This window comes from Streptomyces sp. NPDC001508 (genome assembly GCF_040298665.1).
GTDB lineage: Bacteria > Actinomycetota > Actinomycetes > Streptomycetales > Streptomycetaceae > Streptomyces.
This window is the reverse complement of the sequence record NZ_JBEPAP010000003.1, coordinates 172,335-213,255: the sequence shown is the minus strand read 5'-3', so window position 1 is coordinate 213,255 and position 40,921 is coordinate 172,335. Positions and strand designations below refer to the sequence as shown.

The following is a 40,921-nucleotide window of genomic DNA, read 5'->3' as shown; positions in this document are numbered from 1 at the left end:
GGCCGGGTCCCGTGCCGCGGGTGTCACATGTGCGAGTTGGAGCGTTGCGCCACGCTGGGCGTCCTGCCACTGGCCCGAGCCCCGCGCCGCAGGTAGGCGGTGCATGGCCGAGTCGGCTTCCAGGCCGCGTTGAGGGCCATGCCGCCGGCCGGAGCCCCGCGCCGAGTTGGCGGTCACGCGGTCGGGCGGAGGTTTGCCGCTTCTCGGGCCAGGGTTTCTATGCGGGGCCAGTCGCGGGTCGCCACCGCGTCCGTCGGTACCATCCAGGTGCCGCCGACGCAGCCGACGTTGGGCAGCGACAGATACTCCGCGGCGTTCGCCGGCCCGATCCCCCCGGTCGGACAGAAACGGGCCTGCGGCAGCGGACCGGCCAGCGACTTCAGATACGCCGTGCCGCCGGCCGCCTGCGCTGGGAAGAACTTCATCTCCCGCACCCCGCGTTCGAGCAGCGCCACCACCTCCGACGTGGTCGACACCCCCGGCAGGAACGGCACCCCGGACCCGGCCATCGCCGCCAGCAGCGCATCCGTCCAGCCGGGGCTGACCAGGAACCGCGCCCCGGCCGCGCACACGTCCGCCACCTGCTCGCGGCCGAGGACCGTACCGGCGCCGACCACCGCGTCGGGCACCTCGGCGGCGATCGCCCGGATCGCCGCCGGCGCGGCGGGCGTTCGCAGCGTCACCTCGATCGCGGGCAGCCCGCCCGCGACGAGCGCCCTCGCGAGCGGTACGGCGTCGGCGGCGTCCGCCAGCACGACCACGGGCATGACGGGCGCGAGATCCAGCGGTGATGAGGACATGCCGCTCATCCTGCCCGCGCCGAACAACATACGCAAAGAGCGTTGCGCATGATGCAACGCATGCCCGGGGTCGGCGTCAGTGCACGTCGTCGACCAGCACGTCCAGCGACCACGCCCGGCCCGCCCGCGCGGGCGCCTGCGCCTCCACCACGTACCCGAGATCCCGCAGCGCCGTCACCAGCTCGCCCGGATCCTTCGGCGCGGCACCGGACGACAGCAGACTGCGCACGATCCGCCCCTTCGTCGCCTTGTTGAAGTGGCTGACGACCTTCCGGGTCGGCGCGTACAGCACCCGCACGGTCGCCGTACGCCCCGCCACCTCGCCCTTCGGCTGCCACGCGGCGGCATACGCGGCGGACCGCAGATCGAGCACCGGCCCGGCCCCGGCCACCGCGGGCAGTACGTCGGCCAACGGTCCGCGCCAGTGCGCCCCCAGCGCCCCGAGCCCCGGCAGCCGTACCCCCATCGAGCAGCGGTACGACGGGATACGGTCGGTCACCCGGAGCGCACCCCACAGCCCCGAGAAGACCAGCAGCGACCGCGCGGCGCGCCGCTTGGCGGCCGGATCGAGGGAGGCCAGGCCGAGGGCGTCGTACAGCACACCCGTGTAGACCTCACCGGCGGGCCGCGCCCCGGCCGTACGCAGCCCGGCGTTCTTCGCGACCTCGCCGCGCAGCCCCTCGCTGAGCCCCAGCACCTCGCGCGCCTTGACCTCGTCCCCCGCGCACAGGTCGACCAACTCGTCGAGGACGGCCGCACGGGCGGCGGCCAGCCCCGGCAAGGACAGCGACTCCGGCTTCAGCGGGGCGCCACGGCCGGACGCGGCCTTGCCCTCGGACGGCGGCAGCAGGACAAGCACCATGACAGCACGGACTCCTTCTCTCGACCTGCGCGCCAGCGTACGGCGTACGCCCGCACCACAACCGACCGGCGGCGACGCCCCGGCACCCCGGCGGCATGGAACCGGACCGGAAGGCGTTGCAACCCCATGGTTCCGGGCGGGAGAACACAAAGGTGGTGGGGGCCGGTGGCCGAGCAGGCACTGTGGACGAGGGCGCGCCTTGGCGACTGCGGCCCCCCGCTCGACCTGCTGACCGCCCCCTGCCAGCGGCACGTCCACGCCCGCACGCGCACGAGGAGTTCACCGTCGGCGGGTGCGTCGGCGGCGCCGAGGCCATCGACTACCGCGGCGGCCGCATTCGCACCGGCCCCTCCTCCACCGTCGTGCCCGCCCCCGGCGAGACGCACACCGCCGGCCCCGCCACCGGCACCGACGGCTACGCCTGACCGGCACCGCCGGCCCCGCCACCGGCACCGACGGCTACGCCTGACCGGCACCGCCGGCCCCGCCACCGGCACCGACGGCTACGCCTGACCGACGGCGACGCCCGCTCCCTCGGCGAGATGCTGCTGACGGTGCTCGGCTACGCCGCGGCGCCCCTGATAGCCGCAGGTGCTGGCCGCGCCGGCCGGCCTGGGCGTGCTCTGCACGGCGGTCGCCTTCGTCGCCTTCCTGGAACTGATCAAGGAAGCGGGGCCGTATGTCGACCCGGCGGTCGCCGTCGCGGCGGGCGCGCTGTTCCTGGACGAGCCGCTGACGGCCGGGGTCACCGCGGCCTTCGCCCTGATCCTGGCCGGTTCCGTACTGGCCACGGCCGCCGGTCCGCGGCGCCCCGCACGCCCGGTACCATGGTCGACACGGCAGACGAGCCGGGCGGACGGCCGCGTGGAGTCCCTTAGGGGGCTTCCCGAGGAACGTCCGGGCTCCACAGGGCAGGGTGGTGGCTAACGGCCACCCGGGGTGACCCGCGGGACAGTGCCACAGAAAACAGACCGCCCGGCGCTTCGGTGCCGGGTAAGGGTGAAACGGCGGTGTAAGAGACCACCAGTGCCCAGGGTGACCTGGACAGCTAGGTAAACCCCACCCGGAGCAAGGTCAAGAGGAGCGCCGTGAAAAGCGCTCTGCGCGGACGTTCGAGGGCTGCCCGCCCGAGTCCGCGGGTAGACCGCACGAGGCCGGTGGCAACACCGGCCCTAGATGGATGGCCGTCACCCCGACCTCCGCAAGGAGCCGGGGAACAGAACCCGGCGTACAGCCCGACTCGTCTGCCGCCTTATGTTTCCGCGGTCAGCGGCCATGTTTTGTAGCTCAACAAACCCATCGGGTCGAAGCGAGACAGCCGTCAATGGCTTCCCCTCGGGTGTCGCGGGACGCGCCGGACGAACCCCCGTGCGACGGTGGAGGCTGCCAACCCGGCGACAGCGCAGCCCGGTCGCTCAGGAAGGCGCCTGGGGGGAGCATCCGCGTGGGCAGGAAGAGACTCGGTCAGCTCGGCCGCAGGTGCCGCAAGCCGGGCAGATGGACTGGCCGGTGCGCTCCTCAGCCCAACAGGGGGACGACAGAAGGGAGCCGCCGAAGCGGCGGTCGAGGTCGGATTCCGGGGCGCCGATGGTGGCGAGGCCATCCGGATCGAGCAGGGGGAAGGTGTGGCCGCAGGCGAGGCAACGGCGGAGTTCCCACCGGGTGCCGCAGGAAGGACAGAACACTGCGAACAGACCTTCATCGCGGGCTTCGAGCGTAGGTCGATTCCTGGCATCGGTTTTGGGGCACAGTGGGCACACTTCGAGGAGCGCCGTCTTCGCCGCCGCGTCTTCGAGCGCCGCACGCAAGTCCTGCAGCCGCTGTGCGTCATGCCTCCCGGCCCGGCCACCACTAGAGCGTGCGCGCGAACGGTTCAACAGCGCGGGCAGCCGGTCGAGTTCGTCGGGCAGCGGAGCGCGTAGAACAGCGACTCCGTCGGGGTGCAGTTCGAGCCAATCGCACTCCGAAAGGACTGAGCGTTCGGCTGCGGGCACAGACACCCGGTACGGATAACGGCGGGCATCGGCGCCCAGGGTCGCCCAGCGTATCGCCCGTACCAGACGGCTGACGCTGAAGATGTCCAGCGGGGACAACGGGGCGACGTCGGCGCGCTGTTCCGGCGCAGCACCGTCTCGGTGGCCAATGCGGTAGGAGGCACGGAGGACATCCGGTTCGGCGTCTTCCCGTGCTTGCAGCCGGCTCGGGTAGACGACGAGATCGTTCCCACCTTCAGCAGGCGGTCGTTTCCCGACGGCGTCGCTGATCAAGGCGGTGACCGAGGCCGCGTCGGGAGCCGTGCACAGGTCAGCGGTGACAGGCAGCACGCGCAGAGCCTGCTGTTCTCGCCAGTGGACGGTGAAGTCGCCTGTCAGGGACCAGGTGATCGTCAACGGTGCGCCGCGCATACGGAAGCGAGTGGAGCGGCCACGGCCAGGAGCCGGCTGGTCGGCGACCGGAGTTGCCTGGAGAAGTCTGCAAGCGAGGAGCAGGAGGAGACCTGTGAAACGTTCGAAGGCGACGCCGACTTCCTGTCGGCGCCGGTCGGTCTCAGCCGCTCCGAGCTGCGGGGCTTCTATGGTGGTGCACGCCTCCCACAGCGCGGCTACCCTCCGGTAGCCGGGATCGCTGCGGAACAGGTTGGTGGGATGCAGTGCGCGGGGCGGCGCGGCACGGTGGTCGACTGAGCGTGCCAGGGGTGAGCCCAGCATGATTTCCACAGAGGCGAGGGCGGATTCGAGCTCCCGCATGCGGATTCCCGCTGCTGCTTGGTGCTTGCTGGAGTCTTCGACATTCCTCAGCAGCCGGGTCAGGTCCTGTCGGGCCCGCCATGTGCTCTCCGCCGAGTGCATCAGAAGCCCATGCACATCGCCGACCATCCTGCTCAGGTCGCTCACCTTTGCGATCCGCTGCTGCAGATGCGACCGCATCACGCTGAGCACGGCGACAGCAACCCGGTTCTCGTAGATGTCGGCGTCTTCCTCGCTGCGGCGGGCCAGCAGCCGGGCCGGTCGGACGCCGGCGAGCGTGTGCGAGGCCCACTCTTCCGGGCGGGCGGCCAGCCGCGCCGCCGCGCCGGGGGCAATCGAGCGCACTCGGGAAGTCGGCAGGATCTCCTCCACCGTGCGCAGCCGTGTGTACGGGCGATTACAAACCGTACGCAGAGCACCGGAGTCGTGCTCGAAGGCATCCTCCACCGGCAGTGCCGCGGTCTCGTCGGAGACATCGAGGATGACAGGTGGCATAGCCAGCCAACCCTCGAGCGTCGTGGTCCCCTCGCTGAGACGTGTCGACAACGCGAGGAGATGGCGGACGAGCAAGGAATCGAGAGCCGGCTCCGCTGCTTCCCTGTTCATCGCCGGCCACGCGAGCGGATCTCGTCATCCAGCAGTTGTTGCGTCGCCAGGGGCTCGTGAGTGCCGTCGAACCCTCTCAGACTGTCCCCGAGGTCGGTGCGCAGTGTGTCGAGGGTGTCGGCGTGGATGTCGTACCGTCCTCGGACAGATCGCAGGATACGGGTGGACAGGAGGTGGTCCAGAGCCTCACCGGGGCTGCCGCCTGCGGCGACCACGACGGGGGCGAACTCCTTGATCTGCAGTTCCAGTCGGTTGCCCCAGCCGATACGCAATTCCTCGGCGAAGCGCCGACGCCAGTTGTCGTCCAGGAAGTGAACGATGTCGGCGGCGTGGGCGCTGTAGTCGGCCCGTGCTTGGCTGAAGGCTTGAGTGAGACCTCGGTGGGCGACCGGCTCCGGAGGCGCGGTGGTGGTGTCTGGGATCTCCGGGTGTTGCCAGGGCAGTTCAAGAACGAATGCCCGGTCGTAGGTCTTGTCGGCGAAGCCGACGGTCGTTTCGTCGTGGTTGGCGGTTCCGATGAACCACACGTTGTCCGGAACGGCGATATGCGTTCCGTCGATCAGCAGTCGGGGAGGATTCTTGACGGGCGCCGTGGTCAGCGCCAGCCTGGGCCGGTCCTTGATGGACAAGGCCGAGAGCACTCCACTGAAGTACTGCTCAGGGTGGGAGAGGTTCATCTCGTCGAGCACAATGAAGAACGGCCGATCCTTGAACGCGGGGCACTGCGCCTGGTACAAGGCCTTGGTGAATTCGGATTCGTAGAAGATCCGGTCGAAGCTGTTGTAGTACCCCATAAGATCCTGCGGCTCCCGCCAGCCGGCCTGCACGGGGACGACAGCCACGCTGCTCGCGCTGCCGAAAGCGGTCGCCAGCGCATGTGCGAGTCCTGTCTTACCGATGCCGCTGATGCCCTGGAAGAGATGAAGTCGGCTCATGGCCATGCCTGCCAGGACAAGGCGCAGATCCGAATCGCGATAGGAGAGGCCGGCCCTTTGCCGGATGACCGCCTGCATCTGCTCCACGAGTGCGGGCAGTTCCGGAGCCGTGGGAGCGGATGGCAGGGGTGTGCCGAAGTCATGGTCCATGCGTGAGCAGGCCGGGAAGGCGTGGCCTTCCTTGCCGGCTTGGGCAGTGGCGTTGAGCTTGGCGGCTTCCTCATTCAGTAGGTGCCGAAGCTGGCTGTTGGCGGCGCTCAGCCAGTTGTTGGCTTCCAGGTAGTTCTGACGTTCGTTGACAGCGATGCGGTCGCGTTGCAGAGCGGATTCCAGTTCGCCTCGTTCCCTCACCAGCTCTTCGTTGTCGGCGGCCAGCTGCATCACCTGCTGTTGCAGTTGTTCGAGCATGCGGGCATCAGCCCGTGGCGCGGTGGCGTTCTCCTCTGTCAGCCGGGCATTCTCGGCACGAAGTTCGGCCAAGCGCTCGACGACCTGCTCCAGGGTCAGACCACCGAGGGAGGCCAGCGCGGTCTCGTACTCGGTGAGGCGGGCAGTGAGACGTTCGTTGCCGGCAGTCAGAGCTGCCACCCGGCGTCGGCCCTCCTCCATCTGCTCCATCAGCTGGCCGGTGCGGTCTGCGACCTCACGCTCGAACCGTTCGGCACGGCCCGACTGTTGCTCCCTCAGCGCGGTTCTGAGCTGGGCCACGTCCTCGTGTTCCCCGTCCAACCGGACCAGCTGGGTTCGCAGGTCCCGCTCCCGCTGGGCGAGTTCGCTCTCCCGCTGGTCCAGGGCAGCCTGGGCGTCAGCGAGGCGACGCTGCGCCTCGCTCCATCTGGTCTGCCAGGCCCGGCGGTCCGTGTCGAGGGCTTCGACAGCCTCCCGGCGCCGCTCTGTCAGCCAGGATTCCAGTTCCTGGCCCGCCTTCATCCGAAGTTCGGCCAACCGGGCTTCGGCCGTACGCTCCCGATCACAGAGTTCGTCCTCCTTGCGGTCGAGTAGAGCGGTTCGGGTGTCGAGTGTCTCCTGCTGTTCTTGGAGGGCTGCGGCTTGCTGAGCCTGTCGGGCGAACGCGGCATCGAGATCCGACCGCTCGGCACGGAGCTGTTCACCCTGGACTGTCAGCGTGTCCGTGGCTTCTGCCTGGCGCTTGGCGAGCGCACGGTAGAGCTGCCAGGCGTGCTCGAGTCCCAAGCCCCCGCTGTCAGCCCCGTCACCGGCGGCCTGGACCAACTGAGCCTCGGAGGCCACCTGTTTGATTTCTTCGAGCAGCGCCGCAGTACCGTCCGGCGCTGCTGGAGGCCCCTCGGGGGCCGCTGTCGCGGATGGGCGGGCCCGGGTGGGAGCGGGACGTTGAGACGCCTGCGGCTGGCCCGGCCACACGGGTCCCTTTCCCTTACCGCGGCTCCGCGTCTGCTTTCTCCCCATGACGTTGGTTCACCCTCTTGCTGTCGGTCGGTCACCGCTCAGTCCGAGCAAATGGCGGGCTGCTTCGTAGGTGAGAGTTCGGATGCGGTCCAGATCGTCGGAGGACGGGGCGTCAGTCGGTCCGTGTGTGGCGTTGTTGCGCAGGATCCGCGACCGATCGAGGTCCTCCAGAAGCGTGGGACGCTGCCGGACAAAAGAATTGAGGGGATGCTGCTTGTTTTCTCCGGCCGCCCACACTGCCCTGATGATGTCACCGGCCAAACCGTTATTCGGCCTGGCGCAGTTCCTTTGCATTTCCGGGGGCACTGAGGTGGCGCCGAGCCGGAAGGCAGTCAGCACGAACGCGCGCTCTCGTACGGCCGGCACTCTTGACGTCGGCAGCTGCGCGGGGAACTTTTCGTTGAGCCCTGGAAGTATGCACTCGAAGACACGGATCGCGTTGCGAGCCGCGTTCTCACGTTCCCGTGCAGTGTCCTTGACTAGGGCCAGCTCGATGTCCGCGAGATGGGCGAAGACCTCGGGGTGCTCACGGATCTCTTCGCCCAGGATCCGCACGACATCGGCGCGGGCGTCCTCGGCGAGTTCCCGGTCGACCTTGCGGGCGGTGGCGGTCCGATCGCGGCGGTCCCGGCCGAGCAGGTCGTTGATCAGCCGACTCAACTCGTCGTCCTGCTCGGCGTAGCTGGTCAGCAAGTCGGCGAAGACCCGCCCGTCGCCCACGGCGAACGGGTCGTGGACAGTCCACATGCGTCCGGATCCGTCATCGCCCTTGACGGCATAGCACACCAGGTAGGCAGGGTTGGGAGCGCCGTGAAATCCAACTCTGCGGGCCGCCACGGAGGTGCGGTCGGCGTTGCGGGACGTACCGCGAAGGCCACGAGCCGCCATGTCATGATGTCGGCAGGCGTCGAGCACAGCACGCTCTGACGGGCGCATCGAAGAGCCCTTGCCACGCAACGTCAGTGCACTGACTTCCCGGGAGGCGCCAGCGGTGCCGAACTGGATGGTGACCCGGCGTCCGCGGTGCTCCCGCACGTCGGCGCGTACGGGGTCGGCCACCAGGATGCGCGGGAGCAGTGTCCCGCCGGCCGGGTCCTGGAAGATGCGCACCAGCTGAGGATCCGTTTCCTTCACCTCTCCCTCGGCCAGTGTCTGCCGTCCCTGTTCGGTCAGCGTGAGCCCAGGCTTTATCAGCCGGCCCTCCACCAGCCGGGCAATTACGGTGCGGCACAGGGTGGCGTCCAGTCCGATCAGCCGGGACAGGTCGCCGATATCGCGGATTCCGGCGGCGCACAGACGCAACACCACTGTCTGGAATACGTCGAGGGTCCGGGAGTAGCCGGTTGGTGCGGTCACTTGGTAGACCCATAGGGGCAAAAGGACGGGCCGATAGTGCTCGCGAGGCGGGAAAGCGAGCTGGAACACCGGGGTCCTACGGTCGAATGACACGGCCGTCCACCCCTTTCTGGCACAGGGCGAGGAAAGCGGCCAGGGGTTTGATTTCCGAGGGCGAATCGGGGCCGAACATGTCGCCGTCGCCGACCACCACGAGCAGCCGCTGCTGACGGCTCATCGCCACGCACAGTCGGTTGGCGACGGTCAGGTGCCCATAGGCGCGCTTGGTGTCGGTCCGAGCGGCCGGAGCGCAGCTGCGTACCGTGGACAAGTAGGTGACAGAGAACTCCATTCCTTGGAAGGCGTCGACGGTACCTACCCGCAACCGGTCCAGCGGCGCGCCGTCCTCGTCCCGGCACAGCCGGGGCACGGGGCGCCATCCGTCGGCCTCGGTGAACTCGGCGAGCCCGGCCTTCTTCAGTTCCTTCCATATCTCGGTGACCTGCGCGGCGTAGAACGAGATGACCCCGAAGGTCAGCTGTCGGTGGCGTTCGATCAGGGCAGCGATCTCTGCTGCGACGGCAATGGCTTCAGCGGTACGGGCCCGGCTGGTGCCGCGTGACGTCTCGCCGCCGGACGACAGCGGTATGGGCAGCCACGCCGCGGGAATCTCTCCGTACCGGTCGATTCCGTGCGTGAACTCGGCTGCTTCACGGCCGTTGCGCAGCGTCCCGCCGTAGAAGTTGTCACTGACGAAGCTGCCGAGCACCGGATGCATCCGGAACTGGGTGTCGAGGCGGACGAACCGGGAGTGTCCGTCGGGCGAGCCGTGCTCCCACTGTCTGGCCAGGCGCTGGAACAAACTCTCCTGCAACCGGTCACGAACGTCGTCGCCCAGCGATCCCAGTTCCCGTTCCACATCGGGTTCCAGCATGTGGGGAAGCTGCTCGTGGTCGCCGACCAGAACAATCCTGCGGCGGGCCTGGGCGAGCGGGATGAGCAGATCGAGAGGGTTCGCCCGCGCGGCTTCATCGACGATGACCGACTCGAACACCCCGTCCTGACCACCTGCGTCCGCCATGGCCTTGGACACTGCCTGCTGGCATGTGGAGGCGAGCGAGACGGTATAGGCACGCAGGGTGTCGTCGACCCCTTCCGGGTCGCTGCGCAGATCGTCCCGATAGTCGAGCAGCGCCGCCGCTACGGCATCGGGTGATCGGGTGACCGCCTCCGCGAGCTGGGCAGCCAGGCGGTCGAGGAGGGCCACGATCTCGGGGTCGGCGACGGTGACCTCTGGCAGCCGGATCCGCGCGGTGAGATTGTCGAGCAGCGTGTCGCGCAACTCGGCCAGCGACTCCAGCAGTTGTGGCAGCGACGTGGTGCCCCGGATCGCCGCCCGCAGGGGCTCGCGGTACGCGATGCCCTTGAGCAGCGGGCTGTCGATGAGGTCGAGCCGGGTCAGCAGCGCGCGGGCCGTATGGGGTCCGTCGTCCTCGAAGCCCGCCGTTGTGCAGCGCAGGGACCTTACGTACGGCAGCAGGTCCGCGCGGGTCTCAGGGTCGGCGGCGGCTCGGTGCCGGTGCCTTTCGGCTCTGTCCTTCTGCGCGTGTAGTTCCTCGACCAGTGACGGTTCGGCAATGCCGCCGAGTTCGGCCAGCACTTGGTCGAGGAACTGAGACAGAAACTCGGGCGGGACCGGTGCTGCCCGATATGTGGCGGCGAACTCCGCGGCGGCGCGTTGAGCAGCAAGATGGTGGCCCACGGGCCGCTCACGAAGCCGTAGATCGGCAGATCGGGCTGCCTCGATGCGCCAGGTGTCCAGCGCGACCGTACTGCCCCGGCCGCGGGAATCCACCTTCAGCGGAGGCAGGCCGAAGACCCAGCCACGACTGACCAGATGGTCGACCGCCGCGTGCTGGAAACTCGTCAGCAGCGTGGTTCCGGCGACGTTTCCGCCCTCGGCGAGATCACCCAACTGGTTCACCAGGGCGGCGATCACCTGAGTCTTGCCGGTACCCGGAGGCCCTTGAATGATTGCCACATCAGGCGTGTTGAGGGCGGTGAGTACGGCTTCCCGCTGAGCGTGTGTGGGCCCGTGCGGAGCGAAGCAGTCGAGCGCCGAGCGGGAGAGCTTCGTGATCCGCCGTTGCGCCGGCTGCGGCCAGGAGCCACCCTCCAACAACGTCGGCAACGCGGGAATGTGCGTCCCGTCCGTGCGCAGCTTCTGCATGGCGTTCTCGCGCCGGTCGAGCCGGCGCTGGTCACCGCGGTGCGCGAGATAGAGCCAGCCCACGGGCGGCGGATCCTTCTGGTCGCTGAAGGTCCCGGCAAGGCGCAGGGTCTCGGTGACGCTGTCGTATCCGACCGGTTCACCGATCCAGGCCCGCCCCTTCTGGGCACGGGAGGCGACCAGCCATTCCCGGTCCGTCATCACGGCATCGGTTGCGGAGGCCGGCACCTCCGTTGCTGCCTCGATCTCCACTCTCTCAGCCGTTGTGGCGTTCTCCAGCGCGGCTCGGGTACGGGGCAGCGCCCGGCTCAGGTCCACGGTGAAGGCGCAGCGGCCGTCGGACTCGACCTTGACCGCGGTGTAGCGGATGGTCCCGAAGTCGCGGATCCGTCCCCGGATATGGCGGGCCTCCAGTTCCTGGTACCTGTCCCACATGGCCAGGTAGCCGTTCTGGTTGGCCACCAGGTCGAGCCCCTGCTGGATTCTCTCCCGGTCGCGCTGTCTGGCGGTCATGTCGCGGAACTCGATGGCCCCGACCGCCAGGGCCTTCTGGCCGACGCCGCGGTCATGGACCGCACCGAGCAGACGGATGATGCGGTAGCCCGCACTGTGCTTTTCGACGTCGGCCATGAGCCCGGGCCCGTGTACCCGGAAGCCGGCATCCAAACCTCCCGCCGGTCCTGCCGAGACCACCATGCGCCAGGCGGCGGCAAAACCCCCGGGGCGGGGAGCGAGGAGAAGCTCGCGGGTCAGGAATGCCATGACGGCTGCGGCATTGGCGGCGTCGGCCCGACCCGCGTACTTCACAGCGTCTTCCAGTACGGCGTCGTTGATGTCGAGTTGCAGTCCGGAGCTGAGTGGTACGGCGAGCCCCATCGCCGGCGCGTAGGTGTGAGCCCGCACGGTGAAGGGCTCGTCGATGGCGGGCGCGGATGAATGCGCCCTGCCCGCGCGGGGCCGCTGTTGTGTGTGCGCGGCGGGCGGTCTCGGCACGACCTCATGAGCAGTCACAGCTACGCAGTTGGCTCCGGCGGACCGCACCTGGTCAAGCTTGCGTCGGTCCTCGGGGCTTGCCGGGCGGACACCGTATGTGGCGGAGGCGGTGACCAGGTCGAGCTGACCGGTGGGCCGGTGATGAAGGCGGATCTCCGTGCCGCGGGAGAGTTTCTGGTCGGGAAGTCCCTGTGGCACGCGGTGCCACAGGAGCGACACAAAGATCGGTTCACCCGGCATACGGGCCGGCATCGCTGGTTCCTTGGAGTGGACACTCACCTACCTGGCCTCCAGAGCCGTCAGACGTACCCAGCGGTGGACGGCGTCTCGCTCTCCGAAGTGCAGCGTCCAGGGCCGGCCGTCGACGGGAGCGGTCGCCTGGCCTCCCAGGGCTATCTCCCGCCAGGGGCGCCCATCCTGATGGTCGAGCCAGAGGCTGTTGCGCGAGAGGTTCAGTACGGTGGCGTCCTGCCCGTCGAGCCGTACTTGTGCGATCACGGCGTCGGGCTGGTCGGGGGCGGGAGAAGCGTGACGTGCGGTGAGCACCGTTTCGGCGTCGGGGCGCAGCACGGTGAAATCCGGCAAAGGCACTTCGGACAGCCGGACGTCGGGTATGTCGGCGCCGGTCTCCGATCGGCCTTCCGGCTCAGCACCCACCGGCCCGGTCAGTCCATGGCGCAGCACCCAGGTACGGTCTCGGGCGCGTCGGCACAAGAGGCATGAGGTTGCGGCAGCACGGTAGGTCCAGCGGCAGTCCGGGCACCGAACGGTTTGTGCTGCCGCGGAGTGCAGTGCTGCGGCCCACTGGGCGGCGGACGGGCGGACGAGAGGGTTGGTCACGGCGTCGACGAAGCACTGGGAGGCCAGTTCCCACAACCGACTCGACAGCAGTTCTTGCCGAGGTGTGATGCCGACGGTGCACTCGTTGGTGCGGTCGGTGGGGTGATCGATCCACGGCAGGCGGAAGCGGTCGGCGTACTCCTGCTGGTGGTCGGGATCGGAATCCAGTACCTCGTCACCACGGAACGGATGGCTCGCTGTCAGGGTTTCGAAGACCAGCACACCAAGCGCATGGGCGTCTGCCAGGGTGCTTGCGCCGCTGGAGCCCGCAACGATCTCCGGGGCCCCGTATCCCGGGGTGTGCACCGGAGCGGAAGCGACCGCGGAGACGAGACCGAGGTTGTCCACGTCGATGAGCCTGATCTCCTGCTGCTCAGGAGCGGCGGACACCAGGACGTTGGACGGAGACAGGTCCTGGTACACGATGGCCCGGGCGTGCAGGCGGGCGATGGCGTCTGCGAGTTTGGCCAGCAGACGCAGTCGGCGTTCCAGTCCGCCGGTACGCAGGTACCAGGCCGCCAAGTCTTCCTCGTCGCAGACGCAGAGCGTGTCCAACGGCACCATCTCGTCAGCGAGTTCCATGACGTAGCCAAGCTTGGGAGGGGCAAGCAAGGCCAGTACGCCGGCCAGCGGGACATCGTCCAGCGGAAGCCGCTGGATACGCCGCAGCCGAGCGTGTACGGCCTCGGCCGCTTCCTGAGTCGGAGCCGTGATCATCTTGACGGCGGTGCGTCCCCCTCGGGCCAGCCATACCTCGCCCTGGCCGCCGGCTCCGATGGAATGAGACAGCGACCACAGTTGGTGATACTCGTCCTCGACCGGCCGCAGCAGACCGCCGAGGTCCCAGCGCGATGTCACCGGCTTTCCTCTCGCTGCGTGTTCCTGCCGGCTCAGGCGCCGAAGTCGGACAGGTCCTCGGGGTTCAACACCGGTGTCCGGTCCGGGCGGGTGCTCTGAGCGCGTTGAGTGACAGTGACCGTCACCCAGCGGAAGTACTGCTGGATCCGACTGACATCCTGCGCCTCGAATACGCCGCCGGCCTCATCGCCGACGAACCGGCGCAGCACAGCCCTCGCCTGCTCGGTCATGCCGGGCCCGCCGATGGCGACCGCAAGTCGGGTGGCCTTTGCACCCTTTGGGGAGTCGAGCAAGCGGTCGAGTGCTTCCTCCCAGTCGTCAGTGGGTTTCCCGTCGGATACGAGAATGAGAGTGGGCGAGAACGCACGGGGCGGGACAGTCGCCTCGTCACGCAGCAGTTCGTCGGCGAGCGCGAGAGCGGCGCCCAGCGGCGTGCCGCCCCGGGCTTGCATGTCGGTCCACGACGCTTCGGCTGCGGGAACCAGCTCCTGGTGCAGAACCGCGCCATCCTGGCTGAAGGCGATCACTCCGACGTGAATGGCGCCCCGCCCGACGTCGGCCGTTGCGAAGTCGCCGAGCATGCGCCGGATGCACTCGTTGAGTACATCGATCTTCTCCTGGGGTTCCCCCATACTTCCGCTCACGTCCGCCAGCACAAGGACCGGCAGTGGACGTGCTTTCGCAGCCATGAACCGCGGCGCGGTACCCACGACGCCCCCCAACGTTCTCGACCAAGGTGACCGCTCAGACCGGCACGCCGGTCGCGGCCAAGCCATTCTTGGCAGTGGGGCACACAAGGTACTACGAATCACGCCTGACGGTGCCTCACACGGCAAGCCTGGGCTCGATCAGGGAGTTGGCGGAATCTCCCACCTTCGGCATGGGAGACGCCGGCGGCTTGTCGAAGCAGGGCATCGCGATGACTCGGTGGTGCTGTACCCCACGTGGTGAGGACCGGCACCACTACGGCGGCGGGGCGAGGGTGAGCGGAACCGCGCCGTACTGACGTCATGCCCGTTCGGCATGACGGCGTGGGTGATCGGCATTGGCGTGAGGAGTCGTGGGCCGTGATGCTCGGTGGAAGGCGCAACGCGGCGTGAAAGATGAGGCTTTGACAAATGTGTCATTACGACTCGCTCGTACATGACGCCAAAACAGGTGTCCATGTACCTCTGACCTGTGCCGTGACGCGACGGAGCCGGAGGCCCCCCTCGGGCTGACCAGCCGGTGGGCGCAAGGCGAGACCACAGGTACCGCCCTGTTCTCGCGAACGGTCACCCACTGAACAGGAAGGAGCGGTAGATAGTGAGGTTCTTGCGGCGGATGGTGGATGAGACGCTTGTCGGAGCAGTGAGCTACGTGCTCACGTGCAGGCTGCCCGGCGGCTGCCTCCTACGGGCGTCCTCCGCGCGAACACACAACAACCCCGAACGCCCGCACGGCGGGGCTGAAGCCCATGGGCGCCGGCGCCGGCGCCAGGCTGTAACCGCCTTCTGTACGACAGAGGGCCTGAACATCGAGAAGGTTTTGTGTTATGCCGAGCACTCAATGGCGCGAAGTGTTTCTGCCTGACGAGAGTACCCAGCATGCGGAACAGGTGCACGTTTTCAGTGAACTGCAACGTAAGCGTCTGAAAAAACACGGCCACGGGAGAGCACTGCACCGCAATCAAGTAGCTGCCCTGGAGGCCGCCCTCGTGGTGGAAGAAAATCTTCCTGATTATGCACGGCAAGGAATTTTTGCGGCTCCCTCTGTTTTTGAGGCACAGGTTCGACTGTCCAATGGAAACTTCTCCGCCGACCGGGCTCCTGACATCCGCGGTTTCGCGATCAAGGTGCTCGGCGCCTCGACGCCGTCGTCCGCCGACGTCGAGCAGAACTTCACCCTGGTCAGTCAGGAGACCCTGAAGGTCAGCGGCAGCGCGGACGTTGTCGGAATCGTCGATCTCTCCACGAGTGCGCCCGGCGCCGCGCTTCGTAAGGCCGTGTCGAAGCCGCAGCTCACATGCGGCGCTGTCACGAACCTCCGGGACATGGTGAAGCCGTTCAGCGGATTCGCCACGCATGACTTCTTCAGCATCATGCCCATCACGTTCGGCGACTACGCGGCACGGGTGAAGCTGTGCGCCGCCTCGACGAAGACAAACAAAGAAGCCCGCAAGGATCTGGCCGCCGACATCTATGGGCGACTCGCGGACGCCGACCTGGAGTTCCTTTTCCAGGCCCAGTTCTTCGAGGACGAGAGTCGTACGCCGATCGAAGACTCCTCGGTCCGCTGGGACGCGCCGTGGCTCACCGTGGCGCGATTGCATGTGCCTCGGCAAGCACCGGACGAGGCGTTGGCCGAGACCGTCGAGAAGAGCAGCTTCAACCCCTGGATCGCGGCAACGGAGCATCGACCTCTCGGGGAATTGATGCGTGCTCGCCAAGCAGCCTATTCGCTCAGCTGGCGCAACCGGGTTGTCACTCCCTGACGTCCTGTCCGTAAAGCGCCATTCTATTGTCGCCCTACAGAGGTGATCACCCGAACAGGATTCTTCTGGTTCGGGTGATCACTCGGTGGTCGGGGCATAGCAGCAGGGCATCTCCGCAGCGCGGGCGCGACCTCGCCTTTGACCATCTGTTTGATTCTGAAGCCGTTTCGGCATATGCCGTGATGGGTGTGGCTACGATGAGCCTCATGGACCTCGACATACGCCGGGTGCGCTACTTCGTGGCCGTGGCCGAGGAGTGCAGCTTCGTGCGGGCGGCGAGCCGCCTCTACATGACCCAGCCGGCGCTCAGCCGTCAGATCCGGGCACTGGAGGAGGATCTGGGCGTGGTCCTCTTCCTGCGTGACCGGCAGGGCACCGTACTGACGCGGGCGGGGCACCAGTTGCTGGAGGACGCCCGGCCGATGCTGGCGATGGCACAGGCGGTGCAGCAGCGGGTGCGGACGGCGAGCCGGGAGGTGAACCAGTTCTCCATCGGCTTCATGCCGGGTGTCAACGTCACCCCCATCGTGCGGGAGTTCGCCCGGATGGCGCCGCAACTCGACATCGATGTCGTACACACCTCGATCACCGACCAGGTCGACTTCCTCCTCGACGGGCGGGTCGACGTGTGCTACGTCCGACTGCCCCTGCCCGAGGGCATGTTCGAGGTGGTCCCGCTCTTCCCGGAGCCCCGTGTGGTGGCGCTGTCCAGTGAGCATCCGTTCGCGGAACTCAAGGCAGTGCACATCGAGGACCTGCGTGACATGACCTTGCTGCAGGATCCGCGGGACGTACCGGAATGGCGTGGGCGTGTCCCGCGCGATCCGGTGACGCCGCAGCAGGACACCGGACGGTTCCCGGCGACGATCGAGGAATGCCTGCAGACCGTCGCCTTCGGGTCCGGCTGCTATGTCATGCCGGCCGGCATGGCCGGCTTCTACCGCCGTGACGACGTCGTGTACCTGACGCTGGAGGGCGTCGCTCCGCGCATGGTCGCCCTGGCCTACTCCAAGCACCGGACCATGCCCGAGCTGGTCCAGTTCGCCGAACTCTCGCGTCGCATGCTCGGCCCAGGCCCGGACTGAGGCCCGGTGCCGGCCGTCCGGCCGCGTCTGCTCGACCGGCATGAACGGACACCGGCCGGGGCCCGCCCGGCACCGGTCCGTCAACAGCGGTCCACCACTGAGACGGGGCTCTCGGGGCCGGGTACGTCCCGTGTGATCGCGGTGCTGAGCAGGGCGGCCGGCCGTTCAGCCCAAGGGGGGCAGGAGGCCGGTCTGCATGAGGAAGCCCGCGAAGTTCCAGTAGTCCCGGTTTTCGGTGATGAGTCCGTCGGTCCGCACGCCGATGGTGACGCCGGGGCACTCGAACCGCTTGCCGGTGGCAGGTATCCCCAGTTCGGGGTTGGCACGGTCGTGGGTGCCGGAAAGGACCCACTCGAACGAATAGGAGTCGCGCGATTCCACGACCTTCCCCAGGGCGAAGACGTAATCGCTGGACAGGCTCCTGTCCATCCCGTCGATCAGCGCCTTGACCGCCTGCTTGCCCTTGAATATGCCACCGAAAGCGGTGTCGACGACCTGGATGTCCTCGCTCATCATGTCGACGACCGCCTGCGAGTCATGCCGGTTGCAGGCGTCGACGTAGCTCTTCACCCAGGAGGGCGGGTTCTGCTCGTTCATGGGTTTCCTCACTGGTTCTCCATCGGATGCGACGGCTCGCACGGCGAAGCGCATGACGCCCGTCGGCGCGGAGCAGCCCGGTTGCCGGCGCGTTTCGGAAGGGGCGCATATCTGCGTACACCGATTGTCGAGCAGAAGGAATCCGTGCCGCCAATGCCGAATCGGACCGTCCTGATGCCGCATCGGCATGTTGAAGGGCGCCAGTCGACGGACCGGCACGCTACGCCGATGGCCACGGTGACGGCGTTGATCCCGAGGAGAAGAGCCGGGGGACAGGGCGTAGAGGACACCGCCGAGGGCCGGGCCGGCCAGGTCTCGGCCGAGGTGTCCGGCCGCGATCAGGGAGCTGTCGGTCTTCTCCAGTCTCTCGTCGGCGGGGATGAGAGGACGAGGGACTGGGCGGCGGTGTCGTAGGCCGTCCCGCCGCTGTCCAGCAGGAACGCCAGGACGTACAGCAGGACCATGCCGTACGGGTACTCGTGCAGCACAGCCGCACCCGGGCGAGAGAAGCGAGGGCACGAGCCATGACGACACCGATGCCGGGCGTCCGCCCGCAGACCCGCATGGACCTGCTGGGGATCTACCTCAATGACCATCTGGCAGGTTCCACGGTCGGAGCCGGACGGGGAGGGGAGGAACGCGCCTGCTTCGTCCCGGTTGTCCGTACGGCCAGGTGGGCAGCCGATGGTCACGGGCGGGTGTCCCTGGCGGTACGGCACCAAGTCCTAGGTCCCGCGCCTGATCGCCCCTCCCGCTTTCTGCTGCTAGCGTGCAGTTGCGCATGGCTCGCAATTACTGGCGATTATCACGGAGGATGTTGGACATGCCGGTCTACACGCTCCCGGAGCTTCCGTACGACTACTCGGCGCTCGCCCCGGTCATCAGCCCCGAGATCATCGAGCTGCACCACGACAAGCACCACGCCGCCTATGTGAAGGGCGCCAACGACACCCTGGAGCAGCTCGCCGAGGCGCGGGACAAGGAGTCGTGGGGCTCGATCAACGGCCTGGAGAAGAACCTGGCCTTCCATCTCTCCGGGCACATCCTGCACTCCGTCTACTGGCACAACATGACCGGCGACGGCGGCGGCGAACCGCTGGAGAAGGACGGCGTCGGCGAACTCGCGGACGCCATCGCCCAGTCGTTCGGCTCGTTCCAGAACTTCAAGGCCCAGCTGTCCAAGGCGTCCGCCACGACGCAGGGCTCCGGCTGGGGCGTCCTCGCCTACGAGCCGCTGAGCGGTCGGCTGATCGTCGAGCAGGTCTACGACCACCAGGGCAACGTCGGCCAGGGCGCCACCCCCGTCCTGGTCTTCGACGCCTGGGAGCACGCCTTCTATCTCCAGTACAAGAACCAGAAGGTCGACTTCATCGAGGCCATGTGGAAGGTCGTCAACTGGCAGGACGTGGCCAAGCGTTACGCCGCCGCGAAGAAGCACGGCAACAGCCTGCTGCTCACGCCGTGACGCCATAGCCGCGTCCGCCGCGCAGCCGTCCTGCCCGTGACCGTCTTCTCACCTCTCACCGGCAGGCGCCCCAACGGAACGCTCCCGCAAGCCGAATGGCTGCGGGAGCGTTCCCATGCCGCCCAGACCCGGCGTATCCGGCGATCGGCGGTCCGTCGCCCGCCGTCAGTCCGCGGACAGTTCGGCGCGCACCTCCCGGGCCGCGGCGACCGGGTTCTCCAGGGAGGCCGGGACCTCCGGCCGGCCGCGCGTCCTCAGACCGCGGTCGGGGCTGACCCACAGGCGTTCCACCGGGGGTCTGGCGCCTGCTCGCAGGGAGACCACCACGGGTGGCCTGGCGGTGGCCCGGCGGTCGTGCCCCCGCCGTATTCGGCCCCGGTGGTCCGGGGTACGGCGGTCCTGGCTCCCGTCGTACCCGCTGGCGGTTGGCCCGGCCGCCCTGGCCCCCGCCGTACCCGCCCGCTTCCGGGCCCACCCGTGCGGGTGCCTCGGAGGGGGCGTGTACGGTTCCCGGGATGCGTGAATGTTCCCGGCTCACGCGGCGTGCCGCCCTCGGTCTGGCGGTCGCCGCGCTTCCCCTGTCCGTCACCGCCCCCGCGTCCGCCGCCTCGGCCGTGGTCGGCGGTGAACTGCTGGCCCGAACCGGCGTCCAGGTCCGCGGGGCGGGCGGGCTGCCCGCGCGGCTCACGGCCCGCTCCTGGCTGGTCGCCGACGGCGGAAGCGGGGAGGTGCTCGCCGCCTGCGACGCGCACCGGCGGCTGGCGCCCGCCTCCACACTGAAGATGCTGTTCGCGGACACCCTGCTCCGGAAGTTCGACCGTACCGAGCGGCACAGGGTGACCGAGGCCGAACTGGCCGGGATACCGGCGGGCTCCAGCCTCGTCGGCATCAAGCCGGGGATCACCTACACCGTCGAGCAGTTGTGGCAGGGCGTGTTCCTGCGCTCGGGCAACGACGCGGTGCATGTGCTGGCCCATATGAACGGCGGGGTCGCCAAGACGGTCGCCGAGATGCAGGCCAGGGCGGCGGACTTCCAGGCCCTGGACACCCGGGTGGTCAGCCCGGACGGCTATGACCACCCGGGGCAGTTGTCGTCGGCGTACGACCTGACGCTCTTCGCGTGGCACGGGCTCAAGGACGCCGACTTCCGGGGGTACTGCGCCACCAGGGCCGCCGACTTCCCGGCGGGCGGCAAGAAGACGTTCCAGATCCAGAACACCGACCGGCTGCTGACGGGGGTCTGGGGCCTGGACCGGTACGAGGGTCTGATCGGGGTGAAGAACGGCTACACCAGCAAGGCCGGCAACACCTTCACCGGTGCCGCCACCCGGGACGGGCGCACCCTGCTGGTCACGGTGATGCACCCGGACAACGGCGGCAACGCCGTCTACGAGGAGACGGCCGCGCTGCTCGACTGGGGCTTCGGGAAGGGGAGTTCGGCACGGGCGGTGGGCACACTTGTCGATCCGCTCAGCGAGGGCGGAGCGAGCACGAGCCCGGAGCCTACGCGGCGGTCGGCGCGGGCCGCCGCTGGACCGCCGGTGGCGGCGCAGAAGGAGACCTCCCCCTGGCGCCTGCTGGAGGGCGCGGCGGGCACGGTCGCACTGCTGGGCACGGGCACCTGGGCGCTGCGCCGCCGCAAAGCGACCGCGACGGCGACAGCGGAGGCGGCGGAAGCAGCGGCGACAGCGGAGGCGGCTCCGAACCGCCGCCGCAGGGGCCGACACCGCACCTGAACAGCGCTGGCCGGGAATTGAGCGGCAGCCGTTCCACCCCCCGGTGCGTACCTCGCGGGCTTGCGCGAGGTCCACCCCCTCCCGGGCCTGGTGGAACGGCTGCCGCTTCCCCCCTCGGTGTGGTCCGTGGAACCCCAGTGCTCCAACTGTGAAGCTCTGGTGGAGGAAAGTTGAGCATAAGCTCCCGACCGGCCGCAATAGCGCGGAGATTCGAACTCCGGTTGTGCAGGTCGAGTTGGCGGAGTACGGGTTCGCTCAGCCGCGGCCCACGTACGGCATCGCCGTCGCCAGCACCGTCGCGAACTGCACATTCGCCTCCAGGGGCAGCTCCGCCATGTGCCGTACGGTGCGGGCCACATCGGCGACGTCCATCACCGGTTCCGGGGCTACCGCCCCGTTTGCTTGCAACGCCCCCGTCTCCATGCGGGTCGTCATGTCGGTGGCCGCGTTGCCGACGTCGATCTGGCCGACCGCGATGCCGTACGGCCGCCCGTCCAGCGACAGCGACTTGGTCAGCCCGGTGAGCGCATGCTTGGTCGCGGTGTAGGCGACCGACCGCGGCCGGGGCGTGTGCGCCGAGACCGAGCCGTTGTTGATGATCCGGCCGCCCCGCGGATCCTGCTCCTTCATCTGCCGGTACGCCGCCTGCGCGCACAGGAACGCCCCGTTGAGGTTGGTGTCCACCACGTGCCGCCAGGCGTCGTAGGGCAGGTCCTCGACCGGAACCCCGCCAGGACCGAACGTGCCCGCGTTGTTGAACAGCAGGTCGACCCGGCCGAAGCGGTCCACCGTCGTGGCGAACAGGTCGGCCACGTCGTCCGGCCGTGCCACGTCCGTGCGTACGACCAGCGCGTCGCCCTCGGGGGCCAGCGCCGTGGTCTCGGCGAGCCGTTCGGCCCGCCGCCCGGCCAGCGCCACCGCCCAGCCCGCGTGCAACAACTCCACGGCGACCGCCCGCCCGATACCGGACCCGGCGCCGGTCACCACCGCGATCTTCGATTCCCTGTCGGTCATGGCACCGCAGCGTAGGCGCAGGCTCCGTCATGCGGAATCCGATGTCCGCCATACGACTGGCAGGCGCGTCGCCGTCGTACGCGTCACCGTCGTACGCGTCGCCGTCGTCGCCGCGGTGACCGGCTCAGGCGGACGCCGGGACGGGCACGGCGTCGCCCGGGTACCGCACTCCGACCCGCTCCCGGATCGCGTCCAGCGTCCGCATCACGGCGAGCGTGCCGGACAGCGGCACGAGCGGGGACTCCGGCTCACCGGCCCGGAGCGCGCGCATCACCTCCGTCGCCTCGTGCCGCAGGGTGTGCCGCGGCCCGTCGGACGGTTCGAGGACGAACTCCTCGGGGTCACGGCCGTCGCGGTGCAGCACGAACCGGTCCGGGTGGAAGAAGCCGCCCGGTACGTCGATCCGGCCGAGCGACCCGGTCACCGACGCGGTGACCGCCGTACCGCCGACGATCGAGCAGTGCACCGAGGCCAGCGCCCCGCCGTCCCAGGACAGCAGCGCGCCCGTCTGGAGGTCGACGCCCTCCGCGGACAGCACCGAGCGGGCCTCGACCGCGTCCGGCTCGCCGAGCAGCAGGTGCGCGAACGACACCGGGTAGACGCCGAGGTCGAGCAGCGCGCCGCCGCCCAGCGCAGGGTCGCGCAGCCGGTGCGCGGGCGAAAAGGGGCCCGCGAGCCCGAAGTCGGCCTGGACGGTGCGGACTTCGCCGATCGCCCCGGAGTCGACCAGCACCTTCAGCCGGCGCACCAGCGGATTGCAGTACATCCACATCGCCTCCATCAGGAAGCGGCCACGATCGCGGGCCAGCGCCACCAGCTCCTCCGCCTGCCGCGCGTTCAACGTGAACGCCTTCTCGCACAGCACATTGCGTCCGGCCTCCAGGCACAGCCCGGCCGCCGCGCGGTGCGCCGAGTGCGGGGTGGCGACGTACACGACGTCGAGGTCCTCGTCCTGGGCCAGCGCCTCCCAGGTGCCGTAGGCCCGGGGGATCCCGAACCGTTCGGCGAACGCCCGCGCCGAGTCCTCGGTGCGCGAGGCCACCGCCACGATCTCGGCGTCCGGCAGATCCACCAGGTCCGCCGCGAACGCGGCCGCGATGCCGCCCGTCGCCAGGATGCCCCACCGCACGCTCTGCTCCGCCATTGCGGCCCCGCCCTCGCTCATGAATACCCCGGCACCGTGTACGAACTGAGAGCATAGGTGCCTGTTCAACCACACGGGTCGGCCGCACAGGCCGCAAGGGGAGGGGACCCATGCCCGAACGCGCGGCGGCATCGGCATCCGAGAGGGCGGCACCGGCATCCGAGACGGTAGACCTGGCACCCGAGACGGTTGCTACGGCATCGGAGACGGCGGACTCGGCATCCGAGACGGGGGACCCGGCTGCGGGCGGGGAGCCCGCGCGCCGCACGGCACGCCGTACCGGCCGGCTCGTCACCCTGGTCCTCGGCGGTCTCACCGCAACACCCCCGCTCGCGATGGACATGTACCTCCCGGCGCTGCCGGAGGTCACCCGCTCCCTGCACGCGCCCGCCGCCACCGTGCAGCTCACCCTCACCGCCTGCCTGGCCGGCATGGCGCTCGGGCAACTGGTGGTCGGCCCGATGAGCGACCGCTGGGGCCGCCGCCGCCCGCTGCTGGCCGGCCTCGCCGTCTACGTCGTCGCCACCGCTCTGTGCGCGGCGGCCCCCACCGTCGAGGCGCTGGTCGCGCTCCGGCTGGCGCAGGGACTGGCCGGAGCGGCCGGCATCGTGATCGCCCGCGCCGTCGTCCGCGACCTGTACGACGGCGTCGCGATGGCCCGTTTCTTCTCCACCCTGATGCTGATCTCCGGCGTCGCCCCCATCGTCGCGCCCCTGATCGGCGGTCAGATCCTGCGGGTCACGGACTGGCGGGGCGTGTTCGCCGTCCTCACCGTGGTCGGGGCGGTGCTGGCGGCGGTGGTCTGGCTGCGGCTCCCCGAGACGCTGCCGGCGGCCGCCAGGGGAGTGCCGCCCGCCGGAACGGAACCGAAGGCCCGCGGGAGGCGGGACGGCGGGGTCGGTGCGGCGCTGCGCGCCATGCGCGGACTCCTCGCCGACCTGCCGTTCACCGGCTATCTGCTCACCGGCGGCTTCGCGTTCGCCGCCCTGTTCGCCTATATATCCGCCTCGCCGTTCGTCATCCAGGACATCTACGGCGCCTCCCCGCAGACCTTCAGCCTGCTGTTCGGCCTCAACTCCGTCGGCTTGGTCGTCGTCGGGCAGATCAACGGCAAGCTGCTGGTCGGCCGGGTCAGCCTGGACCGGGTGCTGGCCGTCGGCCTCACGATCACCGTGTTCGCGGCGAGCGCCCTGCTGCTGATGACCCTCGGCGCCTTCGGACGGGTCGGCCTTGCGCCCGTCGCCGCCGCGCTCTTCGTCCTGATGTCCGCGATGGGGCTCACCCTCCCCAACGCCCAGTCGCTCGCGCTGCTGCGCACCCGGCACGCGGCCGGCTCCGCCGCCGCGCTGCTCGGCTCGTCCTCCTTCCTCATCGGGGCGATCGCCTCCCCGCTCGTCGGTGTCGCCGGGGAACACACCGCCGCGCCGATGGCCGTCGTCCAACTGGCGGGCGCGCTGGCGGCCACCGCCTGTTTCGCGGGAATGTGCCGCCCCTGGAGAGCCCGCACGGGCGGCCGGAACGGAAACCGCCTCCCCTCCGACGAGCCCGAGGACAAGAGGGCGGAGGACATGAGCGCCAAGACCGCGAGGGCTGAGTAGCTCGGGTCGTGGGGGCGCGGGGGTGGAGGCGTGGGTGGTGGAAGCACGAGGTGAGGAGGCTCGGGGTTGTGGAGAGGCGGGTTGAGGACACGCGGGCCGTGGAGGCGCGGGCTGACGAGACGCCGGCCGTGGAGGCGGGGATTGAGGACAGGCAGGTCGTGGAGGCGCGGGTTGAGGGCGCGCGAGTCACGGAGAGGCGGGCCGTGGAGGCGCGGGTTGAGGAGCGGGCCGAGAAGACGTGGGCCGAGGCGATGCGCCTTGAGGGCACGCAAGTTGAGGACACGGGGGTCGTGAAGGCGCGGGTCGTGGAGGTGCGGGCTGAGGACGCAAGGAACGAGAAGACGCGGGCCGGGGACGCGTCGGTCGGGGACATCGGGCCGTGGGCGCGTGGGTCCAGGGCACGCGGGCTGAGAAGGCGTGGGCTGAGGACATGAGAGACGTGGAGGTGTGGGCCGAGAACGCGCGGGTTGAGGGCACGCGGGCCGAGGTGACGGGGGGCGCGGTCGCACAGGCCGCAGCCCGGACACTCACTCATGTGCACCCAAACACGCCCGTGCACAGTCAACCGCCAGCAGTCCGCAACTCCACCAAGACTGACCCACCCCCCTCCGCGTTCACGCGCCGAGTACAGCCCACCCAGGGGCGCGAGGAACGGCGCGCCCAGCCCCCACGCACCCGCACAGGCCCCCCATCCCGCACCCCCACGGCGCACGCCCCCCACCGCTCCCCGCGGCGCCCGACCCCCGCCACCCCCGGGACGGCAAGGCTCCTACAATCGCCGGGTGAATGAACGTCCGGCCGAACGACTCCGCGCCGCGTTGGACGGTCTGCTCGACGGGCTGCCGCCGTCGCAGGCCGCCTCGGCCGTGGAGCGGCTGATCGCCACCTACCGGGGCGCCACCCCCACCGACGCGCCGATCCTGCGGGACCGCGCCGACGTCGCCGCGTACGCCGCGTACCGGATGCCCGCGACCTTCGAGGCGGTGCGCCGCGCGCTCGCCGCGTTCGCGGACGCCGTGCCCGGCTGGGCACCGGCCGGCCACACGGACGTCGGCGGCGGGACCGGCGCCGCGACCTGGGCGGTCGGCGCCACCTGGGCGGGCACCCGGCCGGTGACCGTGCTGGACTGGGCCGAGCCCGCGCTCGCGCTGGGCCGGGAGATCGCCGCCGCACACCCGACGCTGCGCGAGACCCGCTGGCGCCGCGAGCGGATCGGCGCCGGCCTCACCCTCGGCGCCGTCGACCTCGTCACCGTCTCCTACGTCCTCAACGAGCTGTCCACGGCCGACCGCGCCGCCCTCATCGACGCCGCCGCGACCGCCGCACGGGCCGTCCTGATCGTCGAGGCCGGCACCCCGGACGGCCACGCCCGCGTCATCGAGGCCCGGAACCGGCTGATCGACGCCGGGTTCCGGATCGCCGCGCCCTGCCCGCACAGCGCCGGCTGCCCGCTCGTGCCCGGCGCCGACTGGTGCCACTTCTCCGCCCGGGTCAGCCGTTCCTCCCTGCACCGGCAGGTCAAGGGCGGCTCGCTGCCGTACGAGGACGAGAAGTTCAGCTATGTCGCAGCCACCCGCCTCCCGGCGGCAGCGGCGCCCGCCCGGATCGTCCGCCGCCCGCAACTGCGCAAGGGCCAGGTCCTGCTGGACCTCTGCGAGGCCGACGAACGGCTGCACCGCGCGACGGTCACCAAACGCCACGGCGACCAGTACAAGGCGGCCCGGGACGCGGACTGGGGCGACCCCTGGCCGCCCGCCGCACCGGACCCCATGGGTTAGCTTCACCCCATGGTCAAGAAGCCCGCCCCGGACTCCAGCCGCCGCAGCGAGAGGTCGCGCCGCGCGATCTACGCCGCCGCCCTCGCCCTCGTCGCCGAGGTCGGGTACCCGAAGACCACCGTCGAGGCGATCGCCGCACGGGCCGGGGTCGGCAAGCAGACCATCTACCGGTGGTGGCCGGCCAAGGCGGACGTCCTGCTGGAGGCGTTCCTGGACCTGGCCGAGCAGTCGGCCCGGGACCTCGGCCAGGAACCGTACAAGATCCCGGACACGGGGGACGTCGCCGCCGACCTCAAGGCGGTGCTGCGGGCCACGGTAGACGAACTGCTCGACCCCCGGTTCGAGGCACCCTCCCGCGCCCTTGCCGCCGAGGGCCTCGTCAATGAGCAGCTGAGCCGCGAGTTCGTCGGCAAACTGCTCGGTCCACAGCTCCAGCTGTATGTGGACCGGCTCCGTTCCGCCCAGGACGCGGGGCAGGTACGGGCGGACGTGGACCCGCGTATCGCCCTGGAGCTGTTCGTATCGCCGCTGGCCCAGCGCTGGCTCCAGCACACCGGACCGATCTCGTACGCGTACACGGACACCCTGGTCGACTACGCCCTCCACGGCCTGGCCCCGCGCTGACCGTACCCCGGGACGGGGCCGCGGTCCCCCGGGGTGCCGGATGGTGGGACCATGGGGCATGTTGTCCGCACACCAGCGAGGCGAGGGGATTGATGAGCGCGACGTTCGGCGGCCGGTCCGGTCGGCAGGGCAGACTCTCCCAGTGGCTGCGGGGCCGCCGCACGTCACCGACCGCCGACACCGGCGGCCGTGAGGAACTGCTGCTCGCCGCCGCCGCAGCCGGACTGCCCCTCGCGCCCGCCGCGCACCCCGCCCCCGGATACCGCTGTTCCTGCGATCGCGTCGGCTGTCCCACCCCCGCCCGGCACCCGGTGTCGTTCGCCTGGCAGACGCAGTCCACCACCGACCGCGCCCAGATCGAACGCTGGGCCCGGCACCAGCAGCAGGCCAACTTCATCACCGCGACCGGCATGGTGCACGACGTCCTCGACGTGCCCCTGGAGGCCGGTCGGCAGGCGCTGCGGCGGCTGCTCGACTCCGGTGTCGAGGTCGGCCCGGTCGCCGAGAGCGACGACGGCCGGATGCTGTTCTTCGCCCTCACCCGCGGCACCCCCGAGGACGAGGACGAGTGGTGGCCGTGCGAGCTGGACTGTCACCCCGAGACCATGGACGAGCACCCCGGGCTGCGCTGGCACTGCCGCGGCTCGTATGTGCTGGTGCCGCCCGCCCGGCTGCCCGGCGACGACGACCAGCAGGTGCGCTGGGTACGCGGCCCGGAGCATGCGCTGCCCGATCCGCTGAGCCTGCTGGAAGCCCTCACCGACGCCTGCGCCCGCCACGCAGACGAACAACCCCACCACACACCCCCAACCTGGCCCCTACGCCACTAGCCCCGGTCCCCCGGGGTCGGGCAGCGCCCTGAAGGGGCGCGGGGAACGGCGCGGCCAGCCACGACGCGCCCGCGCAGAACTGCGAGCCCAGCCACGACGCACCGCAGGCAACGCACCCGCAGGTAACGCACCCGCACCCAACAACAACGCAGCACGCGCTCACGACGTAGCCGCAGACAACAACGACGCACCCGCACCCAACAACAACGCAGCACTCCCACGACCGAACACGGCCGAACCCAGCGGAGCGCTCAGTCTCCCTGCGCCCCCGTCAGCCCCTGGATGCGCCCCAGCAGTGACACCTGTCCGCTCCCGGAGCCGCGCTTCGGGTCGAGGGCGACCTCGTTGGAGACGAACTCCAGGGTCAGCGACTGCTTGATCTCGCCCTTCGTCAGGGCCAGCACATCCTCGTCGGGGGTCGGCACGGCGGCCCCCGCGGCGGCGGTCTGCTTCTCGAAGTGGCGTGTGGTGAAGAACACCAGCGCCCCGCCGTCGGCCGTGCGCAGCGCCAGCGGCGCGTAGTCGCCGCCGGTCAGCGGCTCGTCGATGTACTGCCGGGCAAGACCCGGCTTGCTGGCCTGCCGTTCACGGGTGGTGCGCCAGTCGCTGGTGTGCACGCCGTCCGCGAAGACGCTGCCGCCGCTCTTCAGGTACGTCGCGTACTGCTCGCTCAGTTCCTGCGGCGCGACGGACAGGTCCGCCGATCCGGGCGGGACGGCCTCGGCCCAGCCGTCCTCGTCGAGCTTGAACTCGGGCAGCTTGTCCGGGGCGATCAGCGTGAGGTACGCCACCTGGAACGGCTCGCTGAGGGCGTCCCGGGTGAACACGAACAGCCAGCGGGCGCTGCCGCCCTTGTTGGCGGTGGCGTCGGCGACGAACCAGCGCGGCCAGCCCGCCTTCTCGGGGATGGTGAACTCGGCGTTCGACAGCTTCAGCGGCTGGTGCCCGGGATTGCCGCCCGGATGGTTCGCATGCCCCGCCTTCAGCCGGGCCCCGTCGATGTCGGCGAGCGCGCCCGTGAGATGGCCGGCGTCCAGGGAGCTGTCGAACGACTTGTCCGCCGCGTTGTAGGCGTCGGTGAACTCCTCCAGCGCCTTCGCCGCCTCGGCCTTGGTGGTGGCCGGGAGCACCGCGCGCTCCCCGTGCACCACCACGCATCCGCTCGCCGTCAGCGACAAAGCGGTCAGCGAGGCCGCTATGAGTGCCTTCCGGTCACGCCCGCCAAGCCCGCGCGGACTGCGATCCCTGGTCATGAGGTCCCGTCACCTTCCTCTTCCCGGAGCCGAACCCTACCGGGAGCGAAGGCCGTTCGAACGCCGGGTTCCCGCACCGCGCCCGCACCCTGGCCGGGGGATGCCGTCAGGTCTTGTCCCGCACCGCCGCCGGCGTCGGCTGCGGGCGTGGCCCGCCGGTACCCGGGCGGGCCGGCACGAGGAACACGGCCAGCGTGGGGATCAGATAGAGCAGCCACACCGTGACCTGGACGACGGTCGGGTCGGGCTGGAAGTTGAGGACGCCCTTCAGGAGCGTGCCGTACCAGCTGTCCGGCGGGATCGTGCCGCTGATGTCGAAGGCCAGGTCCCGGATGCCCGGGATCCAGTTGGCCTCCTGGAGATCGTGGACGCCGTACGCGAGTACGCCCGCCGCGACCACCACCAGCATGCCGCCGGTCCAGGTGAAGAACCTGGCCAGGTTGATCTTCAGCGCGCCCCGGTAGAACAGCCAGCCCAGCAGGACCGCGGTGGCCAGGCCCAGGGCGACGCCGATCAGCGGGCGCGGGGTGCCGTCGCTCGCCGCGTGCACGGACGCCCACACGAACAGCGCGGTCTCCAGACCCTCGCGGCCCACCGCGAGGAACGCCGTGGCGACCAGCGCCCCGGTGCCCATGGCCAGCGCCGCGTCCAGCCGGCCGTGCAGCTCGGACCGCAGATGCCGGGCGGTGCGCCGCATCCAGAAGACCATCCAGGTCACCAGTGCCACCGCGACGATCGACAGTGAACCGCCGAGCGCTTCCTGGGCCTCGAACGTCAGCTCCTGGGAGCCGAATTCGAGCGCGCACCCGAAGCCCATGGCGATGGCGACCGCGAAGCCGATGCCGATCCAGATCGGTTTCAGCGCGTCCCGGCGCCCGGTCTTGACCAGATAGGCGATCAGGATGCACACGACGAGGCTGGCCTCCAGCCCCTCGCGCAGACCGATCAGATAGTTGGAGAACACGGGCTACGCCTCCTCGGTCAGCAGCGTCCGGCCCCACCAGTCGTCCGCGTCGCGGACGCCGGGCGGGATCGCGAAGACGGCAGAACCCACATGCTGGATGTACTCGTTGAGCGCGTCCGACGCCGCCAGCCGGCGCTGGAGGGGAATGAACCCCTTGCGCGGGTCGCGCTGGTAGGCAAGGAAGAACAGGCCCGCGTCCAGCCGGCCGAGCCCGTCGGTGCCGTCGGTGAAGGAGTAGCCCCGGCGCAGGATCGTGATCCCGTCGTTGGTGTCGGGGTGGGCGAGCCGGACGTGCGCGGTCGGCTTCATCGCCTTCAGGAACGGCTCGTCGTGCTCCTTCGGCTTGCCGGCCGGGGCGCCCTCGCCCTTGTCCCGGCCGAAGACGTCCTCCTGCTCCTGGAGCGAGGTGCGGTCCCAGGTCTCGATGTTCATGCGGATGCGTCGCGCGACGAGATACGACCCGCCGGTCATCCATGCCGACCCGTCCCCGCCGCCGACCCAGACGAACTTGTCCAGCCGGTCCTTCTCGGTGCCCGCGATATTGCGGGTGCCGTCCTTGAACCCGAAGAGGTTGCGCGGGGTCTGGGCGTCCGGGGTCGTCGACGACGTCTTGCCGAAGCCGAGCTGCGACCAGCGGACGGCGACCTTGCCGAAGCCGATGCGGGCCAGGTTGCGGATGGCGTGCACGGCGACCTGCGGGTCGTCGGCGCAGGCCTGGATGCACAGGTCGCCGCCGGTGCGCGTCGTGTCGAGGTTGTCGCCGGGGAACTTGGGCAGGTCGACGAGGGCCGCGGGCCGCCGGTCCGCGAGCCCGAACCGGTCGAAGAGGGACGGCCCGAACCCGAGGGTGAGCGTCAGCCGGGACGGCTTGAGCCCCAGCGCCTCGCCGGTGTCGTCGGGCGGCGCCTCGGCCAGCCCGCCGTAGGCGCCCTCGCCGACCGTGTGGCCCGCGGTCATCCGGCGGGCGGCGGCCGTCCAGTCCTTGAGGAGCTGGACGAACGCGGCGCGGTCGTCGGTCTTCACGTCGAACGCGGCGAAGTGCAGCCGGTCCTGTACGGGCGTGGCGATGCCCGCCTGGTGGTCGCCGTGGAAGTCGACCGCGCCGGCGGCCTCGGCGCCGGCCGGGTCGGCGTCCTGGCCGGTGCGGGTCATGGCGACGGCGCCGCCGGCCGTGGCGGCGCCGAGCGCGAGCCCGGCACCGCCCCAGCCGATCAGCGCGCGCCGCGAGGGGCTGCCGCCCCGCTGGGTCTGTGTCATCGTCGTCCCCCCTGACTACTTCACGACCGCGGCGGCGAGCTTGGACAGCGGCTCGGCGAGCGCGTTCACCGCGTCCGACAGCTCCTTGCGCTGCTCCTCGGTGACCTTGTCGTACGGGACGAAGTCGTAGGAGGTCTTGTCCGAGCGGTACTTGTCGAGCAGGGCGTCGAGCGCCGCGAACTGCTTGTCCAACTCCCCGGTCAGTGCCGCGTCGTTCGCCGAGGCGACCGGCTTGAGCAGTTCGTACGCCTTCTGCGCGCCCTCCACGTTGCCCTTGAAGTCGACGAGGTCGGTGTGCGCGTAGCGGTCCTCCTCGCCGGTGACCTTGCCGGTGGCGACCTCGTCGAGCAGTTCCTTGGCGCCGTTGGCCATGGAGGTGGGGGTGATCTCCGCGGTGCCGACCCGCTTCTGCCAGTCCTTCAGATCGGCGACCAGCTGGTCGGCGAGGGTCTTCTCCTCGGCGCCGATCTTCTTGTCGTGCCAGAGGGACTTCTCCAGGCGGTGCCAGCCGGTCCACTTCTGGCCCTCTTCGAGCCCGTCCTCGCGGACGTCGACCTTGGGGTCGATGGTGCCGAAGGACTCGGCGACCGGTTCGGTGCGCTCCCAGCCGAGGCGGGAGGGGGCGTAGGCCTTCTTGGCGGCCTCCAGGTCGCCGCCCTTGATCGCCTTTACGAAGGTCTGGACCCGGGGCAGCGTCTGGTCGGCCTGGTCCTGCGCGTACTGGCGGTAGTCGGCGACCGCCTTGTCCAGCTTGGGGTCCCGCTTGGCGGTGCTGCCGCCGGTGACGGTCAGCTTCTGGCGTACGCCGTGGCCCTTCATGCCCGGGCGGCAGGCGATCTCGTACGACCCCGCCTTCACCTCGGCGGTCAGCGTGTACTTGGTGCCCGGGCCGATGTTCTCCTTCTCGGAGACGATCCGGTCGTCCGGGAAGAGGATTTCCACCTCGGTGGCCCGGGAGCCCTTGTTCTCTATCTGGAGGGTGACCTGGCCGGCCGGGACCGAGGTGGCGGAGGTGTCGCACGTGGTGTCGGCGGCGGTCACCTGGATCGCGTTGCCGTCCTTCGCGTCGCTCTTCGCGGTGCAGGCCGTGAGGGCGGTCAGGGCGGCCACGGCTGTGGCCGCGGTGACGGTGAGGCGGGCGGCGCGCATGCGGGCTCCAAGCGGGAAGCAGTCTGGTGAGGCTGGCCTAACTTATCTGAGGCTTCCCTCACCGATACCCGTCCCAGCGGTGATTCAGCTCTCATTGGAAGATCACAGGCACGGCTTGATCTCGATGGCTCAAAGCCGACGCCAAGGGCAGGTAATGGAGAGGTCAAACGATGGCCGGGGGGTGATCAGGACGGCTCCGGTGCGGGAGCGGTCCTCGCGATCCGCAGGCGGCGAGCGGCGGCAGCCGGGGACGCCCGCCGGTGACGGTGCTTGAATGCCCGGGTGACTGACTACGACGTGCTGCGCGTCTTCTGCGCGCCGACCGGCGGCTACGGCAACGAACTCGGTGTGATCCGCGACGGCTCGGTGCTGCCCGAGCGGAGCGACCGGCAGGCGTTCGCCGCCGAACTCGGTTTCAGCAAGACCGTGTTCGTGGACGACCCGGAGCGCGGCGTCGTCGACATCTACACCCCCACCCTGCGCCTGCCCTTCGCGGGCCACCCCTGCGTCGGCACGGCCTGGCTGCTGGACGTGCCCGAACTGGTCACGCCCGCGGGGGTGGTGGGCGCCCGGCTGGACGGCGAGTTCAGCTGGATCGAGGCCCGTCCGGAGTGGGCGCCGCCGCGCACCCTGCGCCAGTACGCCACGCCCGCCGAGGTCGACGCCCTGCCGGTGCCGGAGCCGGGCGCCTGGATCTACGCCTGGGCCTGGGAGGACGAGGCGGCGGGCCGCATCCGCGCCCGCGGCTTCCCTGGCCGGGACGGCTGTGTCGAGGAGGACGAGGCGACGGGCGCGGCGGCCCTCCTCCTCACCGCCCGACTGGACCGAGCCCTCAACATAACCCAGGGCAAAGCCTCCCAACTCCTGACGGCCCCCCAACCCCAAGGCTGGATAGAACTAGGAGGCCGAGTACAACTAGACCGCTAGCCCAGGGCTCGCGCCCCGCAGTCACAGGGGCGCCGGGCTCTATCGATGTGCGGCTCCGCCGCGCGGGCGCGCTCAGCCACAACGATTGCGGCACCCAACAGCGGACGCGCTGTCCCCCAGGGAACCAAGGGGCGCGGGGCTGTATCGATATGCGGCTCCGCCGCGCGGGCGCGAAAAGCCACAACGCACCCGCACCCGCACCCGACAACCAATCCCCCGGTGACGGAGGCAGTTTTACCGCACCCCCAGCGGAGCGCTACGCGCTGAGGGAGAACTCCGCCCCCAACGCCCCGAACACCGCGCTGTTCAAAGCGAACGCGCCCCGGCATTCGGCGACGATCCGCTGCTTTTCCAGCTCGTCGACGCGTACCGCGTCCAGCAGTTCCCGGTAGCCACGCTTGAAGGCGGCCGGGTTGTCGATGCCTTCGAAGACATAGAACCGCACCCCGTCGCCCTTCCTCGCGAACCCCCACGTCCGCTCCGCCTTGTCGCGGATGATCTGACCGCCGGAGAGGTCGCCGAGGTAACGGGTGTAGTGGTGCGCGACATACCCGCCGGGCCACTGCGCGGCGCACTCCCGCACCCGCTCCGCGTACGCCCGTGTCGCGGGCAGCGCGGAGAGCCCCGCGCGCCACTGGGGCCCGCGCAGATGGGCCAGGTCGCGTTCCAGTGCGGGCAGCCTGAACAGCTCCGGGCGGATGAAGGGACCGGCCAGGGCGTCCGACGCCAGCCGCTCCGCCCCGGACTCCAGGGCGTCGTACACGAACCACAGCTGCTCGGTGTAGCGGGCGTACGCGTCGACGCCGAGCCTGCCGCCGAGCAGCGCGCTCATGAACGTAGAGGTCTCCGCCTCCATGTGCTGGGCGCGGGACGCGGTGCGGATGACTGTCGAGAAGGACTCCATAGGAAGAATCATCAAAGGTTAGCCTTGCCTAAGTCAATACTTTCCCGACATCCTGTCGGTAAAAGCGTACAAGAAAAAGCCCGCCCCGGCAGGGCGGGCCTCTCGGGATGCCTCGGGCGCTCCCGGCCGCTACGGCAGGGTCAGGATCTCCGCCCCCGAGTCGGTGACCACCAGCGTGTGCTCGAACTGCGCGGTCCGCTTGCGGTCCTTGGTGACCACCGTCCAGCCGTCGTCCCACATGTCGTACTCGTACGAGCCCAGCGTCAGCATCGGCTCGATGGTGAACGTCATCCCCGGCCGCATGACCGTCGTCGCGTGCGGACTGTCGTAGTGCGGGACGATCAGACCGGAGTGGAAGGACGAGTTGATGCCGTGGCCGGTGAAGTCCCGCACCACCCCGTACCCGAAGCGCTTGGCGTACGACTCGATGACCCGGCCGATGACATTGAGCTGCCGGCCCGGCCGGACCGCCCTGATCGCGCGGTCGAGGGCTTCCCGGGTCCGCTCCACCAGCAGCCGCGACTCCTCGTCGACGTCCCCGACCAGATACGTCGCGTTGTTGTCGCCGTGCACCCCGCCGATGTACGCCGTCACGTCCAGGTTGACGATGTCGCCGTCGCGCAGCACCGTCGAGTCCGGAATGCCGTGGCAGATGACCTCGTTGACGCTGGTGCACAGCGACTTGGGGAAGCCGCGGTAGCCGAGCGTCGACGGGTAGGCGCCGTGGTCGCACATATACGCGTGCGCCACCGCGTCCAGCTCGTCCGTGGTCACCCCGGGCGCGATGATCTTCGCGGCCTCCGCCATGGCCCGGGCGGCGATCCGGCCCGCGACGCGCATCGCCTCGATCGTCTCGGGGGTCTGCACCTCCGGCCCGGTGTACGGCGTCGGCGCGGGCTTGCCGACGTACTCGGGGCGGCGGATGTTTCCGGGTACCGAACGGGTGGGAGACAGCTCCCCTGGTACGAGCAGCGACTGGCCAGACATGCCAGCGAGTCTAACCAGCGGGCATGGGGGACCATGTCCCTGGCGAAAGGAGCCGGTCATGGCCCTGTTCAAGAAGCGGACGGTCGGAAAGCCGGGGGAGTGGTACTACTGCCTCGAACACAAGAAGGTCGAGGAGGGGCCGGAGTGCCCGGCCAAGGACCGCTTCGGCCCGTATCCCAACCGCGCGGAGGCCGAGCACGCGATGCAGACCGCCCGTGAGCGCAATGTGGAGTGGGAGAACGACCCACGCTGGCACGACCCAGCGACCCGCCCCCCCAACAACAACTGACCCCCCCGGCCCCCACCCGCCCACGGCCCGGCCCACCCCGCCCGCGACCGGGGCCCGGATCCGCCCCGCCCGCCCGCGGCCCGGGCCCGGGTCACCCCGCACGGTAGTCGCGGTCGCGTGCTGTTCGCGGCCTGCCCCCAATCCACCCGCCCGCCCGCGGCCCGGCTCCCGATCCACCCCGCCCGCGGCCGGGGCCCGGATCCGCCCCGCCCGGTCGTGACCCGGCCCCCAATCCACCCCGCCCGCAGCCGCGGCCCGGACCCACCCCGCCCGTGGCCGGAGCCCGGGGCCGCGGGGGCGTGGTGAACGTCGTGCACGGGGGCGGGGTGGTCGTCTGCGACGGTGCTCAGGCATCGGTCCAGGAAGCCCGCGATCTCAGTCGTGGGTGGGGTCACGCCACCGCATCCGGTCGCAACCGGTCACTCGTGACGTGGAGTTCACCCCGTATTCGCCCGGCCCGGGGAATGTGCCCAGTGCCCGAGACCGATGAGGAGCCGGCCCATGACCGACGTCAGTGTCCCCTTCCGCGCGGGCCGCGAAGGGTACGTCAGCTACCGGATCCCGGCCGTGGTCGTCACCCGCCCCGGCACCGTGCTGGCCTTCTGCGAGGGCCGCCGCGACTTCGCGCACGACCACGGCCGCATCGACATCGTGCTCAAACGCTCCACGGACGGCGGCCGCACCTGGGGCCCGCTCCAGGTCGCCGCGCCGGGCGGCGGCGACCTGGCCGGCAACCCCGCCCCCGTCGTGCTCGGCACCGGCCGGATCCTGCTCGTCCACGTCCGCGCCGCCGCCCACGCCACCGAGGACGCCGTACGGCGCGGCGAGGTCACGGACGCGGACGGCCGCCGGGTCTGGGTGCGGCACAGCGACGACGACGGCGCGACCTGGTCCGGGCCCACGGAGATCACCGCGTCGGTGAAGCCGCCCGGCTGGCGCTGGTACGCCACCACCCCCGGCCACGCCCTCCGGCTGAGCACCGGCCGGATCGTCGTCCCCGCCAACCACTCCCTGCCGCCCGCAGGCGACGACACCGGCACGGAGCCCCACTACTACGGCGGCCACTGCCTGCTCAGCGACGACGACGGCGCGAGCTGGTACCTCGGCTACGTCGACGACGACACCGACGGCCACATCAACGCCAACGAGACCAGCGCCGCCGAACTCCCCGACGGACGCGTCTACTTCAACACCCGCACCGCCTCCCGCTCGCCCGGCACCCGCGCCGATGCCCACTCGGCCGACGGCGGCCGCACGCTGACCAAGCCGTTCCGCCCGCAGTCGGGCCTGACCGGGCCCGTCTGCCAGGCCGCCGTCCTCCAGCTGCGCGACCCCGACCTGCTGCTCTGCTCCGGTCCCGCCGCCCCCGGCGCCCGCGCCCTGATGACCGTGCGCGTCTCGACCGACGGCGGCACCACCTGGCGCCCCGCGCACACGGTCGACGGGCTGCCCGCCGCCTACTCCGACCTGGCCCGGATCGACACCGCGACCGTCGGACTCCTCTACGAGACCGGCGACCGCGGCGCCTACGAGACGATCACTTTCCGCCGGGTGCCCGTCACGGCGCTCGCCTGACGGGGGTGGGCGGACGGCCGCGGACGTAGAGTCGGCCGCATGACCTCTACCGACAGCGCACAGCAGCCCACCGGAACCCCCGCCGGGAAGCCCGCCAAGGACCCCTGGGACCTGCCCGACGTCTCCGGACTCGTCGTCGGCGTGCTCGGCGGCACCGGACCGCAGGGCAAGGGCCTCGCCTACCGGCTCGCCCGGGCCGGCCAGAAAGTGATCATCGGTTCCCGGGCCGCCGAACGCGCACGGGCCGCCGCTGACGAACTCGGGCACGGCGTCGAGGGTTTCGACAACGCCGAGGCCGCCCGTCGCAGCGATGTGGTGATCGTCGCCGTGCCCTGGGACGGCCACGGCAAGACGCTGGAGTCACTGCGCGCGGAACTGGCCGGCAAGCTGGTGGTGGACTGCGTCAACCCGCTCGGCTTCGACAAGAAGGGCGCCTACGCGATCAGGCCCGAGGAGGGCAGCGCCGCCGAGCAGGCCGCCGCCCTGCTGCCGGACTCCCGGGTCGCCGCCGCCTTCCACCATCTGTCCGCCGTGCTGCTCCAGGACCCGGAGATCGCCGAGATCGACACCGATGTGATGGTCCTCGGCGAGGAACGGGCCGACGTGGAGATCGTGCAGGCGCTGGCCGGGCGGATCCCGGGCATGCGCGGCGTCTTCGCGGGCCGGCTGCGCAACGCCCACCAGGTGGAGTCCCTGGTCGCGAATCTGATCTCCGTCAACCGCCGGTACAAGGCGCACGCGGGCCTCCGCGTCACCGACGTGTGAGACACCTCCGCCCATGGGGGACACTGGTGGCGTCCGACAGTCCACCGGGTCCGACGGTCCGACAGGTTCGACCCGGTCCAGCAGTGTCCCCCGACAGGAGCCGATCCGATGCCCGCCCCGCTCCCGCCCGGTCCGACCCGGCGCCTTGCCCTGTGCACCCTCGTCGTCTGCGTCCTCGCCGTCGCCGCGGCCGTCGTCTCGTTCGTCCAGGGCAGCTGGCTGGGCATCGTCTGGGTGCTGCTGGCCGGGCTGTCCAGCAACATGTGCTGGTACTACATGAAGCGGGGCAGGGCCGGTCGCCGGCCGCCCGTCACGGGCTGATGGCGCAGTACGGGTTGCCGTCCCGCCAGAAGCGGTACAGCTCGTGGCCGCAGTACTGGTCGACCGCGTCGATCCCGAGGCCGCGCAGGATCGCGTCGACCAGGTCGAAGAACGCGCCGTTGAGCGACGGGATCCACAGCAGCGCGAACACGAACAGCAGCCCGAACGGCGCGAACGGCTCCACCTGGCGCTTGACGCCGGACGACAGCCACGGCTCGATCACGCCGTAGCCGTCCAGTCCCGGCACCGGCAGGAAGTTCAGGATCGCGGCCGTGACCTGGAGCAGCGCCAGGAAGGCCAGCGCGTACCGGAAGTCCCGGGGCACCCCGTCCAGGGCGTCCAGCCAGAACGGCGCCGTGCACACCGCCGCGAACAGCACGTTCGTCAGCGGGCCCGCCGCCGAGACCAGGCTGTGCCGCCAGCGGTCCCGGATCCGGCCGCGCTCGATGAACACGGCACCGCCCGGCAGCCCGATCCCGCCCATGATCAGGAAGACCACGGGCAGCACGATGCTCAGCAGCGCATGCGTGTACTTCAGCGGGTTCAGCGTCAGATAGCCCTTGGCGCCCACCGTGATGTCGCCGCTGTGCAGCGCGGTGCGCGCGTGCGCGTACTCGTGCAGGCACAGGGAGACGATCCAGGCCGCCGTCACGAACAGGAACACGGCGACGCCCGGCTGGTGGGCGAACCCGGTCCAGGTGGCCCAGCCGGTGACCGCGGTGACGGCCAGCAGCCCGAGGAACACCGGACTGATCCTCCGGTCGCTGCGGCGGGTGGTGGCGGTGGTCATACGGCGGTCTCCTGGCAGGCGTGTCGGACGGGCCGGGGTCGACCGTACCGGTGACGGAGGGAGAACGTCCTGCGGCCCGGCACGGGTTCCTGGTAGTCGTTACGCTGTAACCGAGCCGATCGTGGAGGTGACCATGACGATCGCCGAAAGCTGGGTCGAGTCCGTGCAGAAAGCCATGGAGGTCCCGCGGAGTGCCCGCCTCCGGCTGACCAAGAACGGACTGACGTTGGTACCCGTCACCCATGCACGCACCACAACGGCTCGGCGGATCGCCAATCAGATCGAGGAACGGCTGCCGGGTTGGACCCCGGTCGGCGAGTTCTCCGTGGTCCCGTCCCGGGAGGGTTACAAGCCCGAACCCGACGCCTCCGCGCTCCCGCTGGAGCAGGTGGATCCCGCGAAGAGCGAGATCAGCGAAGAGCTGCTGCCGTTCGTCGTCGAGGTCGTATCGCCGGAGAGCAGGTACCGCGACTACAGCACCAAACCCGAGCACTACGCCCTGCGCGGCATTCCCGCGTACCTGATCGTCGATGTCCTCGCGGCCTCGTGGACGCTGCTGACCCAGCCGGCGGACGGCGTCTACCAGTGCTCGCAGTCCGGACCGTTCGGCAAAGAGATCGAGATCCCCGTGGCGGACCGGACGCTCGTCCTCGACTCCTCGCAGTTCATGCGGGTCTGAACCCGCGGGCCGGATCCTGGTGTTTCGGGGGACGCCGGTAAGGCGTCCGGATTGTCCGGATTATTCGAATGGGTCGCGCGCCGCACTCCTCCTCCCCCGCGGACGACGACCGCGCGGTGGCCCGGGCGCTGGCGGCGACGGAGGTCACCGGCCTCGCGCCGCGGCCGTTCTCCGCGCTCAGCGGCGGCAAGCGGGCCCGGGTCGCGCTCGCCCGGGTGCTCGCCCAGCACGCGCCGCTGCTCGTGGTCGGGGGCGGGTGGGTGTGGGTTCGGTTCGGGATGGGGTTCCGGGGCTTCGGGGGCGGCGGTGGGGCGTGCCGGCCGCAGGCGGCGACCGGTGGGTCTGAAACCCGCGGGCGGGGTTCTGGCGTCTGCGGGGACAATGGACGGCGTGCGCTATCGCATTCTCGGCACCACTCAGGCGCTCCGCACCGACGGAACCCCCGTCCCGGTCGGCGGGGCGCGTCTGCGTGCCCTGCTGACGGTGCTGGCGCTGCGGCCGGGCCGCACCGTGCCGGTGGGCCTGCTGGTCGAGGAGGTGTGGGGCGCGGAGCCGCCCGCCGACGCGACCGGGGCCTTGCAGGCGCTGGTGGGCCGGTTGCGGCGGGCGCTGGGCGCCGAGGCCGTCGCCTCCGCCGAGGGCGGCTACCGGCTGCCCGCCGTGGCCGACGACATCGACCTGTACCGTTTCGAACGGCTGACCGGCGACGGCCTGCGCGCCCTCGCCGACGGCGACCCGCACAAGGCGGCCGATGTCCTCGACGACGCCCTCGCCCTGTGGCAGGGGCCGCCCCTCGCCGACCTGCCCGACCGCACCGCCGAGGCGGCCCGGCTCGACGCCCGGCGCCTGGACGCCCTGCGCGCCCGGCACACCGCGGCCCTCGCGCTCGGCCACGCCGAACAGGCGCTGCCCGAGCTGACCGCCCTGTGCGACGGCCACCCCCTGGACGAGCCCCTCCAGGCGCTGCGGCTGCGCGCGCTGCGCGACGCGGGCCGCGGCGCCGAGGCACTGGCCGCCTACGAGGACGTACGACGGCTGCTCGCGGACCGCCTCGGCTCGGACCCCGGACCGGAACTGCGCGCC

General features: G+C 70.4%; 36 protein-coding genes, 1 other RNA gene and 3 pseudogenes (1 of these 40 running past the window's edge). 19 read left to right on the top strand and 21 right to left on the bottom strand.

Annotation, left to right across the window (positions count from 1 at the left end; genetic code table 11):
- Nucleotides 1-173: 173 nt before the first annotated feature.
- Both eda and yaaA read right to left on the bottom strand, forming a co-directional pair.
- Nucleotides 174-800, bottom strand: a complete 627-nt coding sequence (gene eda, locus ABT245_RS05010; RefSeq protein WP_351728672.1) for a bifunctional 4-hydroxy-2-oxoglutarate aldolase/2-dehydro-3-deoxy-phosphogluconate aldolase — start codon at nt 798-800, stop codon at nt 174-176.
- 76 nt (nt 801-876) lie between these two features.
- A complete protein-coding gene (yaaA, locus tag ABT245_RS05005) occupies nt 877-1,659 on the bottom strand; it encodes a peroxide stress protein YaaA (RefSeq protein WP_351728993.1) in 783 nt (260 codons plus the stop codon).
- Nucleotides 1,660-1,788: 129 nt separating this feature from the next.
- Between yaaA and ABT245_RS05000 the strand changes: the two are divergent.
- A pseudogene (locus ABT245_RS05000) lies at nt 1,789-2,084 on the top strand (AraC family ligand binding domain-containing protein); the annotation flags it as partial.
- An 81-nt stretch (nt 2,085-2,165) separates the two neighbouring features.
- Here the strand turns inward: ABT245_RS05000 and ABT245_RS04995 are convergent.
- Nucleotides 2,166-2,453 (bottom strand): hypothetical protein, encoded by a 288-nt coding sequence (locus ABT245_RS04995; protein WP_351728669.1) that lies wholly within the window; start codon nt 2,451-2,453, stop codon nt 2,166-2,168.
- Nucleotides 2,454-2,506: 53 nt separating this feature from the next.
- Here ABT245_RS04995 and rnpB point away from each other — a divergent pair.
- An RNA gene (gene rnpB, locus ABT245_RS04990) (RNase P RNA component class A) lies at nt 2,507-2,909 on the top strand.
- A 168-nt stretch (nt 2,910-3,077) separates the two neighbouring features.
- Here the strand turns inward: rnpB and ABT245_RS04985 are convergent.
- The 6 genes from ABT245_RS04985 to ABT245_RS04960 all read right to left on the bottom strand — a co-directional run bounded on the left by ABT245_RS04985 (nt 3,078) and on the right by ABT245_RS04960 (nt 14,323).
- On the bottom strand, nt 3,078-5,015 hold the full coding sequence (locus ABT245_RS04985; RefSeq protein ID WP_351728666.1) for a DUF2357 domain-containing protein: 1,938 nt from the start codon (nt 5,013-5,015) through the stop codon (nt 3,078-3,080).
- On the bottom strand, nt 5,012-7,201 hold the full coding sequence (locus tag ABT245_RS04980) for a hypothetical protein (protein ID WP_351728664.1): 2,190 nt from the start codon (nt 7,199-7,201) through the stop codon (nt 5,012-5,014). The genes ABT245_RS04985 and ABT245_RS04980 overlap by 4 nt, the downstream gene beginning before the upstream one ends.
- Before the next feature lie 186 nt (nt 7,202-7,387).
- A complete protein-coding gene (locus ABT245_RS04975; RefSeq protein WP_351728662.1) occupies nt 7,388-8,734 on the bottom strand; it encodes a hypothetical protein in 1,347 nt (448 codons plus the stop codon).
- A gap of 76 nt (nt 8,735-8,810) precedes the next feature.
- A complete protein-coding gene (locus ABT245_RS04970; RefSeq protein WP_351728660.1) occupies nt 8,811-12,188 on the bottom strand; it encodes a DEAD/DEAH box helicase in 3,378 nt (1,125 codons plus the stop codon).
- Between the two features lie 27 nt (nt 12,189-12,215).
- Nucleotides 12,216-13,634, bottom strand: coding sequence for a protein kinase domain-containing protein (locus ABT245_RS04965; protein WP_351728657.1), 1,419 nt, complete (start codon nt 13,632-13,634; stop codon nt 12,216-12,218).
- Between the two features lie 32 nt (nt 13,635-13,666).
- Nucleotides 13,667-14,323: a vWA domain-containing protein gene (locus ABT245_RS04960; RefSeq protein ID WP_351728991.1), complete on the bottom strand. Its 657-nt coding sequence runs from the start codon at nt 14,321-14,323 to the stop codon at nt 13,667-13,669.
- An 845-nt stretch (nt 14,324-15,168) separates the two neighbouring features.
- On the opposite strand from ABT245_RS04960, the gene ABT245_RS04955 reads away from it, so the two are divergent.
- Entirely contained in the window at nt 15,169-16,107 is a 939-nt protein-coding gene (locus ABT245_RS04955; RefSeq protein ID WP_351728655.1) for a catalase family protein, read from the top strand.
- 206 nt (nt 16,108-16,313) lie between these two features.
- Complete coding sequence (locus tag ABT245_RS04950) at nt 16,314-17,192, top strand: LysR family transcriptional regulator (RefSeq protein ID WP_351728653.1); 879 nt, start codon at nt 16,314-16,316, stop codon at nt 17,190-17,192.
- Nucleotides 17,193-17,357: 165 nt separating this feature from the next.
- Here the strand turns inward: ABT245_RS04950 and ABT245_RS04945 are convergent, their stop codons facing one another.
- Together ABT245_RS04945 and ABT245_RS04940 are read right to left on the bottom strand one after the other, a co-directional pair.
- Entirely contained in the window at nt 17,358-17,789 is a 432-nt protein-coding gene (locus tag ABT245_RS04945; RefSeq protein WP_351728650.1) for an ester cyclase, read from the bottom strand.
- A gap of 338 nt (nt 17,790-18,127) precedes the next feature.
- Nucleotides 18,128-18,277 carry a hypothetical protein gene (locus tag ABT245_RS04940; protein ID WP_351728647.1) on the bottom strand — a complete coding sequence of 50 codons (150 nt, stop codon included), beginning with the start codon at nt 18,275-18,277 and terminating at the stop codon, nt 18,128-18,130.
- Nucleotides 18,278-18,612: 335 nt separating this feature from the next.
- On the opposite strand from ABT245_RS04940, the gene ABT245_RS04935 reads away from it, so the two are divergent.
- Nucleotides 18,613-19,254, top strand: a complete 642-nt coding sequence (locus tag ABT245_RS04935) for a superoxide dismutase (protein WP_351728645.1) — start codon at nt 18,613-18,615, stop codon at nt 19,252-19,254.
- A 165-nt stretch (nt 19,255-19,419) separates the two neighbouring features.
- On the opposite strand, the pseudogene ABT245_RS04930 reads toward ABT245_RS04935, so the two are convergent.
- Nucleotides 19,420-19,548, bottom strand: a pseudogene (locus ABT245_RS04930) (5-methyltetrahydropteroyltriglutamate--homocysteine methyltransferase); the annotation flags it as partial.
- Between the two features lie 221 nt (nt 19,549-19,769).
- On the opposite strand from ABT245_RS04930, the gene ABT245_RS04925 reads away from it, so the two are divergent.
- On the top strand, nt 19,770-20,990 hold the full coding sequence (locus tag ABT245_RS04925; RefSeq protein WP_351728642.1) for a D-alanyl-D-alanine carboxypeptidase family protein: 1,221 nt from the start codon (nt 19,770-19,772) through the stop codon (nt 20,988-20,990).
- A gap of 255 nt (nt 20,991-21,245) precedes the next feature.
- Here ABT245_RS04925 and ABT245_RS04920 read toward each other — a convergent pair whose 3' ends face one another.
- A complete protein-coding gene (locus tag ABT245_RS04920) occupies nt 21,246-22,004 on the bottom strand; it encodes an SDR family oxidoreductase (protein ID WP_351728639.1) in 759 nt (252 codons plus the stop codon).
- Between the two features lie 124 nt (nt 22,005-22,128).
- The gene (locus ABT245_RS04915; protein WP_351728987.1) at nt 22,129-23,148 is read right to left on the bottom strand and encodes a Gfo/Idh/MocA family protein; all 1,020 of its coding nucleotides are present in this window, start codon (nt 23,146-23,148) and stop codon (nt 22,129-22,131) included.
- A 110-nt stretch (nt 23,149-23,258) separates the two neighbouring features.
- Here ABT245_RS04915 and ABT245_RS04910 point away from each other — a divergent pair, with 110 nt between their 5' ends.
- The 5 genes from ABT245_RS04910 to ABT245_RS04890 all read left to right on the top strand — a co-directional run bounded on the left by ABT245_RS04910 (nt 23,259) and on the right by ABT245_RS04890 (nt 27,978).
- On the top strand, nt 23,259-24,746 hold the full coding sequence (locus ABT245_RS04910; protein ID WP_351728637.1) for a multidrug effflux MFS transporter: 1,488 nt from the start codon (nt 23,259-23,261) through the stop codon (nt 24,744-24,746).
- A gap of 50 nt (nt 24,747-24,796) precedes the next feature.
- A complete protein-coding gene (locus tag ABT245_RS04905) occupies nt 24,797-25,180 on the top strand; it encodes a hypothetical protein (RefSeq protein ID WP_351728634.1) in 384 nt (127 codons plus the stop codon).
- A gap of 348 nt (nt 25,181-25,528) precedes the next feature.
- Nucleotides 25,529-26,524 carry a small ribosomal subunit Rsm22 family protein gene (locus ABT245_RS04900; RefSeq protein ID WP_351728631.1) on the top strand — a complete coding sequence of 332 codons (996 nt, stop codon included), beginning with the start codon at nt 25,529-25,531 and terminating at the stop codon, nt 26,522-26,524.
- 9 nt (nt 26,525-26,533) lie between these two features.
- Entirely contained in the window at nt 26,534-27,148 is a 615-nt protein-coding gene (locus tag ABT245_RS04895) for a TetR/AcrR family transcriptional regulator (RefSeq protein ID WP_351728629.1), read from the top strand.
- Nucleotides 27,149-27,240: 92 nt separating this feature from the next.
- Nucleotides 27,241-27,978, top strand: coding sequence for a bifunctional DNA primase/polymerase (locus ABT245_RS04890; RefSeq protein WP_351728626.1), 738 nt, complete (start codon nt 27,241-27,243; stop codon nt 27,976-27,978).
- A 251-nt stretch (nt 27,979-28,229) separates the two neighbouring features.
- Here the strand turns inward: ABT245_RS04890 and ABT245_RS04885 are convergent, their stop codons facing one another.
- From ABT245_RS04885 to efeO, 4 genes are all read right to left on the bottom strand, one after another.
- Nucleotides 28,230-29,231: an SCO2278 family lipoprotein gene (locus tag ABT245_RS04885; protein WP_351728623.1), complete on the bottom strand. Its 1,002-nt coding sequence runs from the start codon at nt 29,229-29,231 to the stop codon at nt 28,230-28,232.
- Nucleotides 29,232-29,337: 106 nt separating this feature from the next.
- Entirely contained in the window at nt 29,338-30,195 is an 858-nt protein-coding gene (gene efeU / locus ABT245_RS04880) for an iron uptake transporter permease EfeU (RefSeq protein WP_351728620.1), read from the bottom strand.
- A gap of 3 nt (nt 30,196-30,198) precedes the next feature.
- Nucleotides 30,199-31,452, bottom strand: a complete 1,254-nt coding sequence (efeB, locus tag ABT245_RS04875) for an iron uptake transporter deferrochelatase/peroxidase subunit (RefSeq protein ID WP_351728618.1) — start codon at nt 31,450-31,452, stop codon at nt 30,199-30,201.
- 15 nt (nt 31,453-31,467) lie between these two features.
- A complete protein-coding gene (efeO, locus tag ABT245_RS04870) occupies nt 31,468-32,601 on the bottom strand; it encodes an iron uptake system protein EfeO (RefSeq protein WP_351728616.1) in 1,134 nt (377 codons plus the stop codon).
- A gap of 282 nt (nt 32,602-32,883) precedes the next feature.
- Here efeO and ABT245_RS04865 point away from each other — a divergent pair, with 282 nt between their 5' ends.
- The gene (locus tag ABT245_RS04865; protein ID WP_351728614.1) at nt 32,884-33,528 is read left to right on the top strand and encodes a PhzF family phenazine biosynthesis protein; all 645 of its coding nucleotides are present in this window, start codon (nt 32,884-32,886) and stop codon (nt 33,526-33,528) included.
- A gap of 256 nt (nt 33,529-33,784) precedes the next feature.
- Here ABT245_RS04865 and ABT245_RS04860 read toward each other — a convergent pair whose 3' ends face one another.
- Both ABT245_RS04860 and map read right to left on the bottom strand, forming a co-directional pair.
- Complete coding sequence (locus ABT245_RS04860) at nt 33,785-34,432, bottom strand: biliverdin-producing heme oxygenase (RefSeq protein WP_351728611.1); 648 nt, start codon at nt 34,430-34,432, stop codon at nt 33,785-33,787.
- A gap of 129 nt (nt 34,433-34,561) precedes the next feature.
- Nucleotides 34,562-35,419: a type I methionyl aminopeptidase gene (gene map / locus ABT245_RS04855; RefSeq protein ID WP_351728609.1), complete on the bottom strand. Its 858-nt coding sequence runs from the start codon at nt 35,417-35,419 to the stop codon at nt 34,562-34,564.
- Between the two features lie 58 nt (nt 35,420-35,477).
- On the opposite strand from map, the gene ABT245_RS04850 reads away from it, so the two are divergent.
- The 4 genes from ABT245_RS04850 (at nt 35,478) to ABT245_RS04835 (ending at nt 38,369) form a co-directional block, all read left to right on the top strand.
- Nucleotides 35,478-35,708 carry a hypothetical protein gene (locus ABT245_RS04850; RefSeq protein WP_351728607.1) on the top strand — a complete coding sequence of 77 codons (231 nt, stop codon included), beginning with the start codon at nt 35,478-35,480 and terminating at the stop codon, nt 35,706-35,708.
- 501 nt (nt 35,709-36,209) lie between these two features.
- A complete protein-coding gene (locus tag ABT245_RS04845) occupies nt 36,210-37,283 on the top strand; it encodes a sialidase family protein (RefSeq protein WP_351728605.1) in 1,074 nt (357 codons plus the stop codon).
- A gap of 39 nt (nt 37,284-37,322) precedes the next feature.
- Nucleotides 37,323-38,048: an NADPH-dependent F420 reductase gene (gene npdG / locus ABT245_RS04840; RefSeq protein ID WP_351728603.1), complete on the top strand. Its 726-nt coding sequence runs from the start codon at nt 37,323-37,325 to the stop codon at nt 38,046-38,048.
- Between the two features lie 108 nt (nt 38,049-38,156).
- A complete protein-coding gene (locus tag ABT245_RS04835) occupies nt 38,157-38,369 on the top strand; it encodes a hypothetical protein (protein WP_351728601.1) in 213 nt (70 codons plus the stop codon).
- Here the strand turns inward: ABT245_RS04835 and ABT245_RS04830 are convergent.
- A complete protein-coding gene (locus tag ABT245_RS04830) occupies nt 38,359-39,159 on the bottom strand; it encodes a site-2 protease family protein (RefSeq protein ID WP_351728598.1) in 801 nt (266 codons plus the stop codon). The genes ABT245_RS04835 and ABT245_RS04830 overlap by 11 nt on opposite strands.
- A gap of 133 nt (nt 39,160-39,292) precedes the next feature.
- Here ABT245_RS04830 and ABT245_RS04825 point away from each other — a divergent pair, with 133 nt between their 5' ends.
- From ABT245_RS04825 to ABT245_RS04815, 3 genes and pseudogenes are all read left to right on the top strand, one after another.
- Complete coding sequence (locus tag ABT245_RS04825) at nt 39,293-39,838, top strand: Uma2 family endonuclease (RefSeq protein ID WP_351728595.1); 546 nt, start codon at nt 39,293-39,295, stop codon at nt 39,836-39,838.
- A gap of 62 nt (nt 39,839-39,900) precedes the next feature.
- Nucleotides 39,901-40,086: pseudogene (locus ABT245_RS04820) on the top strand (ATP-binding cassette domain-containing protein); the annotation flags it as partial.
- Between the two features lie 133 nt (nt 40,087-40,219).
- Nucleotides 40,220-40,921, top strand: the 5' end (the start) of a protein-coding gene (locus ABT245_RS04815) for an AfsR/SARP family transcriptional regulator (protein ID WP_351728593.1). 2,730 nt of this gene lie beyond the right edge of the window; the window shows 702 of its 3,432 coding nt (coding positions 1-702); it begins with the start codon at nt 40,220-40,222; its stop codon lies off the right edge, out of view.

What these genes read in the sequence shown, in the direction of transcription:
- ABT245_RS04890 (WP_351728626.1), top strand. Translation starts at nt 27,241, where the DNA reads ATGAGCGCGACGTTCGGCGGCCGGTCCGGTCGGCAGGGCAGACTCTCC.
- ABT245_RS04860 (WP_351728611.1), bottom strand. Translation starts at nt 34,432, where the DNA reads ATGGAGTCCTTCTCGACAGTCATCCGCACCGCGTCCCGCGCCCAGCAC.
- ABT245_RS04885 (WP_351728623.1), bottom strand. Translation starts at nt 29,231, where the DNA reads ATGACCAGGGATCGCAGTCCGCGCGGGCTTGGCGGGCGTGACCGGAAG.
- ABT245_RS04825 (WP_351728595.1), top strand. Translation starts at nt 39,293, where the DNA reads ATGACGATCGCCGAAAGCTGGGTCGAGTCCGTGCAGAAAGCCATGGAG.
- ABT245_RS04970 (WP_351728660.1), bottom strand. Translation starts at nt 12,188, where the DNA reads ATGCCGGCCCGTATGCCGGGTGAACCGATCTTTGTGTCGCTCCTGTGG.
- efeO (WP_351728616.1), bottom strand. Translation starts at nt 32,601, where the DNA reads ATGCGCGCCGCCCGCCTCACCGTCACCGCGGCCACAGCCGTGGCCGCC.
- ABT245_RS04985 (WP_351728666.1), bottom strand. Translation starts at nt 5,015, where the DNA reads ATGAACAGGGAAGCAGCGGAGCCGGCTCTCGATTCCTTGCTCGTCCGC.
- ABT245_RS04925 (WP_351728642.1), top strand. Translation starts at nt 19,770, where the DNA reads ATGCGTGAATGTTCCCGGCTCACGCGGCGTGCCGCCCTCGGTCTGGCG.
- ABT245_RS04960 (WP_351728991.1), bottom strand. Translation starts at nt 14,323, where the DNA reads ATGGCTGCGAAAGCACGTCCACTGCCGGTCCTTGTGCTGGCGGACGTG.
- map (WP_351728609.1), bottom strand. Translation starts at nt 35,419, where the DNA reads ATGTCTGGCCAGTCGCTGCTCGTACCAGGGGAGCTGTCTCCCACCCGT.
- ABT245_RS04945 (WP_351728650.1), bottom strand. Translation starts at nt 17,789, where the DNA reads ATGAACGAGCAGAACCCGCCCTCCTGGGTGAAGAGCTACGTCGACGCC.
- ABT245_RS04910 (WP_351728637.1), top strand. Translation starts at nt 23,259, where the DNA reads ATGCCCGAACGCGCGGCGGCATCGGCATCCGAGAGGGCGGCACCGGCA.
- ABT245_RS04955 (WP_351728655.1), top strand. Translation starts at nt 15,169, where the DNA reads ATGCCGAGCACTCAATGGCGCGAAGTGTTTCTGCCTGACGAGAGTACC.
- npdG (WP_351728603.1), top strand. Translation starts at nt 37,323, where the DNA reads ATGACCTCTACCGACAGCGCACAGCAGCCCACCGGAACCCCCGCCGGG.
- ABT245_RS04850 (WP_351728607.1), top strand. Translation starts at nt 35,478, where the DNA reads ATGGCCCTGTTCAAGAAGCGGACGGTCGGAAAGCCGGGGGAGTGGTAC.
- ABT245_RS04835 (WP_351728601.1), top strand. Translation starts at nt 38,157, where the DNA reads ATGCCCGCCCCGCTCCCGCCCGGTCCGACCCGGCGCCTTGCCCTGTGC.
- ABT245_RS04845 (WP_351728605.1), top strand. Translation starts at nt 36,210, where the DNA reads ATGACCGACGTCAGTGTCCCCTTCCGCGCGGGCCGCGAAGGGTACGTC.
- ABT245_RS04935 (WP_351728645.1), top strand. Translation starts at nt 18,613, where the DNA reads ATGCCGGTCTACACGCTCCCGGAGCTTCCGTACGACTACTCGGCGCTC.
- ABT245_RS04950 (WP_351728653.1), top strand. Translation starts at nt 16,314, where the DNA reads ATGGACCTCGACATACGCCGGGTGCGCTACTTCGTGGCCGTGGCCGAG.
- ABT245_RS04920 (WP_351728639.1), bottom strand. Translation starts at nt 22,004, where the DNA reads ATGACCGACAGGGAATCGAAGATCGCGGTGGTGACCGGCGCCGGGTCC.
- ABT245_RS04895 (WP_351728629.1), top strand. Translation starts at nt 26,534, where the DNA reads ATGGTCAAGAAGCCCGCCCCGGACTCCAGCCGCCGCAGCGAGAGGTCG.
- ABT245_RS04830 (WP_351728598.1), bottom strand. Translation starts at nt 39,159, where the DNA reads ATGACCACCGCCACCACCCGCCGCAGCGACCGGAGGATCAGTCCGGTG.
- efeB (WP_351728618.1), bottom strand. Translation starts at nt 31,452, where the DNA reads ATGACACAGACCCAGCGGGGCGGCAGCCCCTCGCGGCGCGCGCTGATC.
- eda (WP_351728672.1), bottom strand. Translation starts at nt 800, where the DNA reads ATGTCCTCATCACCGCTGGATCTCGCGCCCGTCATGCCCGTGGTCGTG.
- ABT245_RS04915 (WP_351728987.1), bottom strand. Translation starts at nt 23,148, where the DNA reads ATGGCGGAGCAGAGCGTGCGGTGGGGCATCCTGGCGACGGGCGGCATC.